The following is a 57671-nucleotide window of genomic DNA, read 5'->3' as shown; positions in this document are numbered from 1 at the left end:
CAGGATCGGTACACCATGTCGCTTTCAGGGTTAGAGATGAGAAGATTTTGATGGCGTTCCGGGAGACGATCGTTGGGCTTGGACTAAGGGTCACCGAAAAAATTGACAGAAACTATTTCTATTCAATTTATTTCCGCGAACCTGGAGGGGTTTTATTTGAACTGGCCACTGAAAATCCCGGTTTTACGGTAGATGAACCTCTGGAGAGCCTTGGAGAGAAGCTGATGTTACCTGCGCAATATGAGCAGCTGCGTGAAACCCTTGAAATCACACTACCTAAATTAATATAATATGAGTGCGATAGAAGAAAAATATCTGGTCGGCGGACAGGCTATTGATTCAGCTGGAGGTGTACTCATTATGATTCACGGTAGAGGCAGTAATGCTTCAGATATAATGGAGCTTTGTGGTGAGCTTGAGATTGAGGGAATGGCCATATTCGCTCCACAAGCGCCACAGAATAGCTGGTACCCTTATAGTTTTATGGCCCCGACTGCTACCAATCAACCGGCAATAGACCTTTCACTGAGCATTGTAGACGAACTTGTCAAGCATGTAGTAAATCATGGTATAACCTGGGAAAGGATCTTTTTCCTGGGATTTTCTCAGGGTGCATGCTTGATGCTGGAGTATATCAGCCGAAATGCGAAGAAATACGGCGGTGCTATTGCTTTTACCGGAGGCCTGATTGGAGAAGTTCTGGAAGGCGATAATTACAAGGGTGATCTTTCAGGAACCAGGATATTGATAACTACAGGAGATTTGGATCCGCACGTACCCCTGATTAGAGTTAAAGAGTCAGTGACACAACTCAAAATTCAACAAGCAAATGTCAGATTGGAAGTATACAAGGGTAAATCACACGGCATCCTGATGGATGAAATTAATATTGCCAATAACTGGATATTTAATCGTTAATAGGTTCAGATGATAAGGGCATAGCATGAAAAAGACATTATAATCACCAGAGGCTATGCGGGCGCGGATGGTGTGAGAGCAATTTTCAGGTCATTGAATATCCACTTCCGGATGCCTGCCCCTTGGCTTTCTGTCCGGTCGGTTTCAAGTCAAAGAAATGATTTTTAGAACAGTCAAACCAGCTTACAATGATTATCATCAAGCTCCGGATCGGCAGTTTGTAGTGTTGCTAGATGGTGCTGTTGAGATAGAGACTTCTCTGGGTGAAAAAAGGCAATTTCCGCCGGGACAGATCCTGCTCATAGCGGATACCACCTAAAAAGGACACGAAGTCAAAATCTTGAGTACAAAACTAGAAACCCGTTATCTATAATCTTAAAATGATAAAACCTGATCATCAGGTTTGCAATTAATTAGTAGTCCACATTAAATTTTCAACTGATGATTCAACAAATGAAATGCGCTTCAAAAAGACTATTGGCCTTAACTCATGAATGCATTCCTTTATTGGCATGTATGCTGGTAATGTTTCAAGCATATCTAATTGCGCCTCTCGCACAGAGTTTAGCGGTGGACTTTGCCTCTCCATTGCCTGCGCTTGGCATTCCAGTATTTGCGATCGCATTTTCTATTGCCGCCGCAGCAACGGCCTATTTAAAGATTAATCTTACAATTCGTAAGCATTTGTTACTCGCACTTGCTTCTATGGCTGTAGGAAATTATTTGTTAAGTATCAGCCAGGCTGCAGGTTTTTTCCTCTTAACCAGGGCATTGATAGGTTTCGGGACGGGCACTCTGCTGCCAATGGCTATTCTCCACTGCATTTGTTATACTAAAAAGCCAAAGTCTCTAGAGCGTATCGTACCGGTTGTTTTTGCACTCGCCACGGGTATGACGTTTTCCCCAAGTATTGGCGGTTGGTTAAATGGAATTTATGGCTGGCGAACTCTATATCAATGTCTAAGCATACTATGTTTTTTGCTGTTTGTTTTCTGCTTTATAGGGAAAGCACAAAAATTTGCACCGGCAATAACGCCCTGTGAAAAAGCCGGCAAGGTAAAAACTGTGGAGCGTACAGCTGGATTTATATACGGCTTTTCGTTTTTTACAGGTCTGTTTCACTCTGGTGTCTTTGTTTGGATCAGCCATTATTTCACAGTTCAATACCGCCTGAATGAATTTGAGATTGCGACCGAACTATTTATTTTTGGTTTTCCCGGTTTTGTAGTATCCTTTCTAATCCACCGTTTACAGATGGATAAGAAAATGATAACCGTTCTATACGCCACCATGGGATTAACCATTTTAGGGCTTTTATTACTCTGGGGTGATTTATCTTTAGGATTGGCTGAAGGCCTGCTAGCCATTATTTCAATAGGCTTCGGTTGTAGTCAGCCATTGTTTGTGGGCCTTGTGAAGTTTCCTCAGGGAAGACAAACCCTTTTGTCTCCCGCCGCTCATGGAACAGGATTTTTATTTGGAGGTTACGGAGTTGGCCCCTTAGTGATGATGGCATTGCTCAGCATAGATATGTTTATCGGGTTAATATTTTTGATCTCAACGGTAATCGCGCTAGGTTATATCTCGCTCCGTGTTTGGCGAAAAAACGTTATCCTTGCCAATTCGGTTGTTATTTAGCTACAAGTCAACGAAGCCTTGAAGGAATCCGGGGTACAGATATTTTTGATGAAAGAAACGCCCATATCCTCCAGATTTTAAGGTTCGGTAAATCTAAAAAAACATCCGCCTTCCCCTTTATTATTTCCTTCAACAAAACCATTATTGTTGTTCGGGAAAAAGAAGCTAAATAAACAACAATTCTGGATCTGAGTTATTGCTTAGTGAGTCTAAAACCATGCCTGGCATCAACACGAACATGTTTGGGAATGTTAACTGCATACCGATCGCCACCAACGGAAGTTACATTTTGAAATCACGTTACCTGCGAAGCACTTTGTATTACCGGCCTTAGGAACTGAGCTGATGGGAAAGTAACAACAACCTGCATCAAGCACTGCGCCACCACATGACAAGAGCCTGATCATACACTGCGCAGGTGCGAAACGCGAATTGTTTTATATGCCGTTCTTCAAACACAGACCAATGGGAATTACCCAACCAGGGATCTTTGTTCAGCGGTCCGGGCCTACCGGAAATAAGCGCTAACATTTATCATAGTGCATTATAGTCCAGAAATCCTTTTTGTCAAACTCAAGCTTGTCATGAATATTTATTAACGGGTAACATGCTATCAAACTAATCGAGCAATGATAACACCTGCTCATCAACAGGCCAATTTTTATTTAGAATATCTTCCAGGTATTTGATCTCGTCCGGGTACGCGGTGTTTTTTCTCTTGGCAAAATAAAGGGTATTTTCTACAGCAGGACTTCCATCCCATGCCAATTTTATACCTTTTTCAGCGAGTTCTTTACCGCATAGGAAATCGGGTACAACGGCGAAACCCTTACTATTGGACATACACCTTAAAATCGATGCAAAAGAAGGCACTACGTATTTCGGCCTGAAACTTGGTAGTGCCTCGAAACTTGCTGACCAGAAATTTTTAAGGTATTCCATATCGTACGCTGTAGTATACCAGACCTGATTGTTTAACCATTCCCTAAGCGCCGGGCGGTTATCTTGTGAGAGGAGTTCTTCAAATTCCCGGGTGTCGGTCTGATTACCACAAATTAGTATAATTTTTTCGGTATTGAACGGTCTATAATCAAGGTTATGCTGTGTACCCTTGAGGGTAGTAAGAATCAGATCTAAAGTACCATTGTTCAGATCCTGGAGCATCTGCGGACAGTCACCAAACCTTGTAACCAGGTTAAAGGGCAAATCTGTGATGTGTGCCTCCAATACATGCTGAAATATTTCCATCGACATGCCCACACTAACAGTTGGTTTTTCAGCTTTTGATTTTCTGCGGAAGATATGTTCCGCTTCTTCCAGCTTATTCATGTGGTCGATTATAAAATTATACAACATTGTCCCTCTTTCCGTGGCTACCATTTTTCTGGTATCCCGATCGAAAAGCCTATGCCCGGCAAAAGATTCAAGGGAGCTTAAGTGCAGGCTAACACCTGGTTGGGAAATAAACAAATCTTTTGCTGCAGCCGATAGTGTTCCAGCTTCATAAATTACTTTAAAGGTTCTGAACCATTCTAGATTAATCATTGTTTGTTGGTTTAAGTTTTTTACTAATTGTTAGGTACAACTTGCAGGGTTGACACTCGCAGAGCGGTATGGCTCTTCGCTGTTTTGCTCCCACAATTTATATCGCCCCGGTCAGCCACTGGATAATATCCCGAATGACAATTCCGTTGTATTTATCGTTGAGGAGGTCATGATAATGACCTTCATAGAGTTTTAGTAGCTTATTTGGAGAAGATGCCTGTTTTTCAAATAATTCACTTCCAGATGGCAAAGTTGCGCTATCGGCGGTACCATGAAGTACCAGCAGCGGAAGCTCAATTGCACTTATTTGTTTTTTGAGATATTCTGATGCCAACAACAGCTGCTGCATCGTCTTGACAGGCTGTCTTTCGTGACTAAGAAGTGGATCATTGTTCATTTTTAGAACATGAGCTGCATCACGGGAAAAATATTCATTGTTTAATTTGACTAACCGAATATGAGGAATAAAACGGGCAAGGAATTTTATTGCCGCAAGAGCAGGTGCCGGCGCCGGAAGTTTAAATGCAAAACTTTCTAAGATTAACCCTTGAAGTCTATGCTGGTTTTTAACAGCATAAGCAGCGGAAAAAACACCTCCTGCGCTATGTCCAAAAAGGAAAACCGGTAGCAATGGGTACCTAGAGGACGCAATACCGATGAGCGTATCAATGTCGGCCAATATATGTTTAAAATCAGGTATATAAAATCTTTCACCTTCTGACTGTCCCCTACCGACCAGATCCAGAGCATAAACCTCGAAACCATTTTCGTTAAGCTGATACGCAAACTCTTGATAATACCCGCTGTGTGAGTTGAGTCCGTGAACAACTGTAATTATTCCCTTAGGCTGGCTCTGACTTTTCCAGTTCCGATAAAAAATGTTCTGGCCTTTCTGATTTAAAAACGTTGCAGTTTGTTCATTGTTTGACTTCATAACCAAAGAGTAGTCAATTGTGTGCCATAAGTATAAAAAAGACAAACGCAAACTGAATTAATTTTAAAATATTGATTATCAGATAAATAAAATATTTCTAATTATGCATTTTGATTCACAGATAAAAAAAACTCCATTTTTTTCGGAGTTTAAATAAAGTAAACTCTGAAAATATCGGAGTTAACCTGTCAGCAAAATATCTGATGGGAAATCGTCCTGCACCGAAAGGCTTCATGGGATTTTAGCTGTTCGGGCCAGCCACCAGCTTTATGGAATGTTTTAAATTGCCGGTTCTCGCAGACCTCGTCAATTAATTATAGGCAGGCAATAGTTATACTCACCACATAGTGATCACCTTATGTGTGAATCTGGAAATTAGGCATTCATAATTTTAATAATACCTGGTATAAATAGGCTTATATACAATTTTTGGCATTGGCCGGTACTTTTGATATGCCGCTATTACAAATCAGTTATAGCTGCGTACACTCAATATTTACGTTAAAATTAATTGCAAGATTATGAAAAATCAAACTACGTATCAATTCATTGACATTAATGGTGTCAATATTTTCTACCGCGAGGCTGGGCTGAAAACGGCTCCAACATTGGTATTGTTACATGGCTATCCAACATCCTCGCACATGTTCCGCAACCTGATTGACAGTCTATCCGGTAAATATCATTTAATCGCCCCTGACTATCCTGGTTATGGAAGAAGTGAACAGCCTCCTATCGCAGACTTTGATTACACATTTGACAACTTTGCCGAGATTATTACAACCTTGCTTCAAAAACTGGAGATATCAAAGTACAGTCTTTACCTGATGGATTACGGTGCCCCGGTTGGCTGGAGGATCGCTTCGGCAAATCCAGAAAAAATTGACACATTGATTGTCCAGAATGGTTGCGCTTATGAAGAAGGCCTGGAAACTTTCTGGGACCCGTTCAAGGCTTATTGGAAAGACAGAAATGATAAAGCTGCAGAAAGTACGCTTGAAACCTTTCATCAACCGGATGGGTTAAAATGGCAATATACTCACGGGGTACCTGATACCTCGGTAATAAGTCCGGATAATTGGGAGATTGATCTGCGCCATCTTGAACGACCCGAAAATAATCAGATCCAACTGAACTTATTTTATGATTACGGGACTAACCCACCTAACTATCCTAAATGGCAACAATATTTTAGAGACCATAACCCTGAAATGCTTATTGTCTACGGAAAAAACGATTACATTTTTCCTGTGAGTGGAGCTGAAGCATACAAAAAGGATGTGAAAAACCTTGAATACCATTTGTATGATGCCGGGCATTTTGCCCTTGAAAGTAAGGGAGATGAAATGGCTGCAGTAATTGAGGATTTTTTAGACCGTAAGATTAAAAGATCATAAAGCCTAGGGGGTGTTAAGCCGTAGGACTCTATGCTCTGGATGCGATAACCTCCCCCAATAATAATATATGCGCTTCATAATAAACACAAAAGTCCCGCGCAGACACATTAGTTATCACACATAATTATTTTACAAAATCAAATAAGATGAAAAAATTAATTCTATTATCAGTTGGTCTCATATCTTCTATGTATGGATTTGCACAAAAGCCAAGTCCGCAATTACTGAACCCTACAAACCATACACTGGTTTTAATAGACTATCAAAGTCAGATGGCATTCGCTGTCAAAAATCAGCCCATTGAAGTGCTCAGGAATAATGCGGCATTGAGCGCCGGAGCATCCAAAATATTCAACATACCAACAGTGGTCACAACTGTAGCAGCAAAATCATTCAGCGGACCTGTATTTCCCGAAATCAGTACATTTTATCCGGCTTCTTCAACGACTATTATCGATAGAACCACTATGAATTCCTGGGAAGACGTTAATGCGCACAAGGCAATTACAGGGAAGGGTAAGAAAATACTGGTTATGGGTGGTCTCTGGACAAGTGTTTGTATAGTTGGCCCGGCATTGTCGGCGATCAATGAAGGATATACGGTGTATGTAATTACTGATGCCAGTGGTGATGTTTCCACTGAAGCACACGAGCAGGCCATTACCAGAATGGTTAAAGCAGGTGTCCAACCTATAACATCACTTCAGTATCTGTTAGAGCTGCAGAGAGACTGGGCCAGATCAGAAACGTACAATGCGACTACCGATCTCATTAAACAATATGGAGGAGCATATGGTATCGGCATCCAGTATGCAAAGGAAGTAATGAAACATTAAGGGTTACATACACGGGGACAGCATAAACGTTGTCCCTTTTATTCCTCTAGGTCATGAAACTAACAAACACAACCATATTTTTGATCATTGCATTCTCGGGAAATGTATTCTCCCAGCAGAAAGTCGACAAAATCATCCTAAACGGTAAAATCATCACGCTGAATGACAAGCAGCCGTCTGCCGAAGCAATTGCTATTGCAGGTAACAGAATTATTGAACTTGGAAGTAACCAAAGAATAAAAAAATACATCAGGAGGAATGTACAGGTCATTGACGCCAGAGGAAAAACGGTTATTCCCGGGATTTATGATTCCCATCTCCATGTCATTCGCGGTGGGCGGTTTTATAATGCGGAACTGAGATGGGATGGAGTGACCACTCTGGCAGGCGCATTATCCATGCTCAAAGAACAGGCTTTGCGTACACCCACAGGACAATGGGTAAGAGTTGTCGGTGGATGGAGTGAGTTCCAGTTTAAAGAAAAACGCCTGCCTACCCTGGATGAAATCAATGCTGCAACAGGTGATACTCCAGCCTTCATCTTGCACCTATATGGGCAAGCATTCTTAAATAAGGCGGGAATTCAAGCCCTGGGCATCACAGGCGACACACCCAATCCAACCGGCGGACTAATCCAAAAGAACCCGGATGGCGAACCTACAGGACTTCTAGTTGCCGAGCCCAATGCATTCATATTGTATTCTACACTATCAAAGCTTCCCGAACTTACCATGGAAGAAAAAATCAATTCCACAGAACGGTTCATATACGATTTAAATTCATTGGGTGTGACAAGTGTAATGGATGCCGGAGGCGGATTCCAGAATTTTCCGGATGACTATCAAATTACTGACATGTTGTCGACGAGCCGGAAATTAAATGTAAGGTTACCATACTACTTATTTGCTCAGAAACCAGGAGCAGAATTGGAAGACTACCTGAAATGGATTGGTATGGTTGATATCTCAGAACATCAAAGTGACGTTCAAGTGGAAAACCAGACAACTGATTATCGTGTGCTGGGCGCTGGGGAAAACTTAGTGGCCTCGGGTGGAGATTTTGAAAATTTCCTCAAGCCAAGGCCTGAACTTCCTCTGGCGATGGAGAATCAGCTGAAGGCGGTAATAAGTGAACTGGTAAAAAACCGTTGGCCATTTCGATTGCATGCAACGTATGATGAGAGTATCACTAGATTTTTGAATGTTATGGAACAAGTAAATCAGGAAACACCGTTCAATGGTCTGACCTGGTTTTTCGACCATGCTGAAACTGTGAGCGATGCAAATCTAGACCGGATAAAGGCTTTAGGCGGGGGTTTAGCAATCCAGGACCGCATGGCTTTCCAGGCTGAGGGATTTGTTTCAAGATATGGAAAAAACGCTGCGCTCCACACACCTCCCATCCGCAGAATGCTGAACAAGGGTTTACGTGTTGGGGGTGGTACAGATGGCACAAGGGTCTCAAGTTTCAATCCCTGGATTGGAATCTATCAATTTGTATCCGGAAAGTCACTAGGTGGATTAAAATTCGCATCCAGTGAAAATCAGGTGGATAGGATATCCGCACTGAAAATATATACCCTGGGAAGTGCTTCATTAATTCATCAGGAAAATGAGCGCGGGATGCTGAAGAAAAATTTCCTGGCAGATTTGGTAATTCTGAATGCTGACTACCTTGGCGTTGAAGAGGAGAAAATAAAAGATATTCGCTCAGTGCTAACCATTCTGGACGGCAAAGTTATATTTGGCGCCCGGGAATATCAAACAATCGCACCGCAAGTTCCAAAGGCACTGCCGGATTGGAGTCCGGTCAATTTCTATAGCGAGTATCAAAGCCGCTAAATACAAATTACAATGCTCAACATCAAAGGCAAAACTTTTAATTAAGTATTTGCCTTTTTTTGGTATATAACTTTTTTACACTTGTCAAAACCAGCATTTCGAGTACAAGTTAACTGCTTACTATTAGTAGCTTCGAATCCTAAACCATCCTGGAGCTGGAAAAGCATTAAAATTTAAAAGAAAGCTGTGTATTGAAAAACCTGGAGTTTGCATTAACGGGAACGACGTCTTTAATAAAACCACCGACTCTAAAATATTGGTAGCCGACACTCAAGGAAAAATGATTATTAATCCGGTAATCTGCACTCAACAAATAGGTCGTGCCAATGTAACGCGCTATGGAATTTGAGCCTGCAATATTGAAGCTTCCACCTGGGTGAAAGATGCCGTCCTGGAGTGAATACCGCCAGTTATAAACCAGGTCGATCTGAAATAAAAATCTATCGGTAAAGTTGAGTGTAAGATATGGATGAATATCTATGAGGTTGGATGGTCCGATTAACGGATTAAATCCAAAGTAACCACCTTTCGGGTATAAGGGGTTAAAACTATTCAGTTTTTTATCCAATGCATTTTTGTCTCCTGATATGTAATCATTCCGCAGGTTCACCGTCGGTGTAAATTTAACCCCGTTAAATCTATAACGCAGTTCGATAGCCAGCGTCCATGCGCTGATTTGATTTTGACCAAACTTTCCGAACTGGTAGGCGGTCTCTATATTATACATAAAGAGTTTATCATCCTTCCAGTGACGAATCGCCACAGTATGCCGGACTTCCCTGTCCGTTCCCGCTTCAAATCGAGACTGCTCCCGCATGGCACCAAGATAATAGAAGTCAAAATTACCAGTTTGAGCAGACCTAATGTCTGAATAGGCACCCCAAAGGTTTCCCTGCAATTTGGTTTGATTATCAAACAAGCCTGGATTAGTTCTATCTGTGGCTAAAACAAAAGCATCAATTCTCACCTTTGGTTTATTGTAAGAGAACTTTAAACCGGTAAAATACTGACGACTGTTGTTTCCGTCTCTAACTGAAATTAACCTACCCGAACCATAATCTAGCTCTTGACGGCCAATCCTAAGTAGAAGTTGCTGTGCAGGAGTGGACGAAAAGTCGTAATCTATAAAAAGGTCCTGAACCTCAAGCTTATCCTCATCTAAGGTTGAAACTGCATATTTACTGCCATTTTCAAGGCTGCTGTTTAACTGAGCAAAAAACCTGAAATTATCACCGGAACGAACGCCCGCGTGCAGGGAATAACGCTGAAGAAAGGAGTAATTGAACCCCTGATTGGCAATCCAGTTTTCATCCTCTTTAAGTGCCCACTCAGAACGTATTTCACCGCCAATTGACAGTATCACCGGACCAGAAGAGAAAATCTGTGAATGCTTCAGGCGGTTATATAAGTTTCTGCTCGAATCTGCCAGATGGGTATAATCCTCATCAAACCTAAGCAGCATAAAACTTTGTGCCTGTCCATTTTCCCCAGCGAAGGCTGCAATCAAAACTAAAACTGATATTTTCAATAAACACTTTATGCCAATCATTGCATTTCTAATTGCTTTTTCTAAGAGTCTGCTCCAACCCAGTCAAACCGCTTTGAGCTTACCATGGCAGCCTGAAACAATCTTTTCCGTTAGATTTTGATGCTTCCAATCGCTTTTTCCAGCGCAGTATCACGCGTTTCAGATAATGCAAATCCCTCGGCCCTGCATACAGTTATATCATTCATCCCAATAAAAGTCAACATGAATTTTAAATATGGAGTTAAAAAATCCTTTTTTATTTCCTCCCCTAAGCTGTATATGCCACCAGTTGTGACTGCAAGAAAAACCTTCTTTCCACTAAGCAGTCCAATAGGGCCCTTGTCAGTATATTTAAAGGTAATTCCTGCGCGGGTTATGTGGTCAAACCAGGCTTTCAATGTTGATGAAACCCCAAAATTATACATCGGTGCACCAATCACTACAAAATCTGCCCAGTTGAGCTCTTCTATTGCTGAATTGGAATGTTTTATTGCCTCCCTATGCTCCCCGGTATTTTTTTCCACATCTGTGAAAAAAGCGTTCAGATGTACCTCCTCTAAGTGGGGAAAAGGTGCGTTGGTGAGATCCTTGATGTGTAGTGCGGCTGAAGGATAGTTTAATTTCAATCTATCAATAATCGCCTCTGATAGTTTGATACTATTTGACGCCTCGCCTCTTGGGCTTGAAATAATCTGCAGGATATTGGACATATTCATTAATTTTAGTGGATATTTTTTTAACTCAACCCCCAGTCGAATTGCATTAATCGGCGTAACCGCTCCGAGGGATAAGAGTATTGATGTACTGTTTTCCTGAAGTAAAACTACGCTGGCAACTCAATACTATGTATCGCAGTTTAATGATATGATTTATCAGTTTTTTGATGGTAACCTATATTGCGTAGTTTCCTGGATTTAATGCAAACAGAAATTTTATTTACCGGTAATCTGGCTCAGCCTCTTGAATTCCGAGGCAACCCCTTAAAGCTCGGGCAACAAAATCGGGCGATCAAAATAGTGTAGAAAATCAGACTATGGAATAAAAACCTAAAGATGCCTTCTCAATTATTACAATGCTGATAAGTTATATGATTAGCATTATATAAAACAAACGCTGTCCCGGATTATTTTTGTCGTGCAAGTTTTCCGTTTGATCTGGGAATGAGAAAAAATGTAGGTTCGCACGAATTCAGCATCCCGGCACCTCATTCTGATAGGTAATCCTGCCTAAGTTCATGGCTCTTGCAATAACAATAAATTACATAGCTTATACAATGAAAACACTACATCAAACCCCTTTCAAATTGATGCTATTACTCGCATCAATTTCTCTAGTTATTGCCTGCGGCTCTCCCGAAAAGAGAACGGAGTTGCAATCCAACGCAATAAGAAACATAAAAACAGGTGGCAGCAAGCTCATTTCCGTTGATGGAAAATATAACGTGTGGACGAAAAAGGTTGGAGAAGGGAAAATCAAAGTTTTGCTTTTACACGGCGGTCCGGGGTTTTCACATGATTATTTCGAATGTTTTGAAGACTTTCTCCCAAAAGAAGGTATTGAATTTTATTATTATGACCAACTTGGCAGCGGCTATTCCGATGTTCCTACAGACACAACACTTTGGAACACTGCTCGTTTTGTTGAAGAAGTTGAACAGGTAAGAAAGGGACTGGGTCTGGATAACTTTTACATTCTGGGGCATTCCTGGGGAAGCCTGCTGGCTATGGAATACCTAAACAAATACCAGAAACATGTTAAGGGTGCTGTTCTTTCCAACATGACCGGTAGCATAGCGGACTTTGTTGACTATAGTGCTGTGCTAAAGTCGAAACTCTTTACAGGAGCGGAAAAACGATTGTTTGACTCGTTGGATAGAGCTAAGGCTTATTCTTCTCCTGATTATTCCTCGCTCCTAAACGAGAAACTTTACACTAAGGTAATTTGCCGACTTCCTCTTGAGCAATGGCCCGAACCCTTAGTAAGAGCATTTAAAAAGCCCAACCAGACGATATATCTGCAGATGCAGGGAATAGATGAATTTCATGTTACCGGCAGCTTACGAAACTGGGACTTCTGGGATAAATTGCCAAACATCAAGGTACCGACATTGGTACTCGGCGGGGTGTATGACGAGATGAACCCTAAAAGTATGAAAAAAGAAGCACAGCTAATTCCCAAAAGCAGGCTATATCTATGTCCGGGTGGCAGCCACATGGCCATGTATGATGATCAGAGCAATTACTTTAACGCCCTTATCGGCTTTTTAAAAGATGTAAATCAGGAAAGTTTCGTAGCTGATAAAAAATAACTGCTGATAGGCCCTGGTAATAGGCATGTTCCGCAGAAATAATGATCATGGATAACGCAGCCTTAGACTACCTAAGCTAGGTGCATTTCTTAATCACCGTGGGGATTGACCGAAAAAGAAGGAAGCAGCATAATCTTTAAATCAGAATTAAATTTTAAGCCATGAATATTAAAATGAAAAAACTAGCTTGTATAAGCGGAGTGATATTCTCCTACTTCAGTATATTCTTTTCCGGACAAATCACTTTTAACCATGACAGCGGCAAAATCCCTGACTCTTTGCAAATCTCGATTGCCGGTAGAAGCACATTTGCCAAAACTGCGATGCGCATGAAATACAAATCAGTCTACGATACCAAGTTAAATTATTTTACAAGCCTCCCGAATACTGAAAATCCTCCAATTGAAGTAGAAATCAAATCCAGGAAATCATCTATTGAACGGTGGCATATGCCAAAAAAATGATTCTTTAATTAGAATATAGATATAATGAAAAAGAATAAAAATCTACCTTTTTCTGTCACCTATATTGGCGGTCCGACGGTGCTCTTTGATATAGGAGGCTTAAGATTAATGACAGATCCGACATTGGATGAGGCTGGAAGTTTTTTTAAACTCAACGAGCACATGACTGAAACCAAACTCAAAGGACCTGCGGTTATTCCCCCAGAATATGTAGATGTGGTTTTGCTAAGTCATGATCATCACTTTGACAATCTTGATCATGCTGGTCGACGTTTTCTGGCGCAGACGGGTGTGGTTCTGACAACCAGGTCGGGGGCAGAACGATTAAAAGGAAACAGTATTGGTCTTTCTCCCGGGGAATCCATGGAATTTCAGATTCCTGCGGGTGGCCGACTGGTTGTTACGGCCACCCCCGCGAGGCATGGCCCCTCCGGTATCGAAAAAATAACCGGCGAAGTCGTCGGTTTCCACCTGAGCATCCAGGGCGAGCTTATGCAGAGTCTATACATTACCGGTGACACCGTTTACTACGATGAAATCGAAAAACTGGCAAAGCAAATAAATCCGTCATATGTGTTTATTTTCGCTGGCGCGGCACGGCCCCGTGGTCCTTTCAATTTGACAATGGGTACCAACGACGCCTTGGATACCGCAGCTGCATTCAGGCATTCCCTAATAGTGCCCGTCCACTCAGAGGGCTGGTCACACTACACAGAAAACAATGACAATCTGCAGGAGGCTTTCAATATTTTAGGTATCGGGAATCAGCTGATCTTTCTTGAACCCGGAATCCCCACAAAACTATTCAATTAAGCATTGTAAATAAATTTAAAAAAAATGGAAACCATACAGTTAATACCCCCATTTAATCTCCAGACAGCCCTACAAAAAGTTCAACTTGCGGAAGATGCCTGGAACTCACAGGACCCGCTTAGAATAGCCCTTGCCTACACTTTAGATAGCGAATGGCGTAACAGGGACACTTTCATTAACGGAAGAGAAGAAATCGTTAAATTCTTAGAAAAAAAATGGAAAAAAGAGTTGAACTACCGTCTTAAAAAGGAACTCTGGTCATTCCATGATAACCGGATCGCGGTTAGATTCGAGTATGAGTACCAAAATATTCAATCCCAATGGTTTAGAGCCTACGGTAACGAAAACTGGGAGTTCGATGAACACGGATTAATGAGAAAGAGATATGCAAGTATTAATGACCTTGCTATCCATGAAACTGAAAGGCGTTTACGATGCTGATGTCTCTGTCAACTTACATTGTAAATATCCGTAAAGCGCACGCTGCGACGGCTTCCACTTGATTAAAAAGAAATAAACGATTTAAAGAAGAAAAAATGAAAAAACTCAGCATTCTCATCATTGTAGTTGGACTAGTAACAACAGGCTTGACAACGACCCACGCACAAAGTACGAAAGGAAATAAAAAACCAATGGGTGCACCTGTATTAAAAAAGCATTCACAAACATCGAATCTTATCGAATTTCATAAAATCAAGGTTGGGGATACAGAAATATTTTATCGGGAGGCGGGTGACCTTGGAAAACCAGTCATATTACTTTTGCATGGCTTTCCCTCATCATCCCACATGTACAGGAATCTAATCACGAAGCTGGCACCTGACTATCATCTAATTGCACCTGATTATCCTGGATTCGGGATGAGCAGTAGCCCTTCGCCCGAAACGTTCAGTTACACCTTTGACCATTTATCAGAGATTGTTGAAAAATTTATAGATAAACTTAAGCTGAATTCCATTACCTTTTATCTACAGGATTATGGCGGTCCGGTTGGATTTAGAATCTTCAATCGGAGGCCCGAATTGGTTAAGGCATTGATCATTCAGAACGCTAACATGTATGTGGAAGGAATTGGTCCGGATGTACAGAAAATTGGTGCACTAAGCGCCGCAAACGACACTAAGGGCTTGAAAGCGGCTGTTAATTACATGATGTCGTTTGAAGGAATAAAGGAGCAGTATCTATATGGTTCAAACCAACCCAATCGCATCAGTCCAGATAGTTACAATATGGACCACTTCTTTTTTGAGCAGCCCGGTATTAAAGACATTCAGATGGCACTGTTTAGCGATTATAAAAACAATTTCCCGAAATATCCGCAGTGGCAAACTTACCTTAGAAAGCATCAGCCGCCAGCGCTTTTGGTATGGGGTAAGAATGATAAAATATTCCCCGGCGCCGGAGCGACCGCTTACAAGAAAGATTTACCTCACGCAGAAATTCATCTTTTTTCCGGAGGACATTTCCTTTTAGAGGAACGCGGTGAAGAGGTAGCGGGTTTAATACAAAGCTTTATGAAAAAATTAAGATAACAATAAGGCCTTACACGTCAAATGTAAGGCCTTATTTAATTCAGCAAAGAATAAGCGCTGATTTCTATCCCTCGATCGTATCGTATGGTTTCGATTTGTGCAGCTGCACTAAAATATTTAAACTGGACTTTCGCAATTAAAGAATTGCCCACTTTATTTAAGCTGTTAAAAAACCAATGCTGTTGTTCTGAAATTCGTCGAGGTTAAAATGTATTAGCGGATATTTTAGAACCCTGTAGTCTTTCTTTTTTTTATTTTATGTAGATAACGAAATGTATAAATTAACGCTTAATGGTTTGAAATTTTAAAGAAAGTCGCGTAGCAACACGCGAAATTTTAGCCGAAACGCTGTTTCTATTAAATTGCTTTTAATTTCTTGATTTCTTGTTCAAGCTGCTCAATATATTCTTTCTGCGGCTTTAATAGTTCCTCAATTTCCTCAAGGGTATATTTTGGCACAATATGCTGTGGACAGTTCCAGTCGTAAGCCGATATTCTAAAGGTTAACATCCATTCAGGCTTATTTTTATATCTCTCGGGTTTTAATAGTTCATAAAGTCCCGGATTTTTACCAATTTCAACAACTTCAGCTTTGGCGTATATCTTCAGCCGCGCTTTCAGCGGATAGGAAAGAAGTATGAGTGAAACATTTGGATTTTTGGAAATGTTTGCTGCTGTTATGTATTGCCGGTTTCCCGTAAAGTCAACTATCCCGATTGAAGTATCGTCGATAACCTTAATAAAACCTTTAGGGCCTCCGCGGTGCTGAATGTAGGGATATTGATTCTCACCAAATGAGGCAATATAAAAGCTATCTATCTGGTTTATGAAGTCAATTTCATATTCGGTTAATCCGTCAACAAAAGTTCTTTTTTCCATGCGTTCATAACTCAGCCGGCTGCCAAGCTTTTCCTGTAAGGCCTTAACTGAATCTGTGAAGGCTAATTGTGCGTAGTTCATAGACTAAATTTAAGCTTAACTTTTTATAAAGCACTAATTTGTCTAATCATCTGATTAGTGAATCCCCACTCATTATCATACCAGGACATCACTTTTACCAAATCACCATCTACCACTCTGGTCATCGCCAAATCCACTATTGAAGCTAACGGGCTCTTTATAATGTCTGTAGAAACCAGCGGCTCATCTGTTGTACCAACAACATTTTTATACCTTTCTGAAACAGATTCCTCTAACAAAATCTCATTTATCTCCGCTGCAGTCGTGGGTCTCTCAGAGATAAAAGTTATATCAGAAATTGACCCTACAGAAACCGGAACCCTGACTGCTACACCGTCAAATTTGCCAGCATACTGCGGGAGTGCTTTTGTGGTTGCAAGAGCAGCTCCTGTTGCCGCTGGTGCCAGGTTGATTCCTGCTGTTCTGCCCATTCTTGGTTCCTTCTTTGAGGGAGCGTCCATTAATGTCTGTGATGCAGTATAGGCATGGGTTGTGTTCAAAATCGCTTTTTTAATCCCAATTCTTCTGCCCAGAATTTCTATAATTGGACTTATGTTATTGGTTGTGCAACTGGCGCAGGAGAAGATGTTAACTTTTCCTTCTTCGGTGTTCACACCATGAACAATCGTAGGTGTATCTTTGGTTGGCCCCGATATAACAACGAATTTCGCTCCTGAAGCCAGGTGTTTTTCTGCATCTGCCCTGTTGGTGAAAAGCCCTGTACTTTCAATCACCACTTCCGCTTGAAATTCGCGCCAGGGAAGGTCCGATATTTCCCGGAATGAGCTGTAATGAAAAGATTTATCGCCTATATGAATCGTATTTTCACTATGGGTAATTTCCCGTTCATACCGCCCATAAATACTATCATATTTCAAGAGATAAACAGCGTTCTCTATACTCATTAAGTCATTTACAGCAACCAACTTTAAATTCTCAGAATCCAGAATCAATTTTAGCGATGCTCTGCCGATGCGGCCTAAACCGTTTATTCCTATTTTTTTCATGTTTTTTTGCTTTGAAAATTATCCTGTAACCCATGAATTCCGGAGTTACAGTTGTGTAAACCTATTGAATTTATTTTGACCCAAGGCGAATTCAACAATCAGAAAAGTAATAGTAATTATTATTGAATTTATAGCGATAAGCCCACTGTGATTTTGGGTATTATTTGAAAATTATAGTTGGGATTTAAGGGTAAGCGTAGGATAAAACCCCTCCTTTGAATAACCAGCAGTCAAATTAATCCGCGCATACGATGCTGGGGCGAAATAGAGCCCAGCCCCAAAACCATGATGCACCCGTTCACTATGCTCGCCCCTTTTCCAGACCCTGCCGAAATCATGCATTGCATTGAATCCAAATTCCCCGGGAAGAATGTAGTTTAGAAATGATCCAATTCTTATCCGAATTTCAGCATTATTAAACGCGCTGTAATCACCCGCAAATCGGAACTTCCTATAACCGGTTAAGTTATCGGTGCCTCCCAAATATGGCAGTTGAAAAAATTCCGGCTTTCCGGCACTGAAACCTCCACCTAAGCGATTGCTAAAGACCATACTTCCTTTTTCATTCAGTTTGAAAAAGAATGTAAATTCAGAATTCACCACTCCAACGCGCCTGGCATTTTGCCCAAACCCGGTCAGTAATTCAAGACTTGACTTCAAAAGGGTTCCTGATTGCGTAAGAACTACCTTATCCCTGTTATCTATCATCAACTGCAGGGCAGCACCAGCCTGAAAACTGTTTTGACTGATCTGGATACCTGAATTATCTCCCGCCAGATAACGCTCAATAAACTTTCCAATATTTTTTGATCCTGAATAATGAAAATTTTGGAATAACGGGCCAAATGTAATATTATTCGCACCCCAGCGATTCCTTATCAAAGCCTTAAAGGTATAAAGGTTGAACCTTGCCCTGTAGAAACTCAAAGGCGAGGACTCACGGTCAAATACACTCTCATTCCCCGAGCCAAAATAATTGCGTGTATTGTTCGGTGCATTTACGTCTAAATCGATAAGAAGATCATGATTTCCAACGGAATTCATCCACTCGCCCAGATAGTGCAAGCTAAAAGCTGAGGTATTCCACGCGTATAGCGCAGAAAGCGAATGAATGCTTGCAAAAGGTTGTTTTCTAAAACCCTGGACGGTGAATCGATGTGAAATGCCAACCATGGCACCATCATCTACATTAAAACCAACATTGGCTAAAGTTAGCTTTCGGGAATAAAGGTTAGTAGCATAATAAGTGAAATTCGCGGTATCGGTTGACAATTTTGTCCGCAGCTTGTTATGAAAACTGTCAATACGGTCCTGAGGCTTTCCATAATAAATTAATGGCTTCCCCTTCCATTTGAGCTTGACATCTTTGATATCCTCCCCTCCTACCAAACGAACCTTAATCTTTGAATTTAATGATTCCATGAAAACACTATCATTTCCCGCCCGAAGAAATATGCGCAACTCTTTTGTAATTGCCGGATCGAGTTCCCGCTGGAGAATCAGCTTTGAGCCAGCTTTCCCCGCTCCGGCTCTGGAGATATCAAGCTGCATATAGCCATTGCCTTTTTCTACCAGGCTGACGAGTTCGTCCTGATCGCTGAGCGGCACATCTACTGTTTTGTTTAGAAAAAAATAATACTGGTCCATCAAATCAGGCAGCGCATCCCGCCGCTTTCTCATTTGCGTCAGAATCTTTGCTTTGATAACAGGATCTGTCGGGTCTGGAAGTTTAAGCAATGCCTGGGAAAGCAGGGAATCCGTTACAACCGCACAAAATTCTTTAATGGTATTTTTCCATTCCAGCTGGCTGACGCCAGAAAATATCTGTGAGTTTAAATTTCTGCCTTCCCATAAAAACCAGTTAATATTTCGAATATCTCTTTCATAGCCTTGCATCATGGGCAATAGCCAGCTGGACTGTGCAAGCCGTTGCACGATACCGTCCGACCGATAGAATACCTGATCCCGGTCACGAGGTACGGGAATGTATTGAATACCGTCTGTTTTTTCCTCCATTGCCCAACGCCATTGATCCTCATGCCTATCCCAGTCCCCCAGCAATACATCCAGTGCTTTTGCTTTTAAATAAGTCTGCCAGTCAATCCTGTACCGATTACTGTTTGCTACCTGATCTAACATTTTTGCGGTATTGTCTGATTTGCCCATCGGTTCCCGCTCCTCCAGAAGACAGAGGGTATTTACAAAATCCTTTGCAAAAATCCCTAGCCCGATATCGCCCTCCACAACCCCTATCAAAGGATTAGTATGTGGAATCCCAACGACTTTAGCTAAAACAGGAACAACCAATGCTCCGAAAGGGTATTGCGCAGACATGTTATCCTCTAAAATATCTAGCAGAAATGTTTCTCTAAGTGGAAGTGGAAGTAACACCGCCGGAAATTTCTTTACCGACCTGAGCGTCCATTCCTTACCGGCGGCATCTATCAATCTCAGTGTTTTTGATTGATTCCCCCCTCCCGCTTGAATTGCGGTAAGACCACCGGCTATTTCTGAGAGCCGGATAACAGGAACTTTGACAGGCCTGGCATAATCTTTCCGATAGTTTTCACCAAAAACTTGCCGGTGCAATCTGGACACACTATCGTATTTTGCCACGGGTATTATTATAACCGAATCCAGTTTCTGATTCTGGCCTTTTAATGTGGGAGTGGCTAACAAAAAAGCAAGAGTAAAAAAAATATGTTGTCTAATCATAGCAATTAATTTTAGCATTCTGTAAATGTCCTGTTGAATGCGTGAAGGTCAGCATACAACTGAATAAACAGAAATAATGATATTCATAAATGCTATCAATATATTTATAATTCAATATCGATCTGAAAATCCAAGGCACTATTTATTATAATTCTGATAAATACTATTACTGTTGTTTTGATGGCTTTCGCCAGCCTATACCGTAATTTGAATACCTAAGGAAACATAACCTATTTATGAAAATTTTTAATCTGCTGATGGTGTTTATTGCTTCAAGTATTTCTGTAGTGGCGCAAAACAGCAACCTGGAAGCACTTCCAATCGCGACCTTAAAACAACAGCTTTCCAGGCACAATGCAGATACGACAACGATAAAACTAAAAATTGCTCTGGGAAGAGTACTTTTGGTCAAGCCAGGCGGCGGAGGCTTTGAAATAGACTCAGCGATGAAGTTTTCAGCAGATGCCGAGTACTTAAGCCGCAGGATTGGATATACTAAAGGCATTATTAACGCCATTTTGCTCCGGGCACTTTCATATAATAAGAAAAATGAGCCGAAGGCTGGCCTGAACTCCGCAAGACAGGCCTTAGCTTATTCAATTAAAATAATGGACTCAACGGGGATAGCGGAATCATACATCGTTATCGGGCAGCACTACTCCATATCGAAGCCAGAGCAACTGGTTAAGAGAATGGCCTACTACCGAAAAGCGAGTGTTATTTTCAGAAAAACCCGTAATTTTTATCGGCTCGCCTCTTCCTTACAAGGTGATGCGGAAATGTTGTTGCTGAACAGACAACATATGGAAGCAATAAAAATACTGTTTGAGGCCATCAATGTTAATAAGGCGATCGGAAATAAGTCCATTCAGGGAATATACTGGCTTATAGGTCGAACACTGAATGAACTCGGCGATTTTCCCAGCGCTTTAAAATACTCGCTTCTTGCGATTAAATCAGCAAAAGCAGTCAATGACACTACCTTAACCGTTGCCAGTATAAACTTCACTACCTCAACCATATACACTTATATGAGGGATTATAAGAACGCGCTCCCATATGCGTTAAAGGCGCTTGAAATCGCGAAGGATTACAAAGATTCAGATTATATCTTTACAATATCCATTTCTGCTGCTTTTAACTATACCAGAGTCAATAAGTTATATAATGCACTGAAATTGTTGAGAAATGTCTGGCAATATGCAAAGAATGACGCGGATTCCCTGTATGTCATGACCTACTTCCTGGGCAACCTCAACCATGCAAAAAAATATAAGCAGGCAGCTTTGTATGCAGGCGAGGTAACACGGCTTCTCAAAAAGATACCACCTGACAATTTTAACAATAGAATTACTGCATATAATTTTCTCGCTTTTCACTACATTGAGACCCGACAGATAAAACTGGCCTACCAATATGCAGACGCATACGCAGCAGTTGTCAAATCCTTTAATTTTCCTATAGGTGTCAGGTCAGTAGAAAATATGTATTATAAACTCGATTCACTACAGGGCAACTATCAATCTGCCATTAAGCACCACTTATTGGCCCAGGGGATTAAAGACTCGATAGACAATGTTACCAAAGCCTATCAGGTATCGCTTTTGCAAATCGAAAATGATACGGAGAAAAAGAATAACGATATTGATGCCCTTACCAGAGCGGGGCAGGCTAAGGACGATGCATTGAAACGTACGCAATTGATGCAAAAGGCTATCATTGCCGCGTCCGTTTTACTGGCCATAATTACTGCACTTATATTTAGCCAATATCGGCTTAAACAAAGAACCAACTGGAAACTTGAAGAAAGTCAGCGCGAATTGGATCAGAAAAATGCTTTCCTTGAAACTTTGAATACCCAACAAGATAAGCTTTTGAAAGAGAAAGAATGGTTAATTAAAGAAGTCCACCACCGAGTCAAGAATAATCTCCAGATGGTTACCAGCTTATTGAGCTCTCAAACGACCTATCTTGATAATGATGCTGCAATTTTGGCTGTCAATGATAGTTTGCGGAGAATGCAGGCTATGTCCATGATCCATCAAAAGTTATATCAGGATGATAGCGTATCGACTATATTTATGCCTGAATATATTGATGAACTTATTCATTATCTTCGTGACAGTTTTGATGATAACCACAGGATTATTTTTCACCAGAAGATCGAACAATTAAGCCTGGGTGTCACCCAAGCTATTCCTTTAGGTCTTATTATAACCGAGAGTATAGTCAATTCAATAAAATATGCATTCCTGAACAGCAAAGCTGGAATTGTTAATATCTCTTTAGGGCAAGATGGTCCTGACCATCTATTACTCTTCATTGCGGATAACGGAACGGGATTACCGGAAGGTATTGATAAATCCCCTTTGAATTCCCTTGGTCTTGACTTAATGCAGGGCCTTGCCAGACAATTGAAGGGAACGTTTCAGATCGAAAATAATAACGGTGTGCAAATAAAAATCAAATTCATTCATCCAGAAAAAACAATTTAGCTAAATTTATACCATATGGCCAAGAAAGTGCTCATCGTTGAAGATGAATATATAGTTGCAAGTAACCTTCGTTTGATATTAGCAAAAGCAGGTTACAGCATAATCGGCATTGCGATATCTGTCGAGGACGCGTTGGATCAGATGGAGAAGCAGAAGCCTGATATTGTTTTACTCGATATCATGCTTAATGGCGAGCGCTCAGGGATTGATTTAGCTAAAATATTGACTGCACAACATATTGCTTTCGTTTATCTTTCCGCTAATTCTAACCAGGCCATGTTAGAAGAAGCAAAAAAAACCGATCCTTATGGTTTTTTGGTTAAGCCCTTTCGTGAAAAAGACCTAATCGTAACGTTGGATATTGCTTGGTACCGACAGAAAAACAATCTTGAGGCCAGGCTTTTACAAGAAGTATCATTACAGAAACAATTAATGGATATTAGTAATGGAAAATCTGAAGCAAAGCAAAAATTATTGGAGCTTTGTCAGGCGATAAGGACATTTATCCCATTTGATTTGATCGTCACCCAGGCTAATTCAGCTAGTGGGTACGTAAATTGCGGTTATTTAAGGACAGGTTTCAGTGAATATGAGTTCATTGTTGAAACTGAATTAATAACCTCTCTGAAACCAAAACAATCTCTGCAAAAAAAAACGTTTAATACCGTTGAAGAACCAGCAATCTTTCCGCACGTCACCGAGGAAATCGAGATCAACCTCAATTCCACAATCGCGAGTGAAAGAATTTGGATGGATCATTTCAAAATGGAATCTAACCTAATTTTCCGATTAAATATTGGCGCCGGAACTGCATTCTCCTATCAGTTTTATAGTCGGCAAAGGGACTTGTATACGCAGAAACACGCAGGAGTATTAAAACTCTTCAAGAAATGCCTGAGTAATGTTACCGAGAAAATGTTTCGCCCTTCAATTTCTCCTGTAATCGGAATCCCTCAGGAGCCCATTAATGATGAGCTAAAACTTTTGGAGCGTCATGAGTTCAATGGAATTATTGGCCGCCACTCTCTACTGCTCGCTGCTTTGGACCTTACCGTTCAGGTTGCACCGTACAATACATCTGTTCTGATACTCGGGGAAAGTGGTACAGGTAAAGAGAAAATTGCACGTGCCGTTCACCAGTTATCGCCGCGAAGAGACCAGCCGTTCATTCAGGTAAATTGCGGAGCTATTCCTTCCACGCTTATTGAATCGGAACTTTTTGGACACGTACTAGGTGCATTTACGGGAGCGACCGAAAAAAGAAAAGGGAAGTTTGAACTTGCAAGCGGCGGAACTATTTTTTTAGACGAGATTGGAGAACTTCCCCTAGATATGCAAGTAAAACTACTCAGGGTACTGCAGGAAAAAGAGGTAAATGCTGTTGGTGCCAATGCACCATTTAAGGTTGACGTTCGTGTGGTTGCCGCAACCAACCGAAATCTGGAGAAAGAGGTGGCGGCAGGGAAATTTAGGCTGGACTTATATTATCGGCTTAACATATTTCCAATTACCATTGTTCCGCTAAGGGAGCGCAAGAGCGATATTCCCGCGCTGGTTAGCTTTTTCAAAAATAAATTCTGTAAAGAATTCAATAAGCCTATAGCTGATGTTGATGAAAAAATGATGGAGCAGTTGTATGAATACCAATGGCCAGGCAATGTACGAGAGCTGGAAAATATAATAGAGCGTTCTGTTATATTAAATGAGGGAACAAGTAAATTAACATTAAAGCAGCCTCTTAGTGATCTGACCACTAGCAAGTCCCCTATCAGCACAATCGAAACATTAGACGATATTAAGCAGATACAAATGGAGACGGAACGCGCCCATTTAATATCAGTTCTCAAAATAGCTAATGGGAGAATTAGGGGGCACAATGGTGCTGCAGACTTGCTTAAAATTAAGCCCACCACACTGGAATCAAAATTGTTAAAATTAAATATCCGCAGACAAGATTATTTTCCTTCCCAGGAAATTTAAAATTAAACATTAGCCCAGAAAGGATGCAAGATTCTAGCAATTAATTTTGATTAGGCCCATAATTAAAAGTAAATTAAATAAAGGAGTTATGGGTCATCTCTATTTACAGGTCCAGAAAATTGAATTTGGCACCTTTTGATGCAGGAGTATACCTGCTATTTAATCTTCAGGCATTTATAATACATGCATTAACTGATCGGAATCCAAATGTGATTTGAATAACTTTCCTGAAATTAAATTAAAAAACAAGCGACTATTTTAGTCCTTTAAAAGGATCACTTACCGATTTTCGTTTAGGTTATCCTACCATTTGCTCCAATCGTCGTTTATACCCTACAGACAGTTTTTTAATAAATGTATTATCCACTATCGACCAATTTATGGTCAAGATCATCTGATTCATACTCGCAATGGTTGCTCTTCACCCGCCAACTCCTCAGCTAAAGTACCATAATCCAGATGAGAAGGAGATTTTAATGGAAATTTCAGGAATATCGTCAGCCCGTTGTTATTTTTGATGTTAAATGTTCCGCCAAGCTGCGGGGTCAATCCCTTCAAAAGATTTATTCCGAGTGTGTTTACGTTTGATAAGTTAAAATTACTTGGCAGTCCTACACCATTATCACTGATTATTACTTCTACGAACGTATCGACTTTCTTAACCCGAATGCTTATTTTTCCATTTTGGTTATCGGGAAATGCATACTTCAGAGCATTGGTCACTGTTTCATTTAAGATTATACCTATCGGTATTGCTTGGGAAACATCAAGCATGAAATCCTCAATCTCACAGAATATCTCAATGTTATTGATGTCATCATCCAGGAAGTCATATAAGGAATCCACTAATTCGTTAATGTATAGGAATACACTAATTTGAGTAACATTGTCTGTTTTATATAACTGATCATGGATAAGTGCGATTGATCGAACTCGGTTCTGGCTGTCCAAAATGGCCTGCTGGGCACTTTCACTGGACAGATAAGCAGATTTGGAGGCGAGTAGGCTCATGACTATCTGCAAATTATTCTTAACACGATGATTCACTTCCTTTAAAAGCAAATCCTTCTCTCCGAGAAGCTGATTTTTATATGATACCAGGTGCTTAAGAGCATTATTCTGGTTGTCGATCTCCAATTTCTGCGATAATAACATGGCATTGCTTCGCCGCTTTAGCCTATACCTGCTAAAGATCAGCGCAGTAACAATCAGCAGTACGATTATTCCACTAATGCTAACGCGTTGAATTAGCTCATTGCGTTTCATTTTAATATCTTTGATCAGCGCGTCTTTAGTAAGCATTTCAATATGCCTGTTTCTATCCATTGCTGCATTTTCGATGTGCAGCAGGGATATTTGATAGGCTTTAGAAACATTATCAATCGAATCTTTAATCGCTTTTTCTTTCTGGAAATGCGCCAAAGCAGACTTTTTATCACCTTTCAGCGAGACCAGCTGATAATATCGATATTCGGCGGTCTGAATGCCCTTAGCATAATTTAATTTGTGTGCTAAATGCGCATGCAACTCTGTGTGTTTATAAGCCTTGTTAACTTTCCCGGTCTCGGAATAGTAATAAGCGAGAGCATTATGGACGTTCATTATTTGCTGAATGTTTTCAGGATAGATTTTTGGCAATACGCTTTCCAGTTGGCTTACATATTCTTTAGCTTCCGGTAACTGTTTAGCATAAACAAGGGTATTGATATACTCTATTTTAAGTGCGATATCTTTTAAAAAACCGCCGGGACGGCTTTTCATTTCATTAAGTACCGCAAATGCTTTGGGGATTTGGTTCGTACGGGTATATGCTGAGGCCAGCTGGTAGGCTCCTTCGCGCACAAGTCCTTCATGATTATACTTTTTGGCCAGGCTGACGACCTCTTTAGAATAGGGTATGGATCGATAATAATCCTGCTTCTTGATGTAACTGTATGCGATATTTAAGTTGATAACACATACTTGAGCTGTTGTATCATTAACTTTTCTTGCGGTTTCTCGAGCTAGCAAGCAATATTTTAAGGCATTATCGTAGTCCCCTAATCTGAAGGAGTTTCTACCGATATTCCAGTAGATCCCCTCTACAGTTCTCATGCTTACTCCTTTTCCCAGATTTAGCGCTTCAAAAAGGAATCTTAGTGCTTCTGTAGTCCGATCGGCCTGAAAAAGCATGTCTGCATTTACGGTTAACATATCAGCAAGGGAGTGGAAATTCTTATTTTTCCTAAATATGGCGATAGCCTTGTCATTATACCATATGCGGGTACGAAGTTCGCTCTGTGAATTGGTGCTAAAGTGCTTTGATATCATGTGATATGACCTTGCTTCTCCATCACTATTGTTATTTTGGCGGCAAAATAGAAGGGCATTTTCTGCAAGTTTTACTGCCGCTTTTCCATCCCCCCTTTCATACAATGTCTCCGCTCTTAACAACATTGAATTGATAATTCCGAAATGGTAATTAAGCCGGCGGCTGAGAACTTGGGCATCGTTGGCAAACCGAATTGCCGAATCTACATCTTTTGGTCCCTTTAAGCCTTTCAATAGCATTAAATGTCCAATTGCAAGCTGCAGTTTCACCTTGGTTGTATCCTCCTTGCTGGCAATGAGTTTCCGCCTCAGTACAGGCATGGGTAACTCATCTAGCCTACTCGACTGGGCATGTGTAAATATTGCAGAGAAAAATAAGATTATATATAAAATCAAACGTTTCATATCATTGAACTCAAGATTTCCTAGTATTAATCTATAAAGATATTAATAACCGCCAAGATTATTAACTATCCACAATGAAAGAGTCAATACAATACAAGGTTGTGAATGTGGATTAGCAATCTTACTCCCAGCTTGGAGAAGTAAAATATGTTATGGATATTGTCCCTACTGTAGCTTAGGGCACATTCATAACTGGTGGAATTGTTAACGTTCATGCTGTACTGTGAACGGGATACAATCTGAATTAATCATTCGATATATAACGATTGGCCATCTATAAGTCATTTAATCAAGGGCTAGCAGGTAAATAAATCCTCTGTTATTTCCCAAAGCTTATTCCGGCTACGGCTTCTAAGCTAGGCCTGGGTGATGATAAACGTACAAAATTCGAGCCTTATGCTGAATTGTGTAAAGGCCAAACTGGCTTACTGCAGATGTATAATGATTATGCGCGGAGCGCGTCCGGACTTTTTGATTATGATTACTATAAAGGATTAAGTGAAATTATATTTTCTTTATTTTTAAAATTGCCAGAATGTATGACTTATTTCCTCAAAGAAATTGAGACTAAAAATCCATGAAATAATCCCTGATTTTTTTAAGACCGATCCAGATGGGGCTGGAAAACAGGTATAGATAATTGGCTAGCACAATCCGCTATGGCAAAAGAAAATGATGAACTTTTTCGAAATCTATAGAGCTGTTAAAAACTTCTCTAACTATTGGCTGAAGAATTATCTAAATTATCAATTATGATTCCATCAGATAAAAGAGGCCATGTTTAAACCCGTAAAAGAAGGCCAGGAGATTTTTATCAGTATCGCAAAAATTTTTAAGCGCTAAATGCAAGCTGAAACGGCTGCTGAAAATTCACCTCAATAAGTTGATTTTAAAAAACAAAAAGGACATGTAAAATGCGCAAACATCAACTTCCAGGCTCGCATTCATTGCTAATATTTCAAAGAAGGAGGTTCTTAATCCCCCTTCTTTTTGTTACCATAGGCTTCCGACAGCTTGGTAAAAACTAAAAAGTTGAAATGACGGGTTAATAAATAAATTGTTATTTCATTGACAAAATCTTAAATAGACTACATCCATCCAACATTTTTATGCGAATAGCGCGGTTTTTTATGCGAACGACCTGTACCGCTATGCGAAAGACTTCCAAAACAGCTAGACATTACTAATTAAAAATACAATTATTATTTTAGCGATATACTTGCCGAGGCTATTTTATTATGGAACTAAAATGTATAACTATTGATGATGAAGACTACTGCCTGACCCAGCTCGAGGAACTCATATTGATGACGCCCGGAGTAATCCACTTAAAAAGTTTCAATAATGCTTATCACGCATTAACATATCTACATGATCAAAAACATGTTGACATCGTCTTTTTAGATATTGAAATGCCACAGATCAATGGCATTGAAGCCGCAAAACTGCTTAGGTCGTACTGCGATTTCTTGATATATTCGTAACTGGACATACAGAATACGGAGCGCAAAGTTTCGAGATCGGTGCAGACGGCTATTTACTTAAACCAGTAAGCGAGGTTAAATTTATTCAGCAGGTTCAGCGCCTATTGGAAACAAAGTCAAATGAATTGTCCATTAAAAATCCCGACAGCTTTCTACTGGTAAAGGGAGGCTCAAAGCATAAATATATCAGCATACCGTTCGAAAAGATTTTATACATCAAATCGATGTCAAACTATGTACGGATTTTTTTAACGGATGAGGAACACATCACCTATCATACATTGAAGCATGTAGAAGAGGCTATTCAAGAGCGGACAGAATTTTTGAGGATCAACAGGTCTGAAATAATATCCTTTAATCACGTCAAGCAGGTTGATGGATACCAAATATTGCTTAATAACGGAAACAAATTTATGGTAAGCAGAAGTTATAAGCATAAATTTGACGAGTTCTTGCGCAACCGGTTACCGGGTCCGGGGATCAGATAAACCGCACGCGATTTTTTGAAAATAATTCGCAACGGGGTTACATAAATGGCTGCCATCAAAACCCTTGATAGACAGTGGATTTCGATAAAAGTGATCCCCCACTTTTGGCGATAGCGCGAGAAAATTAACGAGCATGAACCATCATCGGAAGTTACACGACATTTACAGTCTAGTTTATTCGACAGAAATATTTCTTTAACCAATACACCACCAAAAGTGGGGAACAACCAGTTTGATTGAAATACGCAACCAAAACTAATATAATTAAATTCATGTGATTTTTTTTCGCACTTTCGCTGAAGATAACTCAATTCATATCTAAAAATATCTCATCTCCCATGGTTTCACTCGAACAGGATTACAAATAAACAGAGAAAAGAAGAGGCCGTAAAAATGGCTCAATTACGAAATATGTACGGCTCAAATGTTAGTTTTAATCTTTTCTTATGTGGTTATTTTGATAGTCCCTACTTAGGCTATGAGGCAGCAGAAGGTATCGATTGGATATGGGAACATCGCATAGATGATTTAGCTAAACTTGGTATATAATGAATAAGGAAAAAATGCTTATCGTTGAAGAGTATCGCCAGATTTTACAAAAAAAATTAGATAACCAAAAAACTTCCTTGGAACGAAACAAACTCGGTCAGTTTTCGACTCCCATTGAGTTGGCAAATGAAATTTTACGCTACGGAATCTCTATCAGCCCAACCGACAATATAAATTTTCTGGATCCAGCACTAGGCACGGGTGTATTTTTTTCAGCACTGCTTCAAAATATAAATGGCAAAGTTATAGATGAAGCCCTTGGTTTTGAAATTGATCCCTTTTATGCGGTTCCAGCAATCAACATTTGGGGGAAAAAAAATCTAGACATTATAATTTCAGATTTTACCAATGCCAAACCAGATCCACGATTTAATCTTATAATTTGTAATCCTCCTTATGTTAGACAACAGCATATCACAAGTCAAGAAAAAACAAAATTAAAATCTTTAAGTTTGGCCCGAACAGGTATTGATGTAAGCGGTCTTGCCGGCTTATATTGCCATTTTCTTCTTTTAGCAAATGACTGGATGGACACTAGCGCTGTCGCAGGATGGCTTATACCAAGTGAATTTATGGATGTAAACTATGGTTCTGCTATTAAAACATATTTGTTAAAAAATGTAACATTATTGCATATTCACAGATTCGACCCGAAGGAATCTCAGTTTTCTGATGCCTTGGTGTCATCAGCTGTCGTTTGGTTTAAAAATGAGGTCCCGCGCAACGACCATAAAGTCAAATTCAGTTTTGGCGGTATATTATCGAAACCAAATGTAATAAGAGACATAACCTTAAATGAGTTAAGGGATGAACCTAAATGGTCGAGATTCCCTAATTTGAATGCTAGACCAAAAGCCACCAACACTACACTTACTTTAGGTGATTACTTTATTGTGAAAAGAGGTTTAGCGACTGGCTGCAATAGTTTTTTTATCGTGCCAGAAAATGTAATGATAGACAAAAAACTACCATACGACGTATTTCGACCTATCTTACCTGGGCCACGCTCAATTAAACAATCAGTTATAGAATCCGATTTAAACGGTTTACCTCTTGACGTTGAACGTTTATTTTTACTGGACACACCAATTTCTGAAAATCAAATCGAACTTTTACATCCTACATTATTTTCTTATATCAAGGAGGGGAAAGCTAAAAATGTCCATAAAGGTTACATCTGTAGCCATAGATCACCTTGGTATATGCAGGAAAAACGAGAACCAGCTCCCATTCTTTGTACTTATATGGGGCGCTCAACGGGAAAAGACCAACTACCTTTCAGATTTATTTTGAATAAATCAAATGCAACAATGACCAACGCCTATTTGGCAATGTATCCTACCAAACGCTTGTCTAGCTTGTTAGTTAATCATCCAAACTTAATGATGATTATATGTAGTAGATTAAATAAAATATCAAAAGAGAATATGACGGATGAAGGGAGGGTTTATGGTGGTGGCTTACATAAGTTGGAGCCAAAGGAACTATCTAAAGTTCCCATGCCTTTTATAGAAGATTTACTTAGTAATATCGAAATAGTATCTTAATTGACAGATTGATGCTAGTATACATTTAACCCCACCAATATAAGTGATGTCAAACAATTACTAGGAAGAAGTCCGATTTCTTTAAAAGATTTTTTAACAAGCATATACGGTAAATAATTCAAAGAAGCTTACATAATAGAATTAACATCCGGACTGGAAACTCACCGGGCCGGATGTTATTAATGATCACTCAAAAAGACCAATCGAAACTGCTGCGCTTACACCATTGTGTACGGGACCAATATTATGAAGGTAAACATACTGTCCGTTTTCTAAATGGAGTCTTTCATCCAACGCCTCCCATCCTTTTTTCGCTAATAGTGACTCCCAAGTATCCCTGAACATTTTAATCTTATTAATCAAATTTGATTGTTCTCAGCCGTGCATTCATTGCTTATATTTCAAAGAAGGAGGTTCTTAATCCCCCTTCTTTTTGTTACCATAGGCTTCCGACAGCGTGGTAAAAACTAAAAAGTTGAAATGACAGGTTAATAAATAAACTATTATTTCATGGACAAAATCTTAAATAGACTACATCCATCCAACATTTTTATGCAAATGGCGTGGTTTTTTATGCGAACGACCTGTACCGCTACGCGAAAGACTTCCGAGACAGCTAGGAATTGCTAATTAAAAATACAATTATTATTTTAGCGATATACTTTGCCGATGCTAATTTATTATGGAACTAAAATGTATAACTATTGATGATGAAGACTACTCCCTGACCCAACTCGAGGAACTCATATTGATGACACCCGGAGTAGCCCACGTAAAAAGTTTCAATAATGCTTATCACGCATTAACATATCTACATGATCAAAAACATGTTGACGTAGTCTTTTTAGATATTGAAATGCCACAGATCAATGGCATTGAAGCCGCAAAACTGCTTAGGCCGTACTGCGATTTTTTAGTATTCGTAACTGGACATACAGAATACGGAGCGCAAAGTTTCGAGATCGGTGCAGACGGCTATTTACTTAAACCGGTAAGCGAAGTTAAATTTATTCAGCAGGTTCAGCGCCTATTGGAAGCAAAGTCAAATGAATTGTCCATTAAAAATCCCGACAGCTTTCTACTGGTAAAGGGAGGCTCAAAGCATAAATATATCAGCATACCGTTCGAAAAGATTTTATACATCAAATCGATGTCAAACTATGTACGGATTTTTTTAACGGATGAGGAACACATCACCTATCATACGATGAAGCATATAGAAGAGGCTATCCAAGAGCGGACTGAGTTTTTGAGAATCAACAGATCTGAAATAATATCCTTTAACCACGTTAAGCAGGTTGATGGATACCAAATCCTGCTCAATAACGGAAATAAATTTATGGTAGGCAGAAGTTATAAGAATAAATTTGACGAATTTTTGCGCAACCGTTTACCGGGTCCGGGAATAAGATAAGCTGCGCGCAATTTTCAGAAGTAAATCCGCATGGGGAATCAGAAAATGTAAACTAGTTCTATAATTACAACGCAAATACAACCAGTAAATGCTGGACGAGTCAGCTCATCAAACACAAAATACACTACTGATATTCAATATACTATATATTCTACTGAGTATACTTATTACGTGTTCGATACTCCTGGAGCGTTCCCTATATTAAACATATTTGAACGAGATCTTTTGTAAACTAAAAGTTTAATTTTTGTTTTCTTTTAGCTTATTTTCGCAAAAAAAATCAATATGAAAAAACCACTACAAATTTTATTTGTCATTCTTTGTCTATTTGCCTCTTGCAAGAAAGATGAAAGCATGATAGAACAATCTACAAGTCCTAAACTTTCCAAGCAGCTTATGGAAGGACAAAGTAGTACACCTGCAAGAGATCCTTATGTCGAGTATTTTTTTAGCAACTATAATGAGGCGACAGGCAAAACCCATGTTAAACTACAAATTGAGGGAGGAACTGAATATCCTGGAGCTCATTTTTACCTGCAATATCCAGGTGGAGGTACAATAATGGATTTTGGGGAGGTCGGCACAGGATTCGAAACCGATATCGTTCTGCCGCTTGGTAGATGGACATTTGGAATGTATAATGATGGCCTCACCCGTGAAAGCCAGCCATTTTCTGTCAAAGCCAGGCCATCAGCTCCTCCCGCAGGAAAATTGAATTTATATCGCTATTATAATCATATCACTAACCGCCATTATTACACGACAAACTGGTCTGGACTTGGAAGTAACGGAGATAATTATGAACTCGAACAGGTTCAAGGACTATTATATGATTCACCAGGAACCAACCGATCAGCCTTGTATGAGTATTACAATTTCTCAACAAATGATCATTGGTATACAACCACTACCGATGGTTGGCCCGGATATGGCCTTCAAGGACCGATTGGATATATTTCAACAGTCCAAACTTCAGAGGCAAACACACCTTTAGATGAGTATTACGCGTCAGCAACTGGCCATGTGTATTCATCACCACCAGAAAGATTGCCTGCAACATACACACTATTAGGGAATGTTGGATACCTTGAAAAGAAAGTAGACACTTCACCAGTTCCAGTATATCTATTCTATAGTCCTTACCAAACAGATCATTATACTACAGCAGACCCCAATGCACTAAGCGGCATATCAGGCTGGCTTGCTCAAGGAAGCGAATTCAAAGCATATATTACTCAAGTTGCAGGAACAGTGCCTGTTTACGAGTTTTATTACCCTGGAGATCATTATAATTCTATTAATAGAACAGCAGTTGCTGGATTCCCTGGATGGTCGAATTACGGAATAAAATATTATGCTTACAGTGAACAGGTTCCCGGTACCGTACCAATTTATGAATTCTATCATGCAGGAGGCGGAGACCATTACCTAACACCTAATCCAAACATCGCTAATCTCTTTAGCGGTTGGAGCAATCATGGAATTGCATTCTATGCTCTTCCAAACTAAAAATATCTTTAACCAGCAAAGGATTCAATATGATCCTTTGCTGGTTGCTTCCTTTAGAAGGAACGGTATTGCCGATACTCTCGGTATTTTTAGCAATACCTTTTTCGACGACTTTTTACCTTTCAGAACATTCTTCCTGGCATTGCCAGAAGCATTTTTATCCTGTTTAGCCTCAGATCCACCCGACTCTGCTTTTAGCAGATCCGCAACCTGGGCCTTTATGCTTTCATAATTATCCCTTATTTCTTCGGCGGACACCATTTTCACTATCGGTATAGGCTTATATAACTTTTCTTCCTTTGCAATTGCCTCATGATCATTCTGGATTTCGCTGTGAAACATTTTTAATGCAATCTTTTCTTCGGGATTGTCTGCCACCATGCCCACAAATTCACCTGAGGAAAGAGATGCTATTTTGGAAGCAGGAATAGCGTAATCCAGCTGTGTGCTCTGTGATATAGAGATGTCGCTACTGTTGATGCTCCTCGACTGCCGGTCCTGCATAATTTTCCCAAAAATTTCGCTCAGGCTCTTTGCGGTACTTCGCGTCACCTGGCCGGAAATAATATTTCCAACAATGCCAGTGATTACCTCAGACTGTTCTGCTGTATATTTCACGAATAGCTCCGTAATCGGGCGTCAGTTTGAAGCGGAATGCAGCGTCACTTTGAAAACGGAACGAGCTACCATTTTCCCTGAAATACCCAACTACACTTTCACTGAAATAGACAGCAGGAAGAAACGTAGACCGCAAATACATAAACAGGGTCTTCATATATTGTCTTATATTTGCCCGGAATATGGTTAGTTTTTTTGACCGTAAACCGCCTGGCGCCTGTCTGCTCACTTTAGGATATGATAATATGAAAGATCTTTTTTTAGATGATTATAAGAGCTGGTTTATCGAGATAAAGGCCAAGCTGAAATCTACACAGCAAAGGACTGTTGTTGCAATAAACTCAGCATTGATTGACCTATACTGGGATCTAGGTAAAATGATTGCAGAAAAACAGGCTCAGGCTCAATGGGGAGATAATATTCTTCAAAGCCTAAGTGATGACCTAAAAAATGAATTTCCGGATTCTACAGGCTATTCAGTCAGGAACCTAAGGTATATCAAACAGTTTTACCAATTCTACACTGCAAATCGGCAACAGATTGTTGCAGATTTAAGACAGCAGCTGGGCCTTATCCCATGGGGACATAACATACTTATTATCAGCAAGTCTAAAGACTTAAATGAAGCGGAGTTTTACGTAAAGGAATCAATAAAAAACGGTTGGAGTAGGGATACCCTGGCAATTCAGATCAAAACCAACTTACATGGCCGCAGCGGAAAATCCGTAAACAATTTTAAACATACCCTGCCAGAGATGTACTCTGAACTTGCAGAACAAACCTTAAAAGATCCTTATGTTTTTGACTTTGTAGCACTCACAAGCGAAGCAAAAGAGCGGGATATTGAAAAGCAACTGGTTACACACATTACCAAATTCCTTCTTGAACTCGGAAAAGGCTTCGCATTTGTAGGCCAGCAATACCATCTCGAAATCGCCGAAGAAGATTATTACCTGGACTTATTATTTTATAACATACCATTAAAATGTTATGTTATAGTGGAACTAAAGAATACAAAATTTGTTCCTGAATATGCCGGAAAGTTAAACTTCTATCTTTCTGCAGCAGATGACCTTTTAAAAGGAGAAAGCGATAAGCCAACAATCGGGATACTTTTATGCCGTGATAAAAATAACATTGGGGTCGAGTATGCCTTGAGAGATATAAATAAGCCAATTGGTGTGAGTGAGTTTCAGTTTACTGAAGCATTACCAGAGGAAATAAAAAGCAACCTACCAACTATTGAAGAAATTGAAAACGAGCTCAAGAACCTTGAATAGCATTATCAGCTAATGCCATTACCTACTGTGCTGGCAATTGCCGGAGCGTTATACTAAGGACAAAAGAAAAAAATTCAAAAGACATTCCAGAAAAAGATTAGATCATGAAAATAGCTGATTTATATGTAAGGGTAAGCACTGATGAGCAGGCAGAAAAAGGGTATTCATTAAGGAGCCAACAGGATGTTCTGTCCAAATACTGCGAGCTAAACGACATTAAAATTAGAAAGATAGTTGTAGAAGACTATTCTGCTAAAACCTTCAACCGACCAGAGTGGAAGAAGCTGGTGATTGACCTTAAAAAACATAAAGGTAAAACGGATCTTCTGTTGTTCACTAAGTGGGGAACGATCAGGTTTCCCTTAAGACTGAACATGATGACAATAGTGAAAAGCAATGCTATCAAGGTGATCGGTGATATCATTGGCACAAACTTATCCTGGAACCATTCTTCCCCCTTAAATTTGATCAAAAGGAACCTGGAGATAATGCCCATTGCAAAAGGCAGACCTAAGTAAATGCCGACACTTTTGGCGATTTCACCAATAGTAATGTTCACTTCCAGGCCTTTCATTCTAAAGTAAGGAGGCAATACGGTAATAAAAAATATGTCTAAATAAAAAGTCATACCCCTTAAAAAGAATTTAGAAAAACAAGTAAATTTGATTTTCTCCACTTCATTGTATAAATTGAATTATAATCCGCACTGAATCAACCGTTATGAAAAGATATATCTTTGTTATTTTTTTAGCAATCTCCTTGTCTGTACAGGCACAGTCTAATACAAGCAATTATAAATACATAATTGTGCCCGAGAAATTCAATTTTCTAAAACAGGTTAATCAATACGGTCTAAATACGCTAACCAAGGCTTTTTTTGAGGAGAAGGGCTTTACCGTTTATTTTGATAATTCTGAAATACCAGAAGAAATTGCGACTGATAGATGTAAGGCTCTGGTAGTAGAATTGCAGGAAAACAACAGCATGTTCGTTACCAATCTTACTCTTTTACTCAAAGATTGTAAGGGCGCTGTAGTAATAAAAAGCAAGGCAGGTAAAAGCAGGGAAAAAGAATATGAGACTTCTTACAATCTGGCATTGAAAGACGCATTTACGTCCTTTAATGATTTTAAATATGCTGCAGGGAGCCCGACGGCGGTTAACACTTCAACATCTGCCCCGGTAAGTGTAGCGGCTAAAACAGTGCCTGTGCCGGTCAATCAACCAATCGTCGCCAAAACAGAACAACAAGAGGGGCTATTGTATGCACAACCCATAAGCAATGGCTACCAACTGATTGATGCAACGCCTAAAATTGTAATGACCTTACTAAAAACCTCTATAGAGGATTGTTATATTTCGAACAATGGCAACGCAAACGGTGTAGTTTTAAAAAAGAATGGAACCTGGTCTTTCGAGTACTACAAAAACAATGTTTTGGTTTCTGAAAAACTATCGATTAAATTTTAATCCCATTTAAACAAAATGGACTTAAATATTTTCTGAAATCCAGCCAGTATTTCTTCAACCGCCCAGTACTTCTGCTCTTCAGCAGAAGATATCCTTATTCCCTTTAAACCGAGAGGCTTTGTCGTTATTGCCAAAACCTTAAGTCGAATGACAGTAATGGTATATACCTATTGAAAACGTTTGTGTGAAACTAAAATCTAAAGATTAAGCAAAATAACGCATCTATAAGGCAACTGCTTCAATTCACGTTTAGCCATTTGCACTGTTCCCTATCTAAAAAACATTCTTATTATTCCCTTCCAGGAATAGAGTGCCCACCTTCAAGTGGATATCTTGAAATTTCTTCTTTCCCAGGATTTGTTTCAGAATTGTGTGATAATATTAATTCTAAAACTACCTTAAGATCAAGGTCATCTGTAGAATTGAGTTACAGATTTAGATTGATCCGTAAAAATGAACTCTTTTTCGCCCGATTTTTAAACCCGTTCGTCGAGAATTAAGCTGTGTTGGTATAATTGAGGGTTTTCTACTGCAACGTTTTGGCCATCGTGATGTCTTATCTACAAAACAATCACAAAATATTAATTAAAAATATAATTAACAGCATTATGAAAACCTCAATCAAAACCCTAACAAAATCAGTATTAGCAGCTATCGTTTTAACTTCTGCTATTTTCTCAACAAGTGTAATGGCAGGCGAGAAACAGCCAATCAAAATATCGGCACCTAAAAACATCAGCCAGGTTATTGTAAGCGGAAATGTAGAAATCACGTTGATACAAGGAGAAAAAGAAAGTGTGGCCTACAATGACGATAACACAGGTAAAGTAAAAGTGATCCAAGACGGACATGCATTAAAAATCAGTTCAGCAGATAGAAATACCGCTAAGATTACTGTTTATGTAAACAACATCTATAGAGTACAAGCATCTGAAAATGCCGTAGTAAAAACAGCAGGCAAATTGGATGCTAAATATCTTCAGTTATTCTTAAAAGGAAATGCAGTTGCCGAAATCGATTCAGATACAGAAAGTTTATATACTGTAATTGAAGGCCGTGCAGATTTAAAATTAAGCGGAGCTACCGGGGAGCATATCTTAGTAATGGGAAGCACACCAAAATTGAATCTAGATAGATTTGCAGCAATGAAAACACAAATGAGCGCACCAGTAACCGGTACAGAACAAACTGCCTCATTAGCAAAATAATAAATAAAAATTTAACATTCGAAGAGCGATGAAATCTATTCATCGCTCTTTTTTGTTTATACACCACTTACGCTTAAGCCGTAACCTGTTTTTTTGGCACCAGGCATTGTAATTAACCTAATAAGATGCAAACAGGCCAAATAGAAAAGAGCATTTTCTGTTTTTGCTTTTTTGGTAAACTGATCATTTCCTTTAAATTTGATAAATCGTTTTACTATTATAAGCAGATTAAAAAGATTTACATCATTAATGATACAATCGGCAACTCATCAGCGTTAAATATCGTTTTTGAAAAATGTTATGTTTGCCACATCTAATCGAAATTCCTGACATGAAAAAACATACATATCCTTTATTGAGTGCAATATTTTTGCTAATTGCTTGTATCAATTTTGCACATGCACAAGCTAAAAAACAACCCGTAGACTATGTTAACCCATACATTGGTAACATTAGCCATTTACTTGTACCCACTTATCCTACTGTTCATTTACCTAACAGCTTATTGCGGGTTTATCCGGAGCGTGATAATTTTACCAGTAATACTATAGATGGTTTGCCTGTTGTGGTTACCAGCCACCGGGGCAGCTCGGCCTTTAATTTGAGCCCTTTTCAGGGCGACCTCAAAAATGTGAGTAACGTAATTCCTTATGGCTACGACAATGAGGTGATTAAACCTTATTATTATGAGGTTGACCTCGATGATTTTGGGATAAATGTACAATTTGCGCCATCGCACCAATCGGGCATATATGCGCTCAACTTTTCGCAGACAAATGCTCCGGCTTACCTGGTTTTAAATACCAGGAACGGGGCGCTAAAGGTGAGCCAAAATGTGGTAAGTGGTTTTCAAAAACTAGACAATAATACCAGGGTTTACCTCTATTTCGAAACGGATTTAACACCCCTTGAATCAGGCAGGCATCATGGAACCAAAATTGACTCCAGGGAACAGTCTGCCTCCGGCCGTGATGCTTATCTTATTTTAAAATTTCCTGCCCAAACCAGGCAGATTAAGGCACGTTATGGCATATCATTTATCAGTGAAGAACAGGCAAAACACAACCTACGTCGAGAAATCAAGGATTATAACCTGAACCAGGTGGCGCAGACGGGCAAAGATATCTGGAATGCCACACTTGGAAAGATCATGGTAGGGGGCACCGATGAAACAGCCAAAACCATATTTTACACTTCCCTTTATCGCACATACGAAAGAATGATCAGCTTATCTGAAGATGGAAAGTATTTTAGTGCCTTCGACGGAAAAGTGCACAATGATAATGGCACGCCATTTTTTACTGACGACTGGATTTGGGACACCTACCGGGCAACGCATCCACTCCGTGTGATTATTGAGCCAAAAATGGAAGGCGATATGATTAATTCCTACCTGCGAATGGCACAACAGATGAAAGACCATTGGATGCCAACTTTTCCAGAGGTAACTGGTGATAGCCGGAGGATGAACAGCAATCATGGCGTGGCCACCGTAATTGATGCTTATAACAAGGGTTTGAGAAATTTTAATCTTGATGAAGCTTATCAGTATTGTAAAGCAGCCATTACCGAAAAAACCCTGGCCCCGTGGTCTTCAAAAAAAGCAGGTGTTTTAGATCAGTTTTTTAAAGATAAGGGCTATTTCCCTGCTTTACCTGAAGGCGAAAAAGAAACTGCAGCAGAAGTTCACGGTTTTGAAAAACGCCAGCCGATAGCCGTTACCCTGGGTACAGTTTATGATGAATGGTGCCTGGGCAATATTGCTCAGCAATTGGGTAAAACCGATGAAGCCAAATACTTTTTAGATAAAAGTAGCAGCTACCATACGGTGTTTAATCCGGATACCCGATTTTTTCATCCGAAAGATGCGGAAGGCAAATTTATTAAACCGCTGGACTACCGCTTTTCGGGCGGACTTGGTGCCAGAGAAACTTACGACGAAAACAATGGCTGGCTTTACCGATGGGATGTGTTGCACAACCTGGGCGATTTGGTAAATATGATTGGCGGCAAACAAGCCTTTGTTGATGAACTGGAAAAAATGTATAATACGCCGCTTGGGAAAAGCAGATTTGATTTTTATTCGCAGTTGCCTGATCATACGGGCAATGTTGGGCAGTTCTCTATGGGTAATGAACCTGCCATGCATATTCCTTATTTGTACAATTATGCGGGACAGCCCTGGCGCTCGCAAAAAAGGGTAAGGAGTTTATTAAGTCAGTGGTTCCGTAACGATTTAATGGGTATTCCTGGCGATGAAGATGGCGGCGGCCTTACTTCTTTTGTAGTGTTTTCGCAGATGGGTTTTTACCCGATAACCCCAGGCTTACCCATGTATGTAATTGGCAGCCCCACTTTTGCCAACGTAAAACTTGATCTGGGAAATGGCAAAAAGTTTGAGTTGAACTGTATAAACTATTCTCCCGAAAATAAATACATTCAATCGGCTAAACTGAACGGACAAGTATGGAATAAATCGTGGTTTGCTCACGAAGATTTGATGAAAGGGGGCAAATTGGAGCTGGTAATGGGCAAACGTCCGAATAAACTATGGGCAGCGGATGAAGCGTCGCTTCCCCCATCATTTAAAATGCCTGCGAAATAAAAATGACTGGAGATTTTGGGAGATTAATATTGTTTTCAGGTATTATCTCCCCAGCTTACCATTAGTTATGACCTGAGCTAAATGATAGGTAATTTACACCCATCATGATAAAAAACGCTGTACCAATTCTTCCCATTCCTGATCTAATGTTAATTGTGGCCTTTTTTCGCCAGCTTTAGTATACCAATAATCGGCATTCCAAATATCGCCTTCTTTGCGGTGCAGGTAAGCATGGATGCGGGCAGAGGCAACATCGCCCAAATGGTCGACCTGGTGATGTGCCGTATGCCAGTCTCCTTTTGCATCGTACCAGAGTGAGCGCAATTGAACCGACATGTTACTATCGGGTCTATCTTCTTTTAATGACATTCTAAATTCAGCTATATTCTTCATTAACTTCTGATTCTATTTTAACGATTATACAAAATAATCGTTAAACAGTATGCTTGCCGCCTGATAAAAAAAATATTTTCGATTAATATTTTTGTTGCTTTCCACATCTTTTAATGTCAACACAAAACACTAGATCACAAATATTTACCATTAATTACCTACTTTACGCTATTTGTTTTAGCCGCCCTATTTTTGTACCCTGGCGTCTTAGCATAAAAACCATCTCCTGAAAAACTTGTTGTAAAAGTGGGCATCGTTATTAATAGCCCCTTTAAAAAAAGCAATTATGGATTCAGGAACTATTGTATACAGCAATTTAGAAGAGCTCTCAAAAAGTAGTTATCAATTAACAGCCGGCGAGGCAGACATTAAAGGTTGGCCAGTAAGAAATGATGCCGGCGATTCGGTTGGAAAGGTGCGCGACCTCCTATTTGATCCCGAGCAAAATGCGATACGCTACGTTATTGTGGAGCTTGCCGATATGGGCGAAGATCTGGAGGAAAAGGCTGTGCTGATACCCATCGGGCTCGCAAATTTAGGCGAAGAGAAAAAAGAAGTTATTTTACCCGATATCCACCAGGATCAGTTCAGGGCAATGCCGAGATATATTATTGGTGAGGTTACCCCTGAATTGGAGAACCAGATCCGCAGCGTAATTGGAAGTCCGGCGGCGTTGCGGATGGAAGATGAAATTGTAGAGATTGACCGTGCAAATTTTTACCGTCACCATCATTTCGATAAGAATAGTTTTCCAGAGCACAATCCCCGCAATCAGGATTCCGACCCGTTAATTTAATGGATACGTTAAATTTATAAATGATGCACATGCATCGCTAGTATAATTTATATTAAAAAAAACGAGGTTGTACCATAAAGGCGTTTCACCTCAGAGGATGTTATGTTGTCCAAAGGACTCCTACGGAGAGCTTATCGAAACAGCTTAAGCCCTTCGACAAGCGACCATCAACAGACTCCAATGGAATGATCGTCATCTCCGAAACACTGCGGAGTGTTCCAAAGGAACTCCTTCGGAGGAGAGATCTTTGAACCATGTTATTGAAATCAAATTTAAAGATCTCTTCCCGAATTCGGGATCGGGATGACGATACTTTCGAATCAATTAAATATTTGCCCCTCGCGATAATCGTGGTCTATACTTTCCAGCTTACCTACCTTGAAATGAAGGGTTACTGTTGAAGATCCGCTGGTGCTTGCACTTACAAAGTTTGAAAAACCAAACTGCCAGTCATCGTGATTATTCATATCCGGATCGTAGGGTTTGTTTAATGGTTTATCGGAAAGTACAAATCCATAAGTAGCATAGGCTGGTAACTGATGGATTTTGATCAGCTTTGCTGTTAAACCTGAAACAGGGTCATCAACTTTTATTGCGGTATCATCAGTCACATTTTCTGGCCATTTGCTTACTGGTGTGGTGAGGCCACCGCCCGTGGCAATCTGCTGCACTTTATCTCCGCTAAAAAACAGCACTACACGGTCTAAAGTTCCGGTATTGTTATAAACAGTAAGCGCATAATAATAAGGAAGAAGTTGGCCCAGGCTTTCTGGCGAACTATAAGGCTTGTGGCCAAAAATTGCTACATGCTGAAAGTCGAGGCTTGATCCTGCCTTTTGCAGTTGGGTGTATACTTCAGCATGTGAGCTGCCTATCTTTATTCCCCATTTTTCTCCTTTGGTTATGGTTTCAGAATAATTTCCCTGTTTTTCCTTTTTACATCCGGCCATGCAAAATAATACGAGCAAAATTGGTAAGATTTTTTTCATTAATGCCTAGTGTTAATTTAAGGTATAAACGTGTATATAGCGTTACTTGCTACAAGCCGAGGTAAATAAACTTAAATGTGCCAATTCAACTACAAATTACAGATAGCCGGGCTAGCGCATATATTAGATTTGCGGATTCGTTTTGGTTATTTAACTTCAATCATCTAAAGGCCAGGTATGAAACATATTTTATTTTTGTTATGTATCATAGTCAATATATCGGGTTGCAAAAAAGACACTGATCATACTACGAATGAAACCCTGAATGGCAAGTGGTCGACAGGTGGGTATGACCTCGAGCTTTATAATTCTTCGGGAATCATAGTTAGTCATATCGTGGCAGATGCCCTAAAATCGTACTGGACATTTGATGATAAACAGGTAAAAGTTTCTACTGACATTAATACATCGGTAAAGTTTTCAGACTATATTCTGAGACGAAATGCAGATAACCGTATCCTCACTTTTAGCAATCCTAATTTTGCCGCACAGACCGATTGGAGCATTGCAGCACAGACTGATCAGTACATGTGGATTAGTGCTGAGGTAACGGATAAACAATCGCTTATTTATGGAACTAACCAAATTGCAGCAAGAGGCGTGATGAATATCTACCTCACAAAGGAATACAACTAATCATCCTCTGTTTAACATTTAAAAAGATAAGGCGGGCGTTGTGGCAAAGTACCATGGCCAACTGCAGCAGGCATATCCTCTTTCAGGTATTAATATCTTCAACCGTTACCTTTCGCTTTAAACATCATAGCTTGCCCTGGTTTGCTGTCCTGCACCCGCATTAAAGGTTTCCATATAAGTAAAAACAAGTTCGTTATCTATAAAACGGTACCTGGTTTCGCGGCCACTGGCTGTAAAATCAATTCTAATCCTTATTTTTGGCAACCTATATCCTTAAAAAAGGATATTTCCCAATACTGCTTAAGCTCAATGATAACACGAAATTCTTTTTACCCAGCCATACGGAACTTAATATCTTTACTCCTTATCCTATTTTTTTCTGGCCATGTGTTTGCGCAGAAAGATAAACCTGTAGATAAGGGTCAGGATGTATCTATTCTATCCGACTCTGCTACATTGACCAAAGGCGATTATCTTGCGCACCTGGAAAAAGTATTTGAAACCATAAACAAAGTTCCGGTTACCGTTGGCTCATTTAAAAAACTTAAGCCCATAGAAGCACATTTAACGCAGGATGAAGCTGCACTGGCATTGCTTAAAAGCAGGTTAACGCAAAGCGACAGATCCCCTAACCTGCAAAATCTGCTGATGGATCAAACCCTACTGGAAGAACTACAGAGCAATAATAAAGATTGTTTGTCAGACCTTGATGAATATGAAAAGGAGTTGTGGGCTTTAAAAACAGAAATTCTTAACCTGCGTAAAGATACTGTACTGATTAAAGTATTTACGGAACCTGCCATACAGGTTATGTTTAAAGAGCAGTTTGCAGAGTTAAAGAAGAAACGTATAGTGATGGATAGCCTACTGAAAACGACTACTTTATCCATCAACAACCTGCAGGCCAGAACCTCTTCTAACCTCATCAATATTAAAGAGTTGATGTACCTTACCGATAGTCAGCTCGATGCCGTAAGCATTAAAGCTTTTGGTAAAGAGCGCCGTTATTTGTGGGAAACGGTAAACAGACGGGCCAATAAAAGCATGGGCTTCCGTAGGTTTATTAAGGGAGAACAAGAAATATCGGGCTATTATTTTGTGTACACCAGGAGCAGCCGGTTGTTATTACTTTTTACCTGTACCATATTCTTCTTTTGGGTATTCTTCAATTTTAGAAGCGTAAAACAGCGGGGCCGTTTAGAAACCCTTGATGGTTTTTCACTGGTCAGTCCGCAGCCTTATTTAATTACTTTTATCATGCTCTTTGCGTTGGCCCCAATATTCGATCTGAGGGCGCCCGCACTTTACATCGAAGCTGTTGAGATTATACTGGCCATTTTGCTCACTGTATTTTTCCGCAAAAAGCTAGGCTCAAAGTTGTTTTACTATTGGTGCATATTTGTAGTACTTCTTCTTGCCCCGGTTTTCTTACGCCTTTTTGGTATGCCACCAAGATACCAGCGTTGGCTGCTGCTGTTCTTAACCACCAGCTCGGTTGCCTATGGCATTATGGTATGGAAAATGCTCGATGAGAAAACCAAAAGATACAGAATGATCCTCACTACGGGTTTTATTTACGTCGGCTTTGCCATCATTGCTACCTTTTGTAATCTATTTGGCCGCTTTACCCTAACCCAGATTTTTTATTCTACCGGGGTAAGCTCGCTTTTAAATGCCATATCGCTAACCATCCTGGCCAAAGTATTGGTAGAGGCCTTTTTGTTACAGATGAAAAGCAGCAGGATCCGTAAAGGATTTCCAGAGTATTTTGATTGGCAGCCCGTAATTACCGGACTTAAAAGGCTAACCGGCATTGGTGCTACCCTAATCTGGTTTATAATATTTACCACCAACCTGAATATTTTTAATGGACTATACGAATCGGTAATGGAAATCCTCACCGAAAAAAGAACCATAGGCAACTTTTCTTTCACCTTTGGCGGCATCGTATTGTTTTTGGGCATTATCTGGGTTGCCAACTTTTTGCAGAAATACATTGCCTATTTCTTTGGCGATACGGGCGATGATAGTTTTGATGATAACAAAGGAGAGCGTTCGAAATTACTCGTAACGCGTTTGGTATTATTAATTGGCGGTTTTTTAATTGCTGTTGCTGCCTCCGGACTGCCAATTGATAAAATCACGGTTATTCTTGGTGCATTGGGTGTTGGGATTGGGTTGGGCCTACAGAATATTGTAAGCAATTTTGTATCGGGGATTATCCTTATTTTTGATAAAACCATCCGAATAGGCGACATTGTGGAGCTGAGCAATAAAAAAGGAAGGGTAAAGGAAATCGGCGTACGCTCCAGTACCTTACTTAGCGACGAAGGCGCCGAAATTATTATCCCTAACGGTTCTATTTTATCGAACAACATCATCAACTGGACACTGAGCAATAACCAGATGCGGATAGATATCTCTTTATTGATTGCAAAGCCCTTTAATTCTACCGAAGTGGTTGGTCTGATCAGAGAAATTATTGTAGAGAACAGCAATGTTTTTATCAGCAAAGAACCTATTATTATGATCAGCCCGGTGAGCAAACTGAACAGTACCATCAATATTTATTTCTGGTGCAAGGATATTTCAAAGGCCGATTTGACCAGAAGCATGATCAATGCACAGATATTTGAGGCATTTGAGCAGAAAGGGATCGAAATCCTTTAACTACACCAACTGGCAGGATAAATACCAGATAGATCTCACCTAAATTTGGTTTAATTTCCGAATGATGATAATTTAACAGGACTGAAATAGGTGTTTGGAAAATGATTCGACCATACGCTTCCCTATAAGAAGAAACAAAAAAAACAAACGACCATTAGTGCGAATAAAAGCACAACAAAAAAAGAAATTTTTCTATCCTTCTTAAAATACCGCCATATCTGTTCAAAAATAATGGCCAAAAACCAGATCACCACTACTGCAGCGGCCAAAATTATGTAACCAACTGGCCCCATGGTATGACGGTGTTCATTTGCAGTGCAAAGCGCATGGGGATTGTAGGTAAACTCCATTAACAGGTATATCGCTAGTAAGGGCAGTACCAAAAAAGCTAGCCGAACCAATATCTGCCTGATTAAAGTTTTCTTTATACCCATTTGTTGTTACACAGCTTGTTTTTAAGTAATACGTTGGTTTTCTATTATTCTTATTCCCGAAGATAATTCAATTCCGCTAAACAGCTAAATCCAAAATGTCTTTTTATCTTTAAAGCATGAACAAACTTCTCCTTTCTGAAATCAATATCTATCCCATTAAATCATTGGGCGGTATCCGGCTTGAAAAAGCACAGCTTGAAGAAAAAGGCTTGCAATACGATAGAAGATGGATGCTTGTTGATGAGGAAGGTATGTTTATTACCCAACGGAAACATTTTGAACTGGCACTACTTCAGGTAAATATTGGAGATGGTAAATTAAGCGTTTCCCATAAAAATTCACCCGAGCAAAGTATATCCTTTTCTTTGGATGAAGATACCGGAGAAGAGCTATCTGTTGTAATCTGGAACGATACCGCCACTGCGCTTGAAGTAAATAAAGCCGTAAGCGATTGGTTTTCTAATTTCCTAAAATTTAAGGTTAGACTGGTAAAAATGCCTTTAACTGAAAAAAGATTGGTAGATCGGGATTATGCTTCGAATGATGAAGTGGTTAGTTTTGCCGATGGTTATCCCTGCCTGCTTATCGGCCAATCGTCGCTTGATGGGCTTAATGAAAAGCTCACCGATCCAATCCGAATGGACCGTTTCCGTCCAAATTTTGTTTTTACGGGCGGAGAGCCCCATATTGAGGATAGTTTTAAAACTTTTCACATTGGTGAGGTAATGTTTTCTGCAGTAAAACCATGTGCCAGATGTGTGCTCATTACCATCGATCAGCAAACTGGCGAAAAAGGGCAGGAACCATTAAGAACATTGGCCAACTACCGAACGGTAGGCAAAAAAATCATGTTCGGCCAGAACCTGCTTCATCAACAATTGGGGATTATCCGTGTTGGCGATGAGGTAAAGGTTATAGACTGGAAAGACTAATACTAACCTCTTATCGCATAATTTTTTTAATCTGGAAACATGAGTGGAACTATTATTTCTAAAATATTGATGGCTATTGTAGTTGGCAGTGCATTTGGCCTGTTTTATACGCTCCTGCTAAATCTGCATGGTTTTACCCGGGTGAAGTATAAACACGTAGCCATCTCCATCGCTTTAGTTCTATTTCTATTGGGCCTGTACAGTTTTGAGGCTGCCGGCATAGCCTGTTTTATTATTGGTATAGGAATTTTTATCCTCGCCATAGCGCTCATAGTAAGAGGTACGGCCGATTCACTCAAAACGCTTTCAGCCAAATTCTCATCTGGCAACAACAAAACACAGAGCAATGAAGATCTGCGGCTTAACAACACTGCTTTCAGCAGTTATGTGGGAGTGGTATTTCACTTTGTGATTATTGTTCTTATCTGCCTGTCTATATTTACCTATGCTGATGATACTGTATTGGACCAAACAAAAATGGACAGATTGATCAGTGATGCTGTTTTTCAGTTTTCGAGTACCATTATGCTTATGCTGTTGGGCGTATTTAACCCCTTTGTTCCCGCTTCGCTAAGGTTGTTAAGTATTGCCGACCATATTGACAGCCTTAAATACCCAAAACTCTACCTCATGCTTTCAGGCAAAAAGTTCTGGACAGTTTTAAAAAGTCTGATCTGCCTGGCTATTATTTTATACTTCGTTCTGCAAGGCTATTTTGGTCTTTTGGTGTGGGATAGTACAGCGCCTTATATGAATGCATATATTTTCATTATCGGTCTTTTTATCTTTATCAATCTGGTGGAAATGATCCGTAGGCCTGAAATTTTTTTTCAAAAAAACCTGTTCAGGATAACGATGTTACTGCGTTCGGCTTTTGTGAGCATTTTCGTAAGTGCCATCCTGGTTTTCTCTACATTGGTTATTTCTACAGCTGTTGGTGCCGATATTGATAGACTTAAAGTAAGTTCGGAAGCGATACTTTTTCTTGGCTTTAATATTGTAATGTGTTACAATGAGTTTAGGCTGGCCAGGGCTTAGATGATTACGATCTTCTTATCGCTATTGATAACTTGTAAGGATAAATGTAAGCATGCCCGGAACATTTACATGCATATTTTGATGATCGCTTGAGGCAATTTTAAAGCCCATTTTTTCGAGTAGTTTTACAGAAGGCGGGTTATCGCTGGATGGATAAGCAACGATCGTTTTTATGCCCATTACCTCAAATGCATACCTGAGTATACAGGTGATAATCTCTACCATGATGCCTTTACCCTGAAACTCCGGGAGCAACTCATACCCAATTTCCACGGTCTCGTTCTGGATATCAAAATTCCATAGGCAGGCTGCACCTATCATAGCGGCATCACCCTTATAAGACGCAACCCAGTATATAGATTCATGATTATTGATCAGATTATCAATTTTATTGATGTATGCAATGGCTTCGTTAATATGAAGGAAGGGTGCCTTGCCTGTTAAAGCAGCCACTTCAACATCCGAACGCAACTGATAAATTACTGGAGCATCTTCCAACGAAAGTCTGCGAAGTACCAATCTGTCGGTTTCTAGTATTGGGAAAGTAGAAAAATCGAGTTGTTTCATCTGGTTTACTTAAGGAATAATTGTACCCTTTCGGTTGCGGGCTGCTTAAAACCCTCAATTCATGATCACAAACAGTGTAAAGGCAATACTAAGATGAATCGCTTAAATCATTAGCCCGGATGGATATACGGGCTAATGATTTAGTCATCTACAGATACAACTGCAGCGCCTTATTATACTGATAAAACAAAAAGCGATAAATGATAAGCTATTGCTTTACCGGCACATTTATCTGGTAAAGCTTATCGTGCAAAGCTTTCATCTGTGCTTCAGAAAACTTGATATCTTTTCTATCATAGGTCATCAAGCCGTTGGTTTCTACTTCAACATCGGTAGTTTGAGTATACACTCCGGCAGAAAGCCCTAATGGGATTAATTCTGCTAAACGTTTGGTAAACTGGGCGTATTTATTAAACAGATCGGTTTTGTTTTTAAAACTCTGATAGCCCCAGTTATTTTTCTGTTGCCACACGTGGCCATCAATAGGCAGGCCAAGCCCACCAAACTCGCCCAGTACAAGGGCATAGTCTTTTCCAAAATAATCAGGACTAGGCATAGCCGGATGTGGGTAATTGTGCAGGTCGATAATATCGCCTACCGGATGGAAATTTCCTCCACTGGCCGTATTCACCAGCCTTGAAGGATCTTTCTCTTTTGTCCATTTGGCAATTTCTACTGTTTTAAACTGCCCCCAGGCTTCATTGAAAGGTGTCCATACTACAATAGAAGGCACATTATAAAGTGCATCGATAATGGCATTCCACTCTTTTTTGTAATATCCTTCAGATTCGGCACTTCTGTTTTGATCCGATCCATGGTCTAAAACACCTGGGCGGTTTTCCCAGCCGTTACCCAGGTCGCCGCTTGGCATATCCTGCCAAACCAGCATGCCTGCTTTATCGCAGTAGTAATACCAACGTGCGGGCTCTACTTTAATGTGTTTTCTGATCATATTAAAACCCATTTCTTTGGTTTTATCTATATCGAACTTTAAAGCGGCATCTGTTGGTGCGGTGTAAAGTCCATCCGGCCACCAACCCTGATCTAGCGGGCCATACTGAAAAACAAATTCATTGTTTAACAGCATACGCTGAATACCGTTCTGATCTTTGCCGATTGAGGTTTTTCGCATGGCAAAATAACTTTTCACCTCATCAACCTTTTTATTTTTAGAGATCAGCTCAACTTTCAGGTCGTATAAAAATGGATTTTTAGTATTCCAAAGTTTAGGGTTCGCAATTTTTAAACTGATTGCACCAGTGCCATCCGCGGTCTGCTCATCCACTTTGGTCGTACCATCCCATGCTGAAACTTTAACCTGATCGCCTGTAGCACTACCCGTTAAAAATGGGGTAACCGATACGGTTTGCTGATCAATATCCGGCGTTACTTTAATATGATCAATATGTGCTTTATTTACCGCCTCAATCCACACCGTTTGCCAGATGCCGGTTACCGGGGTATACCAGATGCCCTCCGGTTTTTTCACCTGTTTTCCCCTTGGTTGAGGGCCCTCATCTGTCGGGTCCCAAACTTCTACGGTTAAAGTCTGGTTTCCACTCTTGTTTAAAAACGGTGTAATATTAAAACTGAAAGGATCGAAACCGCCTTCATGTTTACCCACCTCTTTACCGTTGATGTTCACCGTACTTCTCCAGTCAACCGCACCGAAATGAAGCAAAATTTCTTTGCCTTTCATATTTGCCGGCACAGTAAAGCTGGTTTTGTACCACAGCAAGCTATCTTTACCTACTGTTTTGCCAACACCCGAAAGTGAAGATTCTACCGCAAAAGGCACAAGGATTTTACCCTGATTAATTGCCGGCTGTTGTGATTTTCCGGAAATGGCATAATCCCAAAGTCCGTTAAGGTTTTTCCAGTTACCGGTACGCTCAAACTGTGGCCGCGGATATTCCGGCAATACATTTTTAGGATTAACTTCCTGGGCCCATGGTGAAGAGATTTTCCCTTTTACCATCGACCACGATTTGTCCTGTTGCTGCGCAGAAAGGGAAAGCGAGAGCCCCAGCAGCGAGAAAAGGATGGATACTTTTTTGTTCATCGGTTTAAATTTGTGTGTTAAAGTTGGGTTTGGCAATGCTATTAAGTTAGGTATTAACTAATGTCAGTCTGTCCAAAGGACTCCCTCGGAGAGCTTATCGTCCTTCAACCCGGCTATCAAGGACATATTCTAAAAATCGGCGTCATCGACCGGAGCAACGCGTAATGGAGAGATCTTTGGACTAGATTAAAAGATCTCTCCTCTACGGCCGAGATGACGATCGATTGTAAACCTGTCATCCATCTCCTTTTTTTGGTTAAATACTAACTTCTATCAATGAAAGAAGAATATGGTTTATTTATTGTTAAGTTTTTTAATCAGGTTAACTTCATCCAGGCGGTACGGGGTGCCATCGGGCTGAAAGATTTCGTGGAACCACTCAATCGGATCAGATCCATCGGCAAGCGGGGTATCCCAGGCGTATTTGGTATTGGTTTTACCCGCAGCAAAACCCCAGTTAATGGCGCCTACATTTTCGTTTTTTAACATCGGCAAAATGTTAGCGAAACGGCTGTTACGCGAGCGGGCCATATATTCGGTACAGATCAATGGCCGGCCGCTGGCTTTTAACAGATCGATGGTTCTTTGGTGCCAATCTGGTGCCTCATAGTTATGGTAGGTTACAATATCTGAATTGGCCAGCTGAATTTCATTAAGCTTTTCGAAACCCCAGCTCCACAATCCGATAGAAATCGGCTGATCGGGATTAACCGACCTTGCCCAGCTGATGGTTTTGGTTAACAAAGGTATGGAGGCTTCTAACTTTCCGCTATTTCCGGGTTCATTGTACAAATCCCATAACAGAATCCTTTTATCATGTGCAAAACGGGTAAGCACATCCTTTACATATTTTTCCAGTTCAGGGAAATTGGCTTCTTCTTTAAAAGCAGGATCGCCGGGATCTTGCAACCAGCCCGAATTGTGAATACCCGTTTTAGGCTCTGGCTGTTTACCAATGGCCGAAGTTTTATTCCAGCAATCGTCGAAAAAAACAAACATCGGTTTAATACCATGTTTTTGGGTAATGTTTAAGAATTGATCCATTCTCTTTTTAAAACCTTCAGGATCCTGACTCCAGGCTTTACTGAACAGGAATACGCGCAGCGTATTAAAGCCGATTCCTTCGGCCCAGCCCAGTTCTTTATCGATCAGATCGGGTGAAAAAGTATCTGCCTGCCACATTTCCAACTGGTTAATTGCATTGGAAGGAATGTAGTTGGCACCTGTTAACCATTTATGTTCTTTGTACCAGGCGTTGGCTTTTTCTATCGACCAAACCTTTGCAGGCTCAGTGCTTTTTTTTGTTTTTTGCGCAAAACCCAAGCTGATGTTAAAGCTCAAGACAGCAAGTAGCGCGTAGTTTTTTAAATTCATATCGGTATTTATCTGATTATTTTTTATTACGGTTTGATGGTGATGTTAAGTTCAACCCTGCTTTTACCGGGGTTCCAAAATTTGGTGTCCCGTCGTTATTCCAGCTGAACTTTTGGGCCCGGGGCGAGCGGAAACCTCCGCAGCCCTGGCCCGGTTTATCATTGGCGTGATATAGGATCCAATCTTCTTTTCCATCCGGCGAAGAAAAAAATGAGTTATGGCCTGGCGCATAAACGCCGTCTTTTGGCGACTGCTGAAAAACAGGTTGATCGGATTTTGTCCAGGAAGCAGGGTCGAGCAGATTGCTTTTAGCCGAAGCCGAAAGCATACCCAAAGCATAAAAATCTGTCCAACAGCCACTGGCCGAATAAATAACAAATATTTTATCACCGTGCGGCAAAAACTGAGGTCCTTCGTTTACATCCACGTGCGCTCCTGCGCCAAGGTCTCCGATTTTTTCCCAGCTAAATTTGGGTGTAGAAATCTTCACCCGTTTACCCGCTACTGTCCAGGGGTTTTTAAGTTTGGCGATGAAAATTTCCTGTTTGCCGTTTTCATCTCCCTCCCATCCAGACCAGATCATATACAACTGGCCTTTAAAATCGATCACATCTCCATCAATGGCCCATTTATCGGTCGGATCGGTAATTTTGCCTTTAAATACCCATTCGCCTTTCATCGGATCGGCCGAAGCATTTTCTAAAACATACATACGGTGGTTTTCATTCCTCCCGTCATCGGCGGCAAAATAAGCGTACCATTTCCCCCTTAAAAACATCACTTCTGGTGCCCAGATTTCTTTACTGTACATGGTTCCTGCAGGTGCTTTCCATATCGTTTTCCGCTCAGCATCTTTTAAGCCATCCAGGGTTTTGGTTTTCCAAAGGTCTACACGGTTTCCAGTAGTATGGGTATAGTAATAATAACCATCTTTATAAAAGCTATATGGATCGGCACCCGAGGGCAATAAAGGATTGGTAAATGTTTGCGCATGTAAACATGCTGCATGTAACAGGCACAATGCAACAAACAGATATCTTATTTTAAAAGCATTCATTATAAATTCTTACGTCTTTTATATTTTTTTCAGCGGCATTCGTTAATCTTTAAAAAAAGCGATTTCTTTTCTTAAATCGGCCTATTTTTATCTCAATATTTCTACAAAAGCAATCAATTAATCCTTTGCATTAAAAACCGAAAACTTTCAGGGTCGATCTGCATGCGAAAACGCTCATTTTTGTCGTTTATAAAGGCGGCTTTGATTATAGCTGTAGCTCTTGGCGATACTTTACGATTTGAGTGATGCGTATGGAAAACATATTGTAATACTCCGTTTTTATCGATAAAGAAATCGCCGTGCCCGGTGCCGTTTATCTGCAATACCTTTTTACTGATGATCGGGTTGCCCTGATATTTTGTCCAGGGGCCGGTAGCTGAGTTTGAGGTAGCATAACCCACGGCATAATCAGGATTTCTGAAATCATTTGCCGAATAAAAAAGATAGTAAAGATTTTCCTTTTTGATTACCGTTGGGCCTTCGGTTACCGGCCAATCGGTTTTCGCTGTATTTTCCCAGGGTGCTGTTCCTGATAAACAAAATTTTGTTGTTTCGGGGATTACATCAGAAAAATCATCTTTCAGTTGTGCTACAAAAATCTTGTTGCCCTGATCGAGCTTAACATGGTAAAGGTAGTTTTTCCCATCTGTATCGGTAAATACAAAGGGATCGATCTGTTTCCCTGTACCTGATATTGCTTTTAATTCTTCCTGAACAAAAGGTCCTGCCGGGCTATTACCATGCGCAATGGCAATCTGCTCATCTGCGGTATAGGCCATAAAATAGGTTTTGCCTCTTTTAAATACCTGCGGCGCCCAAAAACCCTTGTTTCCAAAGGCATCGCCCTTTTTTAATGCAAACCCCTTATTTTTTCCGGTCGGTTTAGTCCAGTTTTTAAGGTCGCTCGAAGAATAGACCAGAAAACCTTTATCGCCACTTGTACCATACAAATAATATACACCGCCATCCAAAAAAATGGTTGGATCGGCCAGGTAAATGGTATCATTCAATGCCTTTTTGTACGGATTGGCAAATGCTTGCTGGTCTATAAAAAACACTGACGTGCTTAAAAAAAAGGCGAAAAGATATTTCATTTAATAATGATTTGCTAAGGGTAAGATACTGATAAGCCAGAATGTTCATGGTATAAATGCCATCCTGAGAAATAATTTATTTTATAAAAATCAATATTATTGACATAGTTTTAAGAGAATGAATAGCCTCGAAGTGTCGTCATTGCGAGAAGGCTTTTTCAGCCGACCAAGCAATCTTTATAGCAGAAATTGCTAGCATGAAAGATTGCTTCGTCGTTCCTCCTCGCAATGACGACCCTTATACTGGAATCTGCCAATGATCGCTTGTCGAAGGACTGGCTTAAATATATTTATTAAAGCGTTTTGACAAGCGCTCCGTAGGAGTCCTTTGGACAACGTGACAAATTCCATTTAGATTTACCTTCTAAAACACCTTCCTTGGTTAAAAACTTATTTTGGTTACAGGCGTAAAAATCAGGTCGTCTACTCCTGCAATTTTAACCCCTATCCTGGCGAAAACATAATTTTGTGTCGGTACAATTGTAGGAATATTTACACTCATATTTAAGTTATTCAGGTCGGCAAGCGCTGCACCCGTAAGTTGTTGTATCGCAATGTTATTGCCCCCATCTACAAACTGTGTTTTGTTGATATAAAGCGATACACTTTCTATATCCTTTGCATTGGCATCAGTGATTATTTTTTCCAGTTTACAGAATCCGTTCACTTTTCCAGATGCAGCTGTTAAACTAGCGCTTCGGATCATGTAGTAAGGCATTACTTCTATATCCATCACCTTGTTACCGCTAATATTTACCGCTATGGTATCTTGTTTACCGGCTGCATTTTTTTTCCACAAAAACGGCCCCTGGTTTGGAGAGAAAACCAGTTTATAGTTCCCATCAAATAACTTAGCCGAAAAATTGCCATCCTGGCTAACGTTTACATTTAGTGCGGAGTAATTGCCAAAGCCAGATTGCCAAAGTTCAAAATTTACCTGGCCGTACTGCACATTGATTGCTTCGCCCTGATATACGATCCTTCCTGTAAAATCGGCCGCAGGTGCCTCATAATTATCCTTTTTACAAGAGGAGAACAACACTGCTATAATTGCCCCTATGATGAAATAAATTCTATTTTTCATGTCTGTATCTGATTATTGATTAGGGTTTCTGATAATTTTCGGGTTGCCATTAAGTACATCCTGCCCGATTGAAGAGTAGTAATTACCGATACGAAAGCGGTGCGCTGCAGTTACACGGCTAGGTTTAATCACCTTAAAAATATATTTTAAATGATTCGCATTGCCCGGATTATAGTATTTATATGGCCACAAGCCAAACACCTGTGTACTGGTGCGGGTTGCGCTACCGATATTGCTGGCGTTGGTAAAATCAGCAACCGACATATTGTTGCCGTTCCATACTTTATCGGCCAGTCTCCAACGTTTCATATCCCAAAGCTGATGTCCTTCAAAAGCAAATTCTACTTTACGTTCGTGTACGATCCGGTCGAAAGTAATATTGGCCGGACTCAGTGCTGTGGTTAACCCCGCGCGGTCTCTTACCGGCTTGATATAATTGGCTGCAGTAGCTGCATCGCCTAATTCAAAAGCAGCTTCGGCGGCATTTAACAATACCTCGGCATAGCGGTAACGGATCCACCATACATCGCTTCGGGTACCAATCTGCCCTGAACCTGTAGCAGGATCTAAATATTTACGCACGTAAAATCCAGATTGTGCGCTAAATTCAAGTCCATCAACAGGACCATCACCGCCCACTACCTGCACCGAACCCGGGTTACCGGGAAGTACATTGCTTTTACTCTGCGCAAAATTGTCGCCTGTTACAATTGTACCATTGGCCAATTGATAGCCCGCCCATATATC

At 40.2% G+C, this 57671-nt stretch carries 48 protein-coding genes and 1 pseudogene (2 of these 49 cut by a window edge); 29 read left to right on the top strand and 20 right to left on the bottom strand.

The genetic code is table 11. The features are described 5' to 3' along the window. From EYS08_RS04255 to EYS08_RS04245, 3 genes are all read left to right on the top strand, one after another. Positions 1-290, top strand: partial view of a ring-cleaving dioxygenase gene (locus tag EYS08_RS04255; RefSeq protein ID WP_131028596.1) — the final stretch only. Its footprint begins 646 nt before the window's first position; only the last 290 of its 936 coding nucleotides appear in the window; its start codon lies off the left edge, out of view; its stop codon occupies positions 288-290. 1 nt (position 291) lies between these two features. Beyond that, complete coding sequence (locus EYS08_RS04250; protein WP_131028595.1) at positions 292-918, top strand: alpha/beta hydrolase; 627 nt, start codon at positions 292-294, stop codon at positions 916-918. Between the two features lie 441 nt (positions 919-1359). Then, positions 1360-2556, top strand: coding sequence for an MFS transporter (locus tag EYS08_RS04245; RefSeq protein WP_131028594.1), 1197 nt, complete (start codon positions 1360-1362; stop codon positions 2554-2556). A gap of 618 nt (positions 2557-3174) precedes the next feature. On the opposite strand, the gene EYS08_RS04240 is transcribed toward EYS08_RS04245, so the two are convergent. Both EYS08_RS04240 and EYS08_RS04235 read right to left on the bottom strand, forming a co-directional pair. After that, positions 3175-4101: a LysR family transcriptional regulator gene (locus EYS08_RS04240; RefSeq protein ID WP_131028593.1), complete on the bottom strand. Its 927-nt coding sequence runs from the start codon at positions 4099-4101 to the stop codon at positions 3175-3177. Between the two features lie 97 nt (positions 4102-4198). After that, on the bottom strand, positions 4199-5035 hold the full coding sequence (locus EYS08_RS04235; protein ID WP_131028592.1) for an alpha/beta hydrolase: 837 nt from the start codon (positions 5033-5035) through the stop codon (positions 4199-4201). Between the two features lie 521 nt (positions 5036-5556). Here EYS08_RS04235 and EYS08_RS04230 point away from each other — a divergent pair. From EYS08_RS04230 to EYS08_RS04220, 3 genes are all read left to right on the top strand, one after another. Next, positions 5557-6432: an alpha/beta fold hydrolase gene (locus EYS08_RS04230; protein ID WP_131028591.1), complete on the top strand. Its 876-nt coding sequence runs from the start codon at positions 5557-5559 to the stop codon at positions 6430-6432. Positions 6433-6578: 146 nt separating this feature from the next. After that, the gene (locus EYS08_RS04225; RefSeq protein ID WP_131028590.1) at positions 6579-7268 is read left to right on the top strand and encodes a hydrolase; all 690 of its coding nucleotides are present in this window, start codon (positions 6579-6581) and stop codon (positions 7266-7268) included. A 53-nt stretch (positions 7269-7321) separates the two neighbouring features. Then, entirely contained in the window at positions 7322-9109 is a 1788-nt protein-coding gene (locus EYS08_RS04220; protein ID WP_131028589.1) for an amidohydrolase, read from the top strand. A 166-nt stretch (positions 9110-9275) separates the two neighbouring features. Here EYS08_RS04220 and EYS08_RS04215 read toward each other — a convergent pair whose 3' ends face one another. Both EYS08_RS04215 and EYS08_RS04210 read right to left on the bottom strand, forming a co-directional pair. Then, entirely contained in the window at positions 9276-10637 is a 1362-nt protein-coding gene (locus EYS08_RS04215; RefSeq protein ID WP_208745786.1) for an alginate export family protein, read from the bottom strand. Between the two features lie 110 nt (positions 10638-10747). After that, complete coding sequence (locus tag EYS08_RS04210; RefSeq protein WP_131028587.1) at positions 10748-11347, bottom strand: FMN-dependent NADH-azoreductase; 600 nt, start codon at positions 11345-11347, stop codon at positions 10748-10750. Positions 11348-11910: 563 nt separating this feature from the next. Here EYS08_RS04210 and EYS08_RS04205 point away from each other — a divergent pair. The 5 genes from EYS08_RS04205 (at position 11911) to EYS08_RS04185 (ending at position 15754) form a co-directional block, all read left to right on the top strand. Further along, entirely contained in the window at positions 11911-12945 is a 1035-nt protein-coding gene (locus EYS08_RS04205) for a proline iminopeptidase-family hydrolase (RefSeq protein WP_131028586.1), read from the top strand. 173 nt (positions 12946-13118) lie between these two features. After that, positions 13119-13409 carry a hypothetical protein gene (locus EYS08_RS04200; protein ID WP_131028585.1) on the top strand — a complete coding sequence of 97 codons (291 nt, stop codon included), beginning with the start codon at positions 13119-13121 and terminating at the stop codon, positions 13407-13409. A gap of 24 nt (positions 13410-13433) precedes the next feature. Then, the gene (locus tag EYS08_RS04195; protein ID WP_131028584.1) at positions 13434-14222 is read left to right on the top strand and encodes an MBL fold metallo-hydrolase; all 789 of its coding nucleotides are present in this window, start codon (positions 13434-13436) and stop codon (positions 14220-14222) included. A gap of 24 nt (positions 14223-14246) precedes the next feature. Beyond that, entirely contained in the window at positions 14247-14663 is a 417-nt protein-coding gene (locus tag EYS08_RS04190; protein WP_131028583.1) for a nuclear transport factor 2 family protein, read from the top strand. Between the two features lie 95 nt (positions 14664-14758). After that, on the top strand, positions 14759-15754 hold the full coding sequence (locus tag EYS08_RS04185; RefSeq protein ID WP_208745785.1) for an alpha/beta fold hydrolase: 996 nt from the start codon (positions 14759-14761) through the stop codon (positions 15752-15754). A 357-nt stretch (positions 15755-16111) separates the two neighbouring features. Here the strand turns inward: EYS08_RS04185 and EYS08_RS04180 are convergent, their stop codons facing one another. The 3 genes from EYS08_RS04180 to EYS08_RS04170 form a co-directional block, all read right to left on the bottom strand. Then, positions 16112-16633 (bottom strand): pyridoxamine 5'-phosphate oxidase family protein, encoded by a 522-nt coding sequence (locus tag EYS08_RS04180; protein WP_244215849.1) that lies wholly within the window; start codon positions 16631-16633, stop codon positions 16112-16114. Between the two features lie 104 nt (positions 16634-16737). Next, positions 16738-17721 carry a type I glyceraldehyde-3-phosphate dehydrogenase gene (locus EYS08_RS04175; RefSeq protein WP_131028581.1) on the bottom strand — a complete coding sequence of 328 codons (984 nt, stop codon included), beginning with the start codon at positions 17719-17721 and terminating at the stop codon, positions 16738-16740. Between the two features lie 171 nt (positions 17722-17892). Beyond that, entirely contained in the window at positions 17893-20454 is a 2562-nt protein-coding gene (locus EYS08_RS04170; protein ID WP_131028580.1) for a BamA/TamA family outer membrane protein, read from the bottom strand. Positions 20455-20672: 218 nt separating this feature from the next. Here EYS08_RS04170 and EYS08_RS04165 point away from each other — a divergent pair, with 218 nt between their 5' ends. Then, a complete protein-coding gene (locus tag EYS08_RS04165) occupies positions 20673-22931 on the top strand; it encodes a sensor histidine kinase (RefSeq protein WP_131028579.1) in 2259 nt (752 codons plus the stop codon). A 15-nt stretch (positions 22932-22946) separates the two neighbouring features. After that, positions 22947-24911: a sigma 54-interacting transcriptional regulator gene (locus tag EYS08_RS04160; protein WP_131028578.1), complete on the top strand. Its 1965-nt coding sequence runs from the start codon at positions 22947-22949 to the stop codon at positions 24909-24911. Positions 24912-25310: 399 nt separating this feature from the next. Here EYS08_RS04160 and EYS08_RS04155 read toward each other — a convergent pair whose 3' ends face one another. After that, the gene (locus EYS08_RS04155; RefSeq protein WP_131028577.1) at positions 25311-27626 is read right to left on the bottom strand and encodes a tetratricopeptide repeat-containing sensor histidine kinase; all 2316 of its coding nucleotides are present in this window, start codon (positions 27624-27626) and stop codon (positions 25311-25313) included. 1238 nt (positions 27627-28864) lie between these two features. Between EYS08_RS04155 and EYS08_RS04150 the strand changes: the two genes are divergently transcribed. The 6 genes from EYS08_RS04150 to EYS08_RS04125 all read left to right on the top strand — a co-directional run bounded on the left by EYS08_RS04150 (position 28865) and on the right by EYS08_RS04125 (position 34617). Next, positions 28865-29110 carry a LytR/AlgR family response regulator transcription factor gene (locus EYS08_RS04150; protein WP_131028576.1) on the top strand — a complete coding sequence of 82 codons (246 nt, stop codon included), beginning with the start codon at positions 28865-28867 and terminating at the stop codon, positions 29108-29110. Between the two features lie 104 nt (positions 29111-29214). Next, positions 29215-29598, top strand: coding sequence for a LytR/AlgR family response regulator transcription factor (locus tag EYS08_RS04145; protein WP_317130077.1), 384 nt, complete (start codon positions 29215-29217; stop codon positions 29596-29598). Positions 29599-29922: 324 nt separating this feature from the next. Continuing rightward, a complete protein-coding gene (locus EYS08_RS26600) occupies positions 29923-30147 on the top strand; it encodes a XamI family restriction endonuclease (RefSeq protein WP_394343104.1) in 225 nt (74 codons plus the stop codon). Continuing rightward, a complete protein-coding gene (locus EYS08_RS04135) occupies positions 30147-31694 on the top strand; it encodes an Eco57I restriction-modification methylase domain-containing protein (RefSeq protein WP_131028574.1) in 1548 nt (515 codons plus the stop codon). Before EYS08_RS26600 ends, EYS08_RS04135 begins: the two co-directional genes overlap by 1 nt. A 682-nt stretch (positions 31695-32376) precedes the next feature. Then, positions 32377-33108 carry a LytR/AlgR family response regulator transcription factor gene (locus tag EYS08_RS04130; RefSeq protein ID WP_131028573.1) on the top strand — a complete coding sequence of 244 codons (732 nt, stop codon included), beginning with the start codon at positions 32377-32379 and terminating at the stop codon, positions 33106-33108. Between the two features lie 396 nt (positions 33109-33504). Continuing rightward, complete coding sequence (locus EYS08_RS04125) at positions 33505-34617, top strand: hypothetical protein (protein WP_165456368.1); 1113 nt, start codon at positions 33505-33507, stop codon at positions 34615-34617. Between the two features lie 24 nt (positions 34618-34641). Here the strand turns inward: EYS08_RS04125 and EYS08_RS04120 are convergent, their stop codons facing one another. Next, positions 34642-35235 (bottom strand): type IV secretory system conjugative DNA transfer family protein, encoded by a 594-nt coding sequence (locus EYS08_RS04120; protein ID WP_131028571.1) that lies wholly within the window; start codon positions 35233-35235, stop codon positions 34642-34644. Positions 35236-35417: 182 nt separating this feature from the next. Here EYS08_RS04120 and EYS08_RS04115 point away from each other — a divergent pair, with 182 nt between their 5' ends. Further along, positions 35418-36515, top strand: coding sequence for a PDDEXK nuclease domain-containing protein (locus EYS08_RS04115; protein ID WP_208745783.1), 1098 nt, complete (start codon positions 35418-35420; stop codon positions 36513-36515). Positions 36516-36619: 104 nt separating this feature from the next. Then, positions 36620-36859: pseudogene (locus tag EYS08_RS04110) on the top strand (recombinase family protein); the annotation flags it as partial. On the opposite strand, the gene EYS08_RS04105 reads toward EYS08_RS04110, so the two are convergent. Continuing rightward, complete coding sequence (locus EYS08_RS04105) at positions 36760-37143, bottom strand: arsenic resistance protein (RefSeq protein WP_394343103.1); 384 nt, start codon at positions 37141-37143, stop codon at positions 36760-36762. The pseudogene EYS08_RS04110 and the gene EYS08_RS04105 overlap by 100 nt on opposite strands. Before the next feature lie 92 nt (positions 37144-37235). On the opposite strand from EYS08_RS04105, the gene EYS08_RS04100 reads away from it, so the two are divergent. The 3 genes from EYS08_RS04100 (at position 37236) to EYS08_RS04090 (ending at position 41798) form a co-directional block, all read left to right on the top strand. After that, a complete protein-coding gene (locus EYS08_RS04100) occupies positions 37236-37985 on the top strand; it encodes a hypothetical protein (protein WP_131028570.1) in 750 nt (249 codons plus the stop codon). A 608-nt stretch (positions 37986-38593) separates the two neighbouring features. Next, entirely contained in the window at positions 38594-39193 is a 600-nt protein-coding gene (locus EYS08_RS04095; protein WP_131028569.1) for a GIN domain-containing protein, read from the top strand. 331 nt (positions 39194-39524) lie between these two features. Next, on the top strand, positions 39525-41798 hold the full coding sequence (locus EYS08_RS04090) for a GH92 family glycosyl hydrolase (RefSeq protein WP_131028568.1): 2274 nt from the start codon (positions 39525-39527) through the stop codon (positions 41796-41798). 102 nt (positions 41799-41900) lie between these two features. On the opposite strand, the gene EYS08_RS04085 is transcribed toward EYS08_RS04090, so the two are convergent. After that, positions 41901-42191, bottom strand: a complete 291-nt coding sequence (locus EYS08_RS04085; protein ID WP_131028567.1) for a hypothetical protein — start codon at positions 42189-42191, stop codon at positions 41901-41903. A 286-nt stretch (positions 42192-42477) separates the two neighbouring features. Between EYS08_RS04085 and EYS08_RS04080 the strand changes: the two genes are divergently transcribed. Beyond that, positions 42478-42987: a PRC-barrel domain-containing protein gene (locus EYS08_RS04080; RefSeq protein ID WP_131028566.1), complete on the top strand. Its 510-nt coding sequence runs from the start codon at positions 42478-42480 to the stop codon at positions 42985-42987. A gap of 320 nt (positions 42988-43307) precedes the next feature. Here EYS08_RS04080 and EYS08_RS04075 read toward each other — a convergent pair whose 3' ends face one another. Continuing rightward, positions 43308-43976, bottom strand: a complete 669-nt coding sequence (locus EYS08_RS04075) for a hypothetical protein (RefSeq protein WP_131028565.1) — start codon at positions 43974-43976, stop codon at positions 43308-43310. Positions 43977-44153: 177 nt separating this feature from the next. Here EYS08_RS04075 and EYS08_RS04070 point away from each other — a divergent pair, with 177 nt between their 5' ends. Continuing rightward, positions 44154-44612 carry a hypothetical protein gene (locus EYS08_RS04070; protein WP_131028564.1) on the top strand — a complete coding sequence of 153 codons (459 nt, stop codon included), beginning with the start codon at positions 44154-44156 and terminating at the stop codon, positions 44610-44612. 117 nt (positions 44613-44729) lie between these two features. On the opposite strand, the gene EYS08_RS25650 is transcribed toward EYS08_RS04070, so the two are convergent. Beyond that, positions 44730-44876 carry a hypothetical protein gene (locus EYS08_RS25650; protein ID WP_165456367.1) on the bottom strand — a complete coding sequence of 49 codons (147 nt, stop codon included), beginning with the start codon at positions 44874-44876 and terminating at the stop codon, positions 44730-44732. 45 nt (positions 44877-44921) lie between these two features. Between EYS08_RS25650 and EYS08_RS04065 the strand changes: the two genes are divergently transcribed. The 3 genes from EYS08_RS04065 to EYS08_RS04055 all read left to right on the top strand — a co-directional run bounded on the left by EYS08_RS04065 (position 44922) and on the right by EYS08_RS04055 (position 49686). Then, entirely contained in the window at positions 44922-47282 is a 2361-nt protein-coding gene (locus EYS08_RS04065) for a mechanosensitive ion channel family protein (protein WP_131028563.1), read from the top strand. A 550-nt stretch (positions 47283-47832) separates the two neighbouring features. Further along, on the top strand, positions 47833-48648 hold the full coding sequence (locus EYS08_RS04060) for an MOSC domain-containing protein (RefSeq protein WP_131028562.1): 816 nt from the start codon (positions 47833-47835) through the stop codon (positions 48646-48648). A 39-nt stretch (positions 48649-48687) separates the two neighbouring features. After that, a complete protein-coding gene (locus EYS08_RS04055; protein WP_131028561.1) occupies positions 48688-49686 on the top strand; it encodes a hypothetical protein in 999 nt (332 codons plus the stop codon). 21 nt (positions 49687-49707) lie between these two features. On the opposite strand, the gene EYS08_RS04050 is transcribed toward EYS08_RS04055, so the two are convergent. From EYS08_RS04050 to EYS08_RS04020, 7 genes are all read right to left on the bottom strand, one after another. After that, positions 49708-50253, bottom strand: coding sequence for a GNAT family N-acetyltransferase (locus EYS08_RS04050; RefSeq protein WP_131028560.1), 546 nt, complete (start codon positions 50251-50253; stop codon positions 49708-49710). 208 nt (positions 50254-50461) lie between these two features. Continuing rightward, entirely contained in the window at positions 50462-52315 is a 1854-nt protein-coding gene (locus tag EYS08_RS04045) for a glycoside hydrolase family 2 protein (protein ID WP_131028559.1), read from the bottom strand. Between the two features lie 294 nt (positions 52316-52609). Beyond that, entirely contained in the window at positions 52610-53689 is a 1080-nt protein-coding gene (locus tag EYS08_RS04040) for a glycoside hydrolase 5 family protein (RefSeq protein ID WP_131028558.1), read from the bottom strand. Between the two features lie 16 nt (positions 53690-53705). Continuing rightward, entirely contained in the window at positions 53706-54746 is a 1041-nt protein-coding gene (locus tag EYS08_RS04035; RefSeq protein ID WP_131028557.1) for a glycoside hydrolase family 43 protein, read from the bottom strand. Between the two features lie 113 nt (positions 54747-54859). Next, a complete protein-coding gene (locus tag EYS08_RS04030; protein WP_131028556.1) occupies positions 54860-55840 on the bottom strand; it encodes a glycoside hydrolase family 43 protein in 981 nt (326 codons plus the stop codon). Between the two features lie 382 nt (positions 55841-56222). Beyond that, on the bottom strand, positions 56223-56924 hold the full coding sequence (locus tag EYS08_RS04025; protein ID WP_131028555.1) for a DUF3823 domain-containing protein: 702 nt from the start codon (positions 56922-56924) through the stop codon (positions 56223-56225). Between the two features lie 12 nt (positions 56925-56936). After that, positions 56937-57671, bottom strand: partial view of a RagB/SusD family nutrient uptake outer membrane protein gene (locus tag EYS08_RS04020; protein ID WP_131028554.1) — the final stretch only. It continues 1170 nt past the right edge of the window; only the last 735 of its 1905 coding nucleotides appear in the window; the start codon falls outside the window, past its right edge; the stop codon is at positions 56937-56939.

This window comes from Pedobacter kyonggii (assembly GCF_004310665.1).
Taxonomy (GTDB): Bacteria; Bacteroidota; Bacteroidia; order Sphingobacteriales; family Sphingobacteriaceae; genus Pedobacter; species Pedobacter kyonggii.
Note: the sequence above shows the minus strand (reverse complement) of the source record. Positions and strands in the feature narration are given on the sequence as shown.

Coding starts and splice junctions, on each gene's coding strand:
- EYS08_RS04250 (WP_131028595.1), top strand. CDS start 292: ATGAGTGCGATAGAAGAAAAATATCTGGTCGGCGGACAGGCTATTGAT.
- EYS08_RS04245 (WP_131028594.1), top strand. CDS start 1,360: ATGATTCAACAAATGAAATGCGCTTCAAAAAGACTATTGGCCTTAACT.
- EYS08_RS04240 (WP_131028593.1), bottom strand. CDS start 4,101: ATGATTAATCTAGAATGGTTCAGAACCTTTAAAGTAATTTATGAAGCT.
- EYS08_RS04235 (WP_131028592.1), bottom strand. CDS start 5,035: ATGAAGTCAAACAATGAACAAACTGCAACGTTTTTAAATCAGAAAGGC.
- EYS08_RS04230 (WP_131028591.1), top strand. CDS start 5,557: ATGAAAAATCAAACTACGTATCAATTCATTGACATTAATGGTGTCAAT.
- EYS08_RS04225 (WP_131028590.1), top strand. CDS start 6,579: ATGAAAAAATTAATTCTATTATCAGTTGGTCTCATATCTTCTATGTAT.
- EYS08_RS04220 (WP_131028589.1), top strand. CDS start 7,322: ATGAAACTAACAAACACAACCATATTTTTGATCATTGCATTCTCGGGA.
- EYS08_RS04210 (WP_131028587.1), bottom strand. CDS start 11,347: ATGTCCAATATCCTGCAGATTATTTCAAGCCCAAGAGGCGAGGCGTCA.
- EYS08_RS04205 (WP_131028586.1), top strand. CDS start 11,911: ATGAAAACACTACATCAAACCCCTTTCAAATTGATGCTATTACTCGCA.
- EYS08_RS04200 (WP_131028585.1), top strand. CDS start 13,119: ATGAAAAAACTAGCTTGTATAAGCGGAGTGATATTCTCCTACTTCAGT.
- EYS08_RS04195 (WP_131028584.1), top strand. CDS start 13,434: ATGAAAAAGAATAAAAATCTACCTTTTTCTGTCACCTATATTGGCGGT.
- EYS08_RS04190 (WP_131028583.1), top strand. CDS start 14,247: ATGGAAACCATACAGTTAATACCCCCATTTAATCTCCAGACAGCCCTA.
- EYS08_RS04185 (WP_208745785.1), top strand. CDS start 14,759: ATGAAAAAACTCAGCATTCTCATCATTGTAGTTGGACTAGTAACAACA.
- EYS08_RS04180 (WP_244215849.1), bottom strand. CDS start 16,633: ATGGAAAAAAGAACTTTTGTTGACGGATTAACCGAATATGAAATTGAC.
- EYS08_RS04175 (WP_131028581.1), bottom strand. CDS start 17,721: ATGAAAAAAATAGGAATAAACGGTTTAGGCCGCATCGGCAGAGCATCG.
- EYS08_RS04170 (WP_131028580.1), bottom strand. CDS start 20,454: ATGCTAAAATTAATTGCTATGATTAGACAACATATTTTTTTTACTCTT.
- EYS08_RS04165 (WP_131028579.1), top strand. CDS start 20,673: ATGAAAATTTTTAATCTGCTGATGGTGTTTATTGCTTCAAGTATTTCT.
- EYS08_RS04160 (WP_131028578.1), top strand. CDS start 22,947: ATGGCCAAGAAAGTGCTCATCGTTGAAGATGAATATATAGTTGCAAGT.
- EYS08_RS04155 (WP_131028577.1), bottom strand. CDS start 27,626: ATGAAACGTTTGATTTTATATATAATCTTATTTTTCTCTGCAATATTT.
- EYS08_RS04150 (WP_131028576.1), top strand. CDS start 28,865: ATGGAACTAAAATGTATAACTATTGATGATGAAGACTACTGCCTGACC.
- EYS08_RS04135 (WP_131028574.1), top strand. CDS start 30,147: ATGAATAAGGAAAAAATGCTTATCGTTGAAGAGTATCGCCAGATTTTA.
- EYS08_RS04130 (WP_131028573.1), top strand. CDS start 32,377: ATGGAACTAAAATGTATAACTATTGATGATGAAGACTACTCCCTGACC.
- EYS08_RS04125 (WP_165456368.1), top strand. CDS start 33,505: ATGGAAGGACAAAGTAGTACACCTGCAAGAGATCCTTATGTCGAGTAT.
- EYS08_RS04115 (WP_208745783.1), top strand. CDS start 35,418: ATGGTTAGTTTTTTTGACCGTAAACCGCCTGGCGCCTGTCTGCTCACT.
- EYS08_RS04105 (WP_394343103.1), bottom strand. CDS start 37,143: ATGACTTTTTATTTAGACATATTTTTTATTACCGTATTGCCTCCTTAC.
- EYS08_RS04100 (WP_131028570.1), top strand. CDS start 37,236: ATGAAAAGATATATCTTTGTTATTTTTTTAGCAATCTCCTTGTCTGTA.
- EYS08_RS04095 (WP_131028569.1), top strand. CDS start 38,594: ATGAAAACCTCAATCAAAACCCTAACAAAATCAGTATTAGCAGCTATC.
- EYS08_RS04090 (WP_131028568.1), top strand. CDS start 39,525: ATGAAAAAACATACATATCCTTTATTGAGTGCAATATTTTTGCTAATT.
- EYS08_RS04085 (WP_131028567.1), bottom strand. CDS start 42,191: ATGAAGAATATAGCTGAATTTAGAATGTCATTAAAAGAAGATAGACCC.
- EYS08_RS04080 (WP_131028566.1), top strand. CDS start 42,478: ATGGATTCAGGAACTATTGTATACAGCAATTTAGAAGAGCTCTCAAAA.
- EYS08_RS04075 (WP_131028565.1), bottom strand. CDS start 43,976: ATGAAAAAAATCTTACCAATTTTGCTCGTATTATTTTGCATGGCCGGA.
- EYS08_RS04070 (WP_131028564.1), top strand. CDS start 44,154: ATGAAACATATTTTATTTTTGTTATGTATCATAGTCAATATATCGGGT.
- EYS08_RS04065 (WP_131028563.1), top strand. CDS start 44,922: ATGATAACACGAAATTCTTTTTACCCAGCCATACGGAACTTAATATCT.
- EYS08_RS04060 (WP_131028562.1), top strand. CDS start 47,833: ATGAACAAACTTCTCCTTTCTGAAATCAATATCTATCCCATTAAATCA.
- EYS08_RS04055 (WP_131028561.1), top strand. CDS start 48,688: ATGAGTGGAACTATTATTTCTAAAATATTGATGGCTATTGTAGTTGGC.
- EYS08_RS04050 (WP_131028560.1), bottom strand. CDS start 50,253: ATGAAACAACTCGATTTTTCTACTTTCCCAATACTAGAAACCGACAGA.
- EYS08_RS04045 (WP_131028559.1), bottom strand. CDS start 52,315: ATGAACAAAAAAGTATCCATCCTTTTCTCGCTGCTGGGGCTCTCGCTT.
- EYS08_RS04040 (WP_131028558.1), bottom strand. CDS start 53,689: ATGAATTTAAAAAACTACGCGCTACTTGCTGTCTTGAGCTTTAACATC.
- EYS08_RS04035 (WP_131028557.1), bottom strand. CDS start 54,746: ATGAATGCTTTTAAAATAAGATATCTGTTTGTTGCATTGTGCCTGTTA.
- EYS08_RS04030 (WP_131028556.1), bottom strand. CDS start 55,840: ATGAAATATCTTTTCGCCTTTTTTTTAAGCACGTCAGTGTTTTTTATA.
- EYS08_RS04025 (WP_131028555.1), bottom strand. CDS start 56,924: ATGAAAAATAGAATTTATTTCATCATAGGGGCAATTATAGCAGTGTTG.